Source organism: Tumebacillus flagellatus (genome assembly GCF_000714935.1).
GTDB classification, from domain to species: Bacteria; Bacillota; Bacilli; order Tumebacillales; family Tumebacillaceae; genus Tumebacillus; species Tumebacillus flagellatus.
Genome location: NZ_JMIR01000021.1, coordinates 1 through 56,054, shown reverse-complemented (window position 1 = coordinate 56,054; position 56,054 = coordinate 1). Strand labels below are relative to the sequence as shown.

General features: G+C 57.7%; 59 protein-coding genes (1 of these 59 running past the window's edge). 13 read left to right on the top strand and 46 right to left on the bottom strand.

The genetic code is table 11. From position 1 onward, the window contains the following. The 11 genes from EL26_RS14260 to EL26_RS14210 all read right to left on the bottom strand — a co-directional run. Positions 1-316, bottom strand: partial view of a SpoIIIAH-like family protein gene (locus EL26_RS14260; protein WP_038090122.1) — the 5' portion only. 230 nt of this gene lie to the left of the window's left edge; the window shows 316 of its 546 coding nt (coding positions 1-316); its start codon is at positions 314-316; the stop codon falls past the left edge of the window. Between the two features lie 28 nt (positions 317-344). Next, on the bottom strand, positions 345-929 hold the full coding sequence (gene spoIIIAG, locus EL26_RS14255) for a stage III sporulation protein AG (RefSeq protein ID WP_052036391.1): 585 nt from the start codon (positions 927-929) through the stop codon (positions 345-347). A gap of 17 nt (positions 930-946) precedes the next feature. Beyond that, positions 947-1,609: a stage III sporulation protein AF gene (gene spoIIIAF / locus EL26_RS23860; protein ID WP_081857218.1), complete on the bottom strand. Its 663-nt coding sequence runs from the start codon at positions 1,607-1,609 to the stop codon at positions 947-949. 6 nt (positions 1,610-1,615) lie between these two features. Beyond that, positions 1,616-2,938, bottom strand: a complete 1,323-nt coding sequence (spoIIIAE, locus tag EL26_RS14245) for a stage III sporulation protein AE (RefSeq protein ID WP_081857217.1) — start codon at positions 2,936-2,938, stop codon at positions 1,616-1,618. Between the two features lie 12 nt (positions 2,939-2,950). Next, the gene (spoIIIAD, locus tag EL26_RS14240; protein WP_038090120.1) at positions 2,951-3,340 is read right to left on the bottom strand and encodes a stage III sporulation protein AD; all 390 of its coding nucleotides are present in this window, start codon (positions 3,338-3,340) and stop codon (positions 2,951-2,953) included. A 32-nt stretch (positions 3,341-3,372) separates the two neighbouring features. Continuing rightward, a complete protein-coding gene (spoIIIAC, locus tag EL26_RS14235; protein ID WP_420802066.1) occupies positions 3,373-3,579 on the bottom strand; it encodes a stage III sporulation protein AC in 207 nt (68 codons plus the stop codon). A 14-nt stretch (positions 3,580-3,593) separates the two neighbouring features. Continuing rightward, positions 3,594-4,112 carry a stage III sporulation protein SpoIIIAB gene (spoIIIAB, locus tag EL26_RS14230; protein WP_038090114.1) on the bottom strand — a complete coding sequence of 173 codons (519 nt, stop codon included), beginning with the start codon at positions 4,110-4,112 and terminating at the stop codon, positions 3,594-3,596. Next, entirely contained in the window at positions 4,105-5,133 is a 1,029-nt protein-coding gene (spoIIIAA, locus tag EL26_RS14225) for a stage III sporulation protein AA (protein WP_052036389.1), read from the bottom strand. The genes spoIIIAB and spoIIIAA overlap by 8 nt, the downstream gene beginning before the upstream one ends. Positions 5,134-5,317: 184 nt before the next feature. After that, the gene (locus EL26_RS14220) at positions 5,318-11,665 is read right to left on the bottom strand and encodes a non-ribosomal peptide synthetase (protein WP_052036388.1); all 6,348 of its coding nucleotides are present in this window, start codon (positions 11,663-11,665) and stop codon (positions 5,318-5,320) included. A gap of 152 nt (positions 11,666-11,817) precedes the next feature. Then, on the bottom strand, positions 11,818-13,200 hold the full coding sequence (locus tag EL26_RS14215) for a glycine--tRNA ligase (RefSeq protein WP_038090111.1): 1,383 nt from the start codon (positions 13,198-13,200) through the stop codon (positions 11,818-11,820). Positions 13,201-13,550: 350 nt separating this feature from the next. Continuing rightward, positions 13,551-15,497 carry a DUF2334 domain-containing protein gene (locus EL26_RS14210; protein ID WP_038090109.1) on the bottom strand — a complete coding sequence of 649 codons (1,947 nt, stop codon included), beginning with the start codon at positions 15,495-15,497 and terminating at the stop codon, positions 13,551-13,553. A 78-nt stretch (positions 15,498-15,575) separates the two neighbouring features. Here EL26_RS14210 and EL26_RS14205 point away from each other — a divergent pair, with 78 nt between their 5' ends. Further along, the gene (locus tag EL26_RS14205) at positions 15,576-17,489 is read left to right on the top strand and encodes an ABC-F family ATP-binding cassette domain-containing protein (RefSeq protein WP_038090106.1); all 1,914 of its coding nucleotides are present in this window, start codon (positions 15,576-15,578) and stop codon (positions 17,487-17,489) included. A 121-nt stretch (positions 17,490-17,610) separates the two neighbouring features. Here the strand turns inward: EL26_RS14205 and EL26_RS26470 are convergent, their stop codons facing one another. The 12 genes from EL26_RS26470 to EL26_RS23855 all read right to left on the bottom strand — a co-directional run bounded on the left by EL26_RS26470 (position 17,611) and on the right by EL26_RS23855 (position 28,271). Continuing rightward, a complete protein-coding gene (locus EL26_RS26470; RefSeq protein ID WP_274518885.1) occupies positions 17,611-17,739 on the bottom strand; it encodes a hypothetical protein in 129 nt (42 codons plus the stop codon). Positions 17,740-17,862: 123 nt separating this feature from the next. Continuing rightward, entirely contained in the window at positions 17,863-20,193 is a 2,331-nt protein-coding gene (locus tag EL26_RS14200; protein WP_038090104.1) for a diguanylate cyclase, read from the bottom strand. 168 nt (positions 20,194-20,361) lie between these two features. Further along, the gene (locus EL26_RS14195; RefSeq protein ID WP_038090100.1) at positions 20,362-20,814 is read right to left on the bottom strand and encodes a DUF188 domain-containing protein; all 453 of its coding nucleotides are present in this window, start codon (positions 20,812-20,814) and stop codon (positions 20,362-20,364) included. Further along, a complete protein-coding gene (locus tag EL26_RS14190; RefSeq protein ID WP_038090097.1) occupies positions 20,811-21,554 on the bottom strand; it encodes an HAD family hydrolase in 744 nt (247 codons plus the stop codon). The genes EL26_RS14195 and EL26_RS14190 overlap by 4 nt, the downstream gene beginning before the upstream one ends. Positions 21,555-21,647: 93 nt before the next feature. Beyond that, positions 21,648-21,911, bottom strand: coding sequence for a hypothetical protein (locus EL26_RS14185; RefSeq protein WP_038090094.1), 264 nt, complete (start codon positions 21,909-21,911; stop codon positions 21,648-21,650). Between the two features lie 42 nt (positions 21,912-21,953). Then, entirely contained in the window at positions 21,954-23,135 is a 1,182-nt protein-coding gene (locus tag EL26_RS14180; protein ID WP_052036387.1) for a Ger(x)C family spore germination protein, read from the bottom strand. Continuing rightward, positions 23,116-24,312, bottom strand: coding sequence for a GerAB/ArcD/ProY family transporter (locus EL26_RS14175; RefSeq protein WP_052036386.1), 1,197 nt, complete (start codon positions 24,310-24,312; stop codon positions 23,116-23,118). The genes EL26_RS14180 and EL26_RS14175 overlap by 20 nt, the downstream gene beginning before the upstream one ends. Then, positions 24,263-25,912 (bottom strand): spore germination protein, encoded by a 1,650-nt coding sequence (locus EL26_RS14170; protein ID WP_052036385.1) that lies wholly within the window; start codon positions 25,910-25,912, stop codon positions 24,263-24,265. Before EL26_RS14170 ends, EL26_RS14175 begins: the two co-directional genes overlap by 50 nt. A gap of 112 nt (positions 25,913-26,024) precedes the next feature. Continuing rightward, a complete protein-coding gene (locus EL26_RS14165; protein ID WP_238546121.1) occupies positions 26,025-26,753 on the bottom strand; it encodes an iron-containing redox enzyme family protein in 729 nt (242 codons plus the stop codon). Between the two features lie 82 nt (positions 26,754-26,835). Beyond that, positions 26,836-27,573, bottom strand: a complete 738-nt coding sequence (locus tag EL26_RS14160) for a class I SAM-dependent methyltransferase (protein ID WP_038090091.1) — start codon at positions 27,571-27,573, stop codon at positions 26,836-26,838. 78 nt (positions 27,574-27,651) lie between these two features. Continuing rightward, a complete protein-coding gene (locus EL26_RS14155) occupies positions 27,652-27,888 on the bottom strand; it encodes a hypothetical protein (RefSeq protein WP_038090089.1) in 237 nt (78 codons plus the stop codon). Then, on the bottom strand, positions 27,885-28,271 hold the full coding sequence (locus tag EL26_RS23855) for a helix-turn-helix domain-containing protein (protein WP_052036384.1): 387 nt from the start codon (positions 28,269-28,271) through the stop codon (positions 27,885-27,887). Before EL26_RS23855 ends, EL26_RS14155 begins: the two co-directional genes overlap by 4 nt. Positions 28,272-28,449: 178 nt before the next feature. Here EL26_RS23855 and EL26_RS14145 point away from each other — a divergent pair, with 178 nt between their 5' ends. Then, entirely contained in the window at positions 28,450-28,755 is a 306-nt protein-coding gene (locus EL26_RS14145) for a hypothetical protein (protein WP_038090086.1), read from the top strand. Between the two features lie 70 nt (positions 28,756-28,825). On the opposite strand, the gene EL26_RS14140 is transcribed toward EL26_RS14145, so the two are convergent. Together EL26_RS14140 and EL26_RS14135 are read right to left on the bottom strand one after the other, a co-directional pair. After that, the gene (locus tag EL26_RS14140; RefSeq protein ID WP_038090083.1) at positions 28,826-29,212 is read right to left on the bottom strand and encodes a (deoxy)nucleoside triphosphate pyrophosphohydrolase; all 387 of its coding nucleotides are present in this window, start codon (positions 29,210-29,212) and stop codon (positions 28,826-28,828) included. Then, positions 29,209-29,598, bottom strand: a complete 390-nt coding sequence (locus EL26_RS14135) for a hypothetical protein (protein ID WP_038090080.1) — start codon at positions 29,596-29,598, stop codon at positions 29,209-29,211. The genes EL26_RS14140 and EL26_RS14135 overlap by 4 nt, the downstream gene beginning before the upstream one ends. A gap of 179 nt (positions 29,599-29,777) precedes the next feature. On the opposite strand from EL26_RS14135, the gene EL26_RS14130 reads away from it, so the two are divergent. Continuing rightward, the gene (locus EL26_RS14130; RefSeq protein WP_081857213.1) at positions 29,778-29,978 is read left to right on the top strand and encodes a SelT/SelW/SelH family protein; all 201 of its coding nucleotides are present in this window, start codon (positions 29,778-29,780) and stop codon (positions 29,976-29,978) included. Between the two features lie 62 nt (positions 29,979-30,040). On the opposite strand, the gene EL26_RS14125 is transcribed toward EL26_RS14130, so the two are convergent. The 3 genes from EL26_RS14125 to EL26_RS23850 all read right to left on the bottom strand — a co-directional run bounded on the left by EL26_RS14125 (position 30,041) and on the right by EL26_RS23850 (position 34,041). Continuing rightward, the gene (locus EL26_RS14125) at positions 30,041-31,636 is read right to left on the bottom strand and encodes a PASTA domain-containing protein (RefSeq protein ID WP_038090078.1); all 1,596 of its coding nucleotides are present in this window, start codon (positions 31,634-31,636) and stop codon (positions 30,041-30,043) included. A gap of 312 nt (positions 31,637-31,948) precedes the next feature. Continuing rightward, positions 31,949-33,310, bottom strand: a complete 1,362-nt coding sequence (gene purB, locus EL26_RS14120; RefSeq protein WP_038090075.1) for an adenylosuccinate lyase — start codon at positions 33,308-33,310, stop codon at positions 31,949-31,951. Positions 33,311-33,333: 23 nt separating this feature from the next. Next, positions 33,334-34,041 (bottom strand): HAD family hydrolase, encoded by a 708-nt coding sequence (locus tag EL26_RS23850; protein ID WP_052036383.1) that lies wholly within the window; start codon positions 34,039-34,041, stop codon positions 33,334-33,336. Positions 34,042-34,190: 149 nt separating this feature from the next. On the opposite strand from EL26_RS23850, the gene EL26_RS14110 reads away from it, so the two are divergent. After that, positions 34,191-34,619, top strand: a complete 429-nt coding sequence (locus tag EL26_RS14110) for an alpha/beta fold hydrolase (RefSeq protein ID WP_038090073.1) — start codon at positions 34,191-34,193, stop codon at positions 34,617-34,619. 15 nt (positions 34,620-34,634) lie between these two features. Here EL26_RS14110 and EL26_RS14105 read toward each other — a convergent pair whose 3' ends face one another. Next, positions 34,635-35,483: a nucleotidyltransferase domain-containing protein gene (locus EL26_RS14105; RefSeq protein WP_038090071.1), complete on the bottom strand. Its 849-nt coding sequence runs from the start codon at positions 35,481-35,483 to the stop codon at positions 34,635-34,637. Between the two features lie 124 nt (positions 35,484-35,607). Here EL26_RS14105 and EL26_RS14100 point away from each other — a divergent pair, with 124 nt between their 5' ends. After that, positions 35,608-36,057 carry an N-acetyltransferase gene (locus EL26_RS14100; protein WP_038090067.1) on the top strand — a complete coding sequence of 150 codons (450 nt, stop codon included), beginning with the start codon at positions 35,608-35,610 and terminating at the stop codon, positions 36,055-36,057. Positions 36,058-36,163: 106 nt separating this feature from the next. Continuing rightward, the gene (locus EL26_RS14095) at positions 36,164-36,370 is read left to right on the top strand and encodes a DUF896 domain-containing protein (RefSeq protein ID WP_038090064.1); all 207 of its coding nucleotides are present in this window, start codon (positions 36,164-36,166) and stop codon (positions 36,368-36,370) included. Positions 36,371-36,445: 75 nt separating this feature from the next. Here the strand turns inward: EL26_RS14095 and EL26_RS14090 are convergent, their stop codons facing one another. From EL26_RS14090 to EL26_RS14070, 6 genes are all read right to left on the bottom strand, one after another. Next, complete coding sequence (locus EL26_RS14090; protein ID WP_038090061.1) at positions 36,446-37,057, bottom strand: hypothetical protein; 612 nt, start codon at positions 37,055-37,057, stop codon at positions 36,446-36,448. Between the two features lie 112 nt (positions 37,058-37,169). Then, positions 37,170-37,313 (bottom strand): hypothetical protein, encoded by a 144-nt coding sequence (locus EL26_RS25540; protein ID WP_161780736.1) that lies wholly within the window; start codon positions 37,311-37,313, stop codon positions 37,170-37,172. 79 nt (positions 37,314-37,392) lie between these two features. Further along, a complete protein-coding gene (gene thiI, locus EL26_RS14085; protein WP_038090058.1) occupies positions 37,393-38,577 on the bottom strand; it encodes a tRNA uracil 4-sulfurtransferase ThiI in 1,185 nt (394 codons plus the stop codon). 6 nt (positions 38,578-38,583) lie between these two features. Beyond that, complete coding sequence (locus EL26_RS14080) at positions 38,584-39,750, bottom strand: cysteine desulfurase family protein (RefSeq protein WP_038090055.1); 1,167 nt, start codon at positions 39,748-39,750, stop codon at positions 38,584-38,586. Positions 39,751-39,851: 101 nt separating this feature from the next. Continuing rightward, positions 39,852-41,075, bottom strand: coding sequence for an MFS transporter (locus EL26_RS14075; RefSeq protein ID WP_081857210.1), 1,224 nt, complete (start codon positions 41,073-41,075; stop codon positions 39,852-39,854). 204 nt (positions 41,076-41,279) lie between these two features. Next, a complete protein-coding gene (locus EL26_RS14070) occupies positions 41,280-42,302 on the bottom strand; it encodes a glyceraldehyde-3-phosphate dehydrogenase (protein WP_038090052.1) in 1,023 nt (340 codons plus the stop codon). Between the two features lie 185 nt (positions 42,303-42,487). Between EL26_RS14070 and EL26_RS14065 the strand changes: the two genes are divergently transcribed. Then, on the top strand, positions 42,488-43,345 hold the full coding sequence (locus EL26_RS14065; protein WP_338010860.1) for a DegV family protein: 858 nt from the start codon (positions 42,488-42,490) through the stop codon (positions 43,343-43,345). 244 nt (positions 43,346-43,589) lie between these two features. On the opposite strand, the gene EL26_RS23845 is transcribed toward EL26_RS14065, so the two are convergent. The 9 genes from EL26_RS23845 to EL26_RS14025 all read right to left on the bottom strand — a co-directional run bounded on the left by EL26_RS23845 (position 43,590) and on the right by EL26_RS14025 (position 49,825). After that, positions 43,590-44,375, bottom strand: coding sequence for an endonuclease NucS domain-containing protein (locus EL26_RS23845; protein ID WP_161780735.1), 786 nt, complete (start codon positions 44,373-44,375; stop codon positions 43,590-43,592). Positions 44,376-44,453: 78 nt separating this feature from the next. Then, on the bottom strand, positions 44,454-45,323 hold the full coding sequence (locus EL26_RS14055) for a hypothetical protein (RefSeq protein WP_038090050.1): 870 nt from the start codon (positions 45,321-45,323) through the stop codon (positions 44,454-44,456). Between the two features lie 186 nt (positions 45,324-45,509). Further along, on the bottom strand, positions 45,510-46,679 hold the full coding sequence (locus EL26_RS14050) for a class I SAM-dependent methyltransferase (protein WP_038090049.1): 1,170 nt from the start codon (positions 46,677-46,679) through the stop codon (positions 45,510-45,512). A 178-nt stretch (positions 46,680-46,857) separates the two neighbouring features. After that, the gene (clpP, locus tag EL26_RS14045) at positions 46,858-47,451 is read right to left on the bottom strand and encodes an ATP-dependent Clp endopeptidase proteolytic subunit ClpP (RefSeq protein ID WP_038090045.1); all 594 of its coding nucleotides are present in this window, start codon (positions 47,449-47,451) and stop codon (positions 46,858-46,860) included. A 130-nt stretch (positions 47,452-47,581) separates the two neighbouring features. After that, positions 47,582-47,851 (bottom strand): rhodanese-like domain-containing protein, encoded by a 270-nt coding sequence (locus EL26_RS14040; protein ID WP_052036380.1) that lies wholly within the window; start codon positions 47,849-47,851, stop codon positions 47,582-47,584. 128 nt (positions 47,852-47,979) lie between these two features. Beyond that, the gene (locus EL26_RS25825; RefSeq protein WP_162835164.1) at positions 47,980-48,150 is read right to left on the bottom strand and encodes a hypothetical protein; all 171 of its coding nucleotides are present in this window, start codon (positions 48,148-48,150) and stop codon (positions 47,980-47,982) included. Positions 48,151-48,286: 136 nt separating this feature from the next. Continuing rightward, entirely contained in the window at positions 48,287-48,751 is a 465-nt protein-coding gene (locus EL26_RS14035; protein ID WP_038090044.1) for a cysteine hydrolase family protein, read from the bottom strand. A 104-nt stretch (positions 48,752-48,855) separates the two neighbouring features. Further along, positions 48,856-49,119: a hypothetical protein gene (locus EL26_RS14030; RefSeq protein WP_038090042.1), complete on the bottom strand. Its 264-nt coding sequence runs from the start codon at positions 49,117-49,119 to the stop codon at positions 48,856-48,858. Between the two features lie 61 nt (positions 49,120-49,180). Then, the gene (locus EL26_RS14025; protein WP_052036379.1) at positions 49,181-49,825 is read right to left on the bottom strand and encodes an LON peptidase substrate-binding domain-containing protein; all 645 of its coding nucleotides are present in this window, start codon (positions 49,823-49,825) and stop codon (positions 49,181-49,183) included. A 97-nt stretch (positions 49,826-49,922) separates the two neighbouring features. Here EL26_RS14025 and EL26_RS14020 point away from each other — a divergent pair, with 97 nt between their 5' ends. Then, positions 49,923-50,189 (top strand): DUF3055 domain-containing protein, encoded by a 267-nt coding sequence (locus tag EL26_RS14020; RefSeq protein ID WP_038090040.1) that lies wholly within the window; start codon positions 49,923-49,925, stop codon positions 50,187-50,189. 60 nt (positions 50,190-50,249) lie between these two features. On the opposite strand, the gene EL26_RS14015 is transcribed toward EL26_RS14020, so the two are convergent. After that, positions 50,250-50,702, bottom strand: a complete 453-nt coding sequence (locus EL26_RS14015) for a DUF1292 domain-containing protein (RefSeq protein WP_038090037.1) — start codon at positions 50,700-50,702, stop codon at positions 50,250-50,252. Between the two features lie 317 nt (positions 50,703-51,019). Here EL26_RS14015 and EL26_RS14010 point away from each other — a divergent pair, with 317 nt between their 5' ends. From EL26_RS14010 to EL26_RS13990, 5 genes are all read left to right on the top strand, one after another. Then, entirely contained in the window at positions 51,020-51,337 is a 318-nt protein-coding gene (locus tag EL26_RS14010) for a hypothetical protein (RefSeq protein WP_038090034.1), read from the top strand. A 74-nt stretch (positions 51,338-51,411) separates the two neighbouring features. Continuing rightward, positions 51,412-51,609 (top strand): hypothetical protein, encoded by a 198-nt coding sequence (locus EL26_RS14005; RefSeq protein ID WP_038090031.1) that lies wholly within the window; start codon positions 51,412-51,414, stop codon positions 51,607-51,609. A gap of 84 nt (positions 51,610-51,693) precedes the next feature. Then, positions 51,694-52,053 carry a YlbF/YmcA family competence regulator gene (locus tag EL26_RS14000; protein WP_038090028.1) on the top strand — a complete coding sequence of 120 codons (360 nt, stop codon included), beginning with the start codon at positions 51,694-51,696 and terminating at the stop codon, positions 52,051-52,053. Positions 52,054-52,183: 130 nt separating this feature from the next. After that, complete coding sequence (locus EL26_RS13995) at positions 52,184-52,477, top strand: DUF1292 domain-containing protein (protein ID WP_038090025.1); 294 nt, start codon at positions 52,184-52,186, stop codon at positions 52,475-52,477. Positions 52,478-52,543: 66 nt separating this feature from the next. Further along, complete coding sequence (locus tag EL26_RS13990; RefSeq protein ID WP_038090022.1) at positions 52,544-53,812, top strand: BaiN/RdsA family NAD(P)/FAD-dependent oxidoreductase; 1,269 nt, start codon at positions 52,544-52,546, stop codon at positions 53,810-53,812. 129 nt (positions 53,813-53,941) lie between these two features. Here EL26_RS13990 and EL26_RS13985 read toward each other — a convergent pair whose 3' ends face one another. Continuing rightward, the gene (locus EL26_RS13985) at positions 53,942-55,873 is read right to left on the bottom strand and encodes an ABC transporter substrate-binding protein (protein ID WP_038090020.1); all 1,932 of its coding nucleotides are present in this window, start codon (positions 55,871-55,873) and stop codon (positions 53,942-53,944) included. Positions 55,874-56,054 lie beyond the last annotated feature (181 nt).

The following is a 56,054-nucleotide window of genomic DNA, read 5'->3' as shown; positions in this document are numbered from 1 at the left end:
TCGCTTTCTCCACTTGGTCGGCCGGCGTTTTGTCGTTGGCGATGACCGTTTGCAGGCGCTCCGCTTCGGCGGACGCTTTCTGCGATTCTTCGAGATGCGCGGAGATGAAGAAATCGGACGGTTCCATCACCGCTTTGTCGCCGCCCTTCGCCGCTTTGTCGGCGGACGCTTTGTCAGCGGTTTTCGAGTTCGTGGCCGCGGTTTGGGTCGTGTCGCCGGACACTTCCTTGACGTTGTTGTTGACGGTGTAGAACCCGATCAACATCAGAGAGAGCACCATCATCGTGGACAACCAGATCGTTTGACGCTTTGCCATTTTTCAACACGCTCCTTAAAGTTTGAGATTAGGAATTTTTTGGCAAGATGGAGATTTTGTGAGGAGGCACGTCAAGCGAACGCTCGACAGCTTCCGTGATCAACGCTTGGATTTTGACTTGCTCGGCTCCGTTTGCGACGACGACGACGCCGCGCACTCTGGGTTTGATCGTTTTGACCAACACCGGTTTGTCGGCGCCGTTGACTTTGGTCATGACGATCTTGCCGGTTTTGTCGATGGTGGTGACGGTGCGGTTGCCGCCGTTTTTGTCTTGTTCGGATTGGGTTTGGTTGTTTTCGGTCTCGTCAACCGCATACACCATCTCTTCGCTGGAATCGATGGTGACCATCACTTTGGCGTCCGAGACGCCGCGGATGTTATCGAGGATGTCCGTCAAACGGTCCTCGTACATTTTTTCGTACGTGGCCATCTGCTGTTGTTCGGTGTTGACGACGGTGCTTTCCGCAGGCTTCTGGGCGCTGGCCGGCTGCCCGCTCTCTTTCGACCCCCAAGAGAAGGGGTTGAAGAGCAGCACCACCCCGACGGCGCCGATGGCGAGAAGCATGGCTCTGTTTTTCATCAGTCCTTGCAGTTTGTCGTTCCAGTTGCTCAAGAAGATTCACCCCCTTGTCAGGAATCCCGCCAGACGACGAGGACTTTTGAAGCGGGAAGTTTGTACTCGGCGGCGATTTGCGTGCGGATGGCGCTGCCGGTTTCCGCGCGGCGGCGGTCTGCCTGAGAGAGGGCGGGCTCTGCGTCCGCATCTCCTTCGCTTTTGCCGATGATCACCGGCCGGACGTCCTCAATCGAGGAGACGGTGTCGGGATCGGTGCGGGTTTTCAGCGTCACGGTGAGGCCGTCGAGCTTTTCGGGCTGGCCTTGCGCGTTTTGGGTGTACTTGACTTCCACCCGGTCGACGGTCAAGCCCGGTTTGTCCTGCTCGACGATCTCTTTGACGTTTTCGGTGATGCCGGATTTCCAAGCTTCGGCGGTCAAGAGCTGGTTTTGCTGGGAGATCTGCGCGCTCTCCTGTTGGATTTCCTCCAGGCTTGGCAAGTTTGCGGAGTGACTGTTGCCGCCGGACAAGAGCGAATCGAGCGTGAAGTCCATCTCGTAGATCGACTTGCCGGAGAGCTTCAACACCGGCGTGAGCATGATCAAGATGATCAAGAGTCCCATCACCAGCTTGGCGTAGCGCTGAAAGACGTTGTTCGGCAAGATCATGTCCAAGACCACGGCGAGAAAGATCACGAGGATCAACCCGCGCAGCCAGTCGCTGAGAAACGCCATCATCGTCCGTCACCTCACCATCACCGACAGATTGCCGGCTGCGATGATCACCGTCACCGCGAGGAAGAACATGAAGCCGACGGTCGCGAGCGCTGCGAAGACGAGGATCAAGCTCTTGCCGATCGTGCTGAGACAGCCGATGATCGGCGAGTCGCCCAGCGGTTGCATCACCGCCGACGACACGTTGTAGACGATCGCCAGCGAGAGAATTTTCAGAGCCGGGAACGCCGCCAAGAGCAGCAGGATGCCGGCCCCGGTGATACCGAGGGCGTTTTTTACAATCAGAGAGGCTCCGACCACCGTGTCGGCCGCGTCTGAGAACAGCTTGCCGACGACGGGGATGAAGTTGCTGGAGACGTACTTGGCGGTCTTGATCGAAACGCCGTCCGCCACCGCCCCCGCCGCTCCCTGCACGGAGACGACTCCGAGGAAGATGGTGAAAAAAACACCCATCACCCACACGGCCGTCGATTTCAAAAGCCCGGCGAGCTGCGTCACTTGGTAGCGCGAAGAGATCTTCGAAACCAGAGAGAGAATCGCCGAGAAGAAGATCAACGGGAAGATCACAAACTCGATCAAGTCGCCGATTACGTTGATCAAGAAGACGATCAGCGGATGGATCATCGCGGCGGACGCCACGCCGCCTGTGGAAGCGAGCAGCGCCAGATACATCGGGATCGTCGCCGTCATGAAGTCGACCATCACGGCGATCGCGTCCTTGGCGTAAGAGGTCGCCGCCGCGAACGATTGCACCGCGAGGATCATCAGGACGAGAAAGCAGATCGTGTGGGCGATCTTCGAGACGTTTTTGCCTTCAAACGCGCTTTGCATGTTCTCCAAGATCGCGGCGAACACCGTCAAGACGATGATCGTGCCGAGCAACCGGGAGTTCAGGAACAGCTCGTGAAACAGATATTTGAGCAGCCCCGTCAGCAAGCCTTGAAACAGCGTGCCGAGTTTCCCGTGCAGGACGAGTTCGGTCACGTGACCCTTGACGTCCGGCGGCAGGTAGTCGCCGTACTCCTGCACGACCTCGTCCAAAAACTGATCGAAATTGTGCAAGTCGAGTTGCTGCAGTTGCTGTTGAACCAGCGGGTCTGTGAGGCTTGCGCTCGCGTTTTGCTGCGGCGGCGCGGCGGGCGTCTGTTCCGATGATTGCGTTTGCGTGTGGACGGCCCCCGCCCCGCTCTGCACGCCGGTCGTCGGCGTTGCGCCTTCCGCATAGGCGGAGGTGAGGCAACCGACGCTGCCGACGCTCACGGCGGTCACGAGTGCAAGCCAGAAGAAGAGCCAGGTCCATCGTTTGGTTGTCCGTTTTGACGTTTGACTCATCGCCTCACCTCCTTAGGTCGGGAGCAGATTGAGCACCGTCTCCACCACGCGTTGCACGATGGGGAGAGCGAGCACGAGGATCAGGATTTTGCCGGCGAGTTCGATTTTGGAAGCGATGCTGCCTTCTCCCGCGTCCTTGGCGATCTGCGCGGCGAATTCCGCGATGTAGGCGATCCCGATGATCTTCAAGATCGTCTGCAAAAAAATCATCTCGACCCCGGCTTGCACCGACAGTTTTTCGAGCAGGTTGATCACCAACTGGATTTTGTCGAGCAGGAAGATGAAGAGGAAGACCCCGACGAGCAGTGTCAGCAAGAAGGCGATTTGCGGGGACTTGCCCTTGACGACGACGATCAGCATGGTGGCGGTCAACCCGAGGCCGACAATTTGGATGATGTCCATGGGCGTCGAGCTCCTTTGTTCGGGACGAGACGCTAGTTCGACAGGAACACGTCGCGGACTTTGTTGAACAGGTCGCCGATGTAGGAGACGACCGTGAACATGATCACGATAAACCCGGTCAGAGTCGCCCAAGACGCGAACTCTTCCTTGCCCGATTGTTTGAGGACTGTGTGGATCACCGCGGTGAGGATGCCCACGCCCGCGATGAAGAAAATTTCATTGATCTCTGTGCCCATCATCGTTCCTCCCCCACTTAGTACAACAAGATGACGACGGCCAGCCCCACCAGTGCGCCGAGGTACCGCCACATTTTTTCATTGCGGGCTTGGTCTTCCCGCGCGCTCGCCTCTTCTGCCGTCAAGTGCGCGACGCCGAGGTGGATGTGCTTGATCTGGTCGGAGCGGTCCGACACGCCAAGCGTTCGTCCAAACTGGCGAAGCACGTCGCGGTCGCCGTCCTTGAGCACCAAGGAGCTTCGCATCTCGTCGAGGGCCTCTTGCCAAGCGCCGTCGCCCGTCAGCCCGCGCCCGTCGCGGAGCTTGTCGGATATCTTGTGAAAAAACTCTCCGACCGGAGCGGGCAGTCGTGCGGCGATGCGCTGGCAGGCGTCCGGCAGCGGCGTCGCCGCGTAAAAAATCTCCGTTTCCAGCACCTTCAACGCGCTGACGAACTGCCGCAGTTGCTTCGGGCGTTCGGCGTAGCGGTTCGCCATCCGAAACCCCGCCATCGTGGAGGCGGCGAGGATCAGCAAACCGCCGACCAGTTTAAACATGGCTCTCACTCCCCGTCTGCACGCGTTCGCCCCGCCTGTCGTACACGCCCTCGATTGTGCAGGGGCCGCGGCGGCGGGAGAGCACGATGTAGCGGTGAAACGCGCCCTGTTCGAACAGTTGGCGCAGCACCGGGCGGTTGCGGACTTCGTGCATCCCGAACCCGTGCGCCGTCGTCACGACATGGACGCCCGCGTGGATCGCTTCGAGCAGCGCCGCTCCGTCCTCCGGCCGTCCGATCTCGTCGGTGACGAGCACGTGCGGCGACATCGAGCGGATCATCATCTGCATTCCCTCGGCTTTCGGGCAGCCGTCCAACACATCGGTGCGCGGCCCGAGATCGTGTTGCGGAACGCCGCGCCAGGAAGCGGCGACTTCGGAGCGCTCGTCGACGATGCCGACTTTTTGCGGAGGGAGCTTCGGGTGCAGCGTGCCGCAGGAGAGATGCCGGGCGAGATCGCGCAAGAGCGTGGTCTTGCCGCACTGCGGCGGCGAGATCAAGAGCGTGTTGTACAAACGGTACGCGGTGGAGTCGATCAGCAGGTGGCGGATCTTCTCGGCGGCGTGGCGGACGTCCCGGGCGATGCGCAGGTTGAACGTGGTGATTTCCTTGAGCCCGCGCAGTTGCCCCGCTCCGTCCAAGAGCGCCCGGCCCGCCAGTCCCACACGGTGACCGCCGGGGATGGTGAGGTAGCCGCGCCGCAGTTCTTCTTCCAGCGCGTAGAGAGAGGAGTGCGTCATCAAGTTGAGCGTCTGCGCGATGTCGTCGTCGTCGATCAGGTGCCCGTCCTCCGCGCGGGACGAGAGACTCCCGGCGAGCGTGACGAATCCCTCCCGCCCGCCGTAGTAGATTTGCAGCGGACGCCCGAGCCGGATGCGCACTTCTTCGATTTGGCGGCGTATGTCATCAGGCAAAGAGAGGACCGCCTGACGCAGGCGCTGAGGAAGCACCGGCGCAATCTGATCCCGCAACACGGGGTCGAGGTCGAGCGTGGCGGGATGCAGCCGGTTGTGTACGATCATGATGTCTCCTCCTCCCTGTCCAGCTTCTTCGATATTTCATGTGTATGGGACACGGGGTGGAGTTATACCAACTCTTTCGCGGGAAAACTAGAAAAAAGTTTGCTAGTGTGCGAGAGTGTTTTTTCTCTTCTTTCTATAAAAAACCCCTTTGCGCAGAGGGTTTCTCCACGCAAAGGGGCTTTTATTAAACGAAAGTGCGTTCGAGTTCGGAGAGCCGCGTCTCCGGCGATTGGACCAACATGTCCACCAGATGGAGGAAGTCCTGCACCATCCGCTCCACCGTCTCTGCTTCAAACAGGTCGGAGCTGTATTCCAAACGACCGCCGATGCGTCCGTCGCGCTCGCCGAGCACAAGCATCAGTTCGAATTCGGACGTGCCGTTGTCGAGCAGGCCGGTTTGCACGTGCAGACCCTCCAGGTCGACCGGGTCTTCCTGACGGTCGTAGTACACGAACATCACTTGGTACAGCGGATTGCGGCTCGTGTCGCGCTCGACGCCCAGCTCTTGAATCAGCAGTTCGACGGGCATGTCTCGGTGCGCGAACGCGTCGAGGGACGTCTCCCGCACCTGCTGCAACAACTCGCGGAAGGCGAGGTCGCCGTGCGGTTTGCCGCGCAAGATCAGCACCGAAAGCAAGTACCCGATCAGACCTTGGGTTTCCTCCCGATCCCGGTTGGCGATCGGCGTGCCGACCAGAATGTCCTCTTGCCCCGACAAGCCGTGCAAGTAGACGTAGAACGCGCCAAGCAGAGTCATGAACATCGTCGTGCCCTCGCGGTGCGCGAACCCTTTCCAGTTGGCGGCGGTTTCGTCCGACAGCTGGAACGACAGCTTGCCGCCTCGGTTGGAACGATGCAGCGGGTGCGGATGATCGGTCGGCAAGTTCAGCGCAGCGGGCGCGCCGTCGAGTTGCTGTTGCCAATAGTTCAGTTGCGTTTGCAGCGTGTCCCCTTGCAACTGCTGACGTTGCCAGCTTACGTAATCGGCAAACTGAATCGGGAGCGGCTGCAGATTGAGAGACTCTCCTTTCTTATAAGAACGATAGAAATCGCCCAACTCCCGCAGCAGCACGCCTTTCGACCAGCCGTCGGTCACGATGTGGTGCAGGACGAGCACCAGCAGATGCTCTTCCTCCGCCAAGCGAATCAAGCAGGGGCGGAACAAGGGAGCTTTGGCCAATTCGAACGGCTCTCGAATCAGCGCCATCGCCACCCGGTCGCCCTCTTCCTTGCGCTCCTCCGCCCTCAAGCCTAGCAAGTCGACCACCGGCAACGGCACCTCGATGTGCGGCTCCACGATCATGACGGGGCCGCCGGCCGTTTGGGTGAATCTCGTCCGCAACGCTTCGTGTCTGTTGACCAGCGCTTGAAGGCTGTGTTCCAGTGCCTTGACATCCAGTTCCCCGCTCAGAACGAGCGAGATCGAGACGTTGTAGACGGACGTGCCCGGGTCCCCTTGGATCACCCGCCACAACTCTTCTTGGTCATACGAAAGCGCAACGGGGGCGTCCGGAAAGAGGCGTGCCGGGATGGACGAGTTCGTTTTTTTCCGACCTTGGACAGCGTCTGCCAGTTGCGCGACGGTCGGCAGGCGGAAGAGGTCGCTCATCGGAATCTCCACTTGAAAGGCTTGGCGCAGACGGGACAGGACGGTCAACCCCAGCAACGAACTGCCGCCCAGCTCAAAGAACGAGTCGTGCACGCTGATCTCCCCGCGGCGGAACAGCTCGGCAAAGATGCGCGCGATTTCCTGTTCCGCAGGGTTGCGCGGAGCCGTGAACGGATGGTCGCGTTCCCACTCCGACGCGGGCAAAGCGCGGAGATCGACTTTGCCGTTGGGAGTCAGCGGCAGTTCCGCCAAGACGACGAACTGAGACGGCACCATGTAGCCGGGCAGTTTTTTCTGTAAAAACAGACGCAATTCGCGGCTGTCGAGGTTCTCCCCCTCATGCGGCACCGCGTAGCCGACCAGTCGGCGGTCTCCCGGCGATTCTTCGCGGAGTATCACCACGGCCTCGCGCACGGACGGGTGTTTGCGCAGTTCGCTCTCCACTTCGCCCGGCTCGATGCGGAAGCCGCGAATTTTCACTTGGTTGTCGAGGCGGCCCAAGAATTCCAATTGCCCGTCGGGAAGCCGTCGTGCCAAATCGCCCGTGCGGTACAGGCGGGCACCCGGCTCTGCGGAGAAGGGATGCGCGATAAATTTCTCCGCGGTCAATTCCGGGCGTCTCCAATAGCCGCGGGCGAGGCCGTCTCCGCCGATGAACAATTCGCCCGGCACGCCGACGGGCACGGGTTGCAAGCGGGAGTCGAGCACGTACGCTTCCGTGTTGGAGATCGGGCGGCCGATGGGGATCGGTCGGTCGAAGGGCGTTTTTTTCGAAATCACGGCGCAGGTGGCGACCGTCGTGCCCTCCGTCGGTCCGTAAGCGTTGTACACGCGGAATTCCTCGGGAGCCTCCGCGAACAACGCTTGGGCATGAGACGCCGACAGCGCTTCCCCGCCGGTGACCACGCGACCCGCTTTCAAGAGCACGTGCGGATGGGTGTCGACCATCTGGTGGAAGAGCGAAGTGGTCAAGAACAGCGTGGTGACGCCGCAGTCGGTGATGACCTCGTCCAATTTTTCAAGTGACGGTTTCTCTGCGGGGTACATCGCGAGCTTCGCCCCGTTCAGCAGACTGCCCCAGATTTCAAACGTCGCGGCGTCAAAGGAAATCGACGCGAACTGCAACAACACATCCTCTGCACAGATCGGCACAAAGCCTGTCCCTTTCACCAGGCGGACGATGCCGCGATGCGGGAGGACCACCCCTTTGGGCGTGCCGGTGGAGCCGGATGTATAGATGATGTTCGCCGCGTCTTCCGCCGAGCCGGGCAGGTGCAGATCGGCGCGGCTCTGTTGATCCATGACCTCGCGCTCGGCGTCGAGGAACACACGGCGGATGTCGGCACCCGGCAACAACGGGTTGAGTTTCTCCTGCGTGATCAGCACGCGCACGCCGGAGTCTTCGAGCATGAAAGTCAACCGCTCCTGCGGATACGACGCATCGAGCGGCAGGTAGGCGGCGCCCGCTTTTACGATCCCGAGCATTCCGACCACCATCTCCGCCGAACGCTCGACACAGAGGCCGACGAACTCCTGCGGGCGAACGCCGATGCTTTGCAGGTGACGGGCGACTTGGTTGGCTCGCTCGTTGAGTTCGCGGTAACTCAAAGTCTGATCGCCCGCCAGCACCGCGATGCGCTCGGGAGCCTGTTGCGCCAACGCTTCGATCAACTCCTGCACGCGCGCGTGGCGGGGGTAGTCCGTCCGCGTGTCGTTCCAGCCCGCGACGAGCTGTTCGCGCATCTCGTCTGTGAGCAGCGGGAGCGACGACAGCGGTTGATCGGGAGTTTGCATCGCGGCGAGCAGCAGAGTTTTGTAGTGCCCGAACATCCGCTGGACGGTGGCTTCGTCGAACAGATCGGTGCTGTACTCCCAGATTTGCGTGAATCCGATCGCCTCGCCGTCCGCTCCTCGACGCGGCACGGGGTGCGGCAGACCGATGACGCTTAAGTCGAACTTTGCCGAGCCGTTGCTGAGCGCTTCCTTCAACTCCATCTGAACACCGGGAAGGCTGAGGTCGGGCAGCGGCGTGTCGTGGAAGGAGAACAGGACTTGCACCAACGGGTTGCGGCTTAGATCCCGCACCGGGTTCACCGCTTCCACCACGCGGTCAAACGGCGTGTCTTCATGGGAGAACGACTCGATCGTCATCTCCCGCACGCGGATCATCAACTCGCGGAACGTCATGTCGCCGTTCAATTGCGTGCGCAGGACGATGTTGTTGACGATCATGCCGATCACGCCTTCCACATCCCGACGGCGGCGGTTTGCCACGCCGGAGCCGATCAACAAGTCCTCCTGTCCCGTGTAGCGATACATCAAGGTGTTGAACACGGACAGCATCGCGACGAACAGCGTCACTCCTTCGCGGCGGGCGAACTCGTGCAATTCCTCCGTGAACGCCGCCGGAAACTCGATGCGCAGCGCCGACCCGCGATGGCTCGGCACAGCGGGGCGCGGGCGGTCGGTCGGCAGGTTGAGCATCTCCGGACAGCCTGCCAACTGCTGTTTCCAAAATTGAAGTTGCGCCGCCGCTTCCGGCCCCTGTGCCCATTGACGTTGCCAGTGCGCGTAGTCGGCGTACTGGATCGGCATTTCTGTCAGCGGCATCGGACGTCCCGCCGCAAACGCCCGGTACAGCTCCACCACCTCGCGCAAGAACACGTTGGACGACCAGCCGTCATGCACCATGTGCTGCTCGACGTGCAGCATCGCATAGCGGTCTTCCCGCAGTTGGTACAAGGCCCAGCGCACCAAGGGCAGTTTTGTCATGTCGAATTTTCGTGCCATCTCTTGTTTTACGAGGCGTTGCAACTCTGTTTCCCGCTGTTCCTCGGGGAGATGCAACAGAGACTGCACTTCCAGCTTCACTTCATAGAACGGATGGATCGTTTGCACGACTCCGCTTTCGTCTTCGGAGAACGTGGTGCGGAAGATTTCATGGCGGTTGACCATCACCTGCAAGCAACGTTCCAAGATCTCCACGGCAAGTTCACCGGTGAAGCGGTACAGGACTTGCGACGCATACGAGAGGTGCGCCGGGTTGATTTTGTGCATGAACCAGACGCGCTCTTGAGAAAACGAAGCCGGCAACCGTTGGTCTCGCGAAACGCGGGGAATCGACACGGTCCGCACGATGCGGCCTTCGCGACGCTCTGTTTCAAGGATCGCGGCAAGACCTGCGACCGTAGGTGCCGCGTACAGATGGCGCAACGGCACTTCGATGCCCAGCACATCGCGAATCCGCGACAGAATCTGCGTCGCCAGCAACGAATGACCGCCAAGCTCCAAAAACCCGTCCTCCACCCCGATGGAATCCATCCCGAGCACCTCCGACCAGATGCCCGCCAGCGTCTCTTCCAACTTCGTCCTCGGCGCGACAAACGGGCTTTCCCATGCAGGTCGCACTCCGCCCGGCGCAGGCAACGCGTTGCGGTCGACCTTGCCGTTGGGAGTCAAAGGAAACACCTCCATGACGACAAACGCAGAGGGCACCATGTAGGCGGGAACGCGTGCCTCCAGATGACGGCGCAGTTCCTGAGCGGAGGGAGGCAGAGACCCTTTTTCCGCGACGACGTAGGCGACCAACCGCTTCTGACCCTGAAAGTCTTCCCGCGCCAGCACCACGGTGTGTTGGACGCGCTCGTGGTTTTGCAACACCGCTTCAATCTCCCCGAGTTCGATGCGGAACCCGCGAAGTTTGACTTGGTGATCGAGGCGGCCCAGAAACTCCAGATCGCCGCTCGGCAACTGCCGCACGAGATCGCCTGTGCGGTACATGCGCTCTTCAAAGCGCGCAGTCGAGAAAGGATTCGGCAAAAACTTTTCCGCCGTCAAATCCGGCCGCCCCAGATAGCCGCGTGCCAAGCATCGGCCGGAGATGTACAGCTCTCCCTCCTCGCCGACGGGAACGGGGAATTGGTCGGCGTCGAGAACGTACAGGCGGACATTCGGAAGCGCGCGTCCGATACTCACCTGCTCGCAGCCGTCCTCGTACACCGCGCACGCTACGCAGACGGTTGCTTCGGAAGGGCCGTAGCCGTTGACGAAACGGCGCCCTCGCGACCAGTGCACAGCGAGCTCCTGCGGGCATGCCTCTCCAGCGGAGACGACGGTGCGCAGGTCGGGAAACGATTCGTTTTTGAGCATCGCCAACACGGACGGCGGCAACGTGACGTTGGTGATGCGCTGGTTTTGCAACAGCCGCACCAGCGTCGGGCCGGGCATCAGTTCTTCCTGTGCCGCCATCACCAGCACCGCGCCGACCGACAAAGCCATGAAAATCTCGGAGAACGACGCGTCGAAGGAAAACGACGCAAACTGCAGCACGCGGCTGTCCCCTCGAACGTCATATCGTTCACAAACGGCTGCCAGCATGTTGACGGCGCCGCCGTGTTCCAACAGCACGCCTTTGGGTCGTCCGGTGGAGCCCGATGTGTACATCACGTAGCACAGCGAGTGGGGAGTGAGCGGGGTGGTTGCGTTCGTTTTTTCTAGAGAGAGGTCGACTGCCGACTCCTCTTCACAGAGCGCATCCAGCAACACCACCTCGGCTTTGGACTCCGGGAGTTGCTCGACCAGATGGGACTGGGTCACCAAAACAGGCAGAGAGGAATCCTCCATCATATAGCGCAAACGCTCCGCCGGATACTTGGGATCGAGCGGTACGTACGCGCCGCCCGCCTTCATTATTCCTAATATTCCGACAATCATCGACACAGATCGTTCCGCGCAGATCCCGACCAGCACCTCAGGGCCCACGCCTGCTCTTTGCAAACGTGACGAGAGGATCGAGGCACGGCGGTCCAACTCTCCATACGTCACCTCTTCACGCCCGAACACCACTGCCGTCGCGTTCGGATTCAACCGCGCCTGCTCTTCAAACGCATGGTGCACGCAACGCTCCTCGACTGCTTCTGCCATCATCGGTCACCTCGTATTTTACTTCTACAATTTATACTAATTATCATTTACGAAATTAGTATAAAGAATAGCGAAACTCCCCGTCAAGGGACCCACTCTAACAAAAAAAAGAGAGGGGCGCGAACCCCTCTCTTGCTCTTGCTTTTTTATGATTAGAACTCCAACTTCGACTCGATAAACGCCTTCAGCTCTGAAATCGGCATGCGGGTTTGTTCCATCGTGTCGCGGTCGCGAACGGTGACAGCGCCGTCCGTTTCCGATTCAAAGTCGAAGGTGATGCAGAACGGAGTGCCGATCTCGTCGTGACGGCGGTAGCGCTTGCCGATCGAGCCGGACTCGTCGTAGTCGACGTTGAAATGCTTCGCGAGGTCCGCGAACACTTTCGTCGCCGGTTCGGACAGCTTCTTGGACAGCGGGAAGATCGCCGCTTTAAACGGCGCGAGCGCCGGGTGCAGGTGCAACACGGTGCGGGAGTCGCCGCCCTCAAGCTGCTGCTCTTCGTAAGAGTCGATCAAAAACGCCAACGTCACGCGGTCTGCGCCAAGCGACGGCTCGATGCAGTACGGAATGTACTTCTCGTTGGTCTCCGTGTCGGTGTAGTGGAAATCTTCGCCGGAGTGTTCCATGTGCTGCTTGAGGTCGAAGTCGGTACGGGACGCGATGCCCCAGAGTTCGCCCCAGCCGAACGGGAACTTGTACTCGAAGTCGGTCGTCGCGTTCGAGTAGTGCGAAAGTTCGTCCGCGTCATGGTCGCGCATGCGGATGCTGTCTTCCTTGATGCCGAGACCCAACAGCCAGCTTCTCGCTTCTTGCTTCCAGAAGTCGTGCCACTTCAACTCTTCGCCCGGCTTGCAGAAGAACTCCAATTCCATCTGCTCGAACTCGCGGGTACGGAACGTAAAGTTGCCCGGCGTGATCTCGTTGCGGAACGATTTGCCGATTTGGCCGATGCCAAACGGGAGCTTCTTGCGCATCGTGCGCTGCACGTTCTTGAAGTTGACGAAGATGCCTTGCGCCGTCTCCGGACGCAGGAAGATCTCGTTGGCGGACGATTCGGTGACGCCTTGGAACGTTTTGAACATCAAGTTGAACTGGCGGATGTCGGTGAAGTCATGCGCGCCGCAATCCGGGCAGGCGATGTTGTGTTCCTTGATCAAGTCGGCCATCTGTTGGAACGTCATGCCGTCGACGATGATTTCGATCCCCTTGGCACCGAGCGCTTCTTCGATCAGTTTGTCGGCGCGATGACGAGCTTTGCAAGCTTTGCAGTCGATCATCGGGTCGTTGAAGTTGCCGACGTGGCCGGACGCCACCCAGGTCTTCGGGTTCATGAGGATCGCCGCGTCGAGGCCGACGTTGTACGGGGATTCCTGAATGAACTTCTTCCACCACGCGCGCTTGACGTTGTTTTTCAACTCGACGCCCAGCGGGCCGTAGTCCCACGTGTTCGCGAGGCCGCCGTAGATTTCCGAGCCCGGGAAGATAAAGCCTCGGTGTTTCGCCAGTGCTACCAGTTCGTCCATTTTCACGCTCATCTGAAACAGCTCCTTCGTTGTGGAGGGCTCAGCCAAGGTCCGTGGATGCAAAAAAGCCCCCGTCCCTAAGCTGGCTGTAAAAGCCTAGGGACGGGAGCTCTCCTCCCGCGGTTCCACCCTAGTTGACGCAACGGAAAAAACGCCGCGCCCACCTCTTCACGATTTGCAGCTCCGAAACCGCCGTTTCCCTGCCCGCATCCGCCGGGCTCTCACCTTCCCCGGCTCGCTGGTGGATGGAGGGGCAGGTACTATCTGTTCCTTCATCGCCGCAACATATTTACGTTGGAACTATCTTACCCAAAGTTGGGGAATCAAGTCAAGAGACACCCGCCTGTTTTTCGCGCCATGAGTTATTTTTTGTTGTGCGCTTGCAAAGACACGGCAAAATCCACAACCCCGCTCCGCAAAAAAGCCTGCCGCACGCCGATTGCCGCCTTCCCGTCCGTTGTAAACACCCCCGCAAACGGCTGTCCGTACGATCCCGCCGCCCAGGGACCGAACGGGGTCTCATGCGGCACGAAACGGCTTCCCCTGTTTTGCGCCGCCAACCAGATCCCCTTCACCGGATCGACCAACAGCACATCGTCGCGCCCGTCTCCGTCAAAGTCTGCCACCAGCAAGCGCCATTGCGTGCCGATGCCAAACCCGCGCCGCCAGTACGGGCCGACGGGCCCTGCCGTCGGGATCAGCCGCTTCCCGTTGCTGAGCGCCACTTTCCAATCGCCCGTGCGCCGGTTCCACGCCACGAGGTCCGTGCGTCCGTCCCCGTTGAAATCCCCCGCCGCCACCGTCCAATCGGTGCCGGAAACCCAGCCTTTGATCCAGAGATGCGGAATCATCGTATCGACCCTGCGTTCCCGCCCTTCCTTGCGACCGCCCGCCGCTTCATCAGCAAGCGCGGAATTCGGCACCAGCACTTCTGCAAAGTGCGCCCCGGTGCTCTGCGCCACCCGCAAATCGCCGGATGCGAGACGGTAGGCGGCCGCGTCCGTTTTTCCATCGCCGTTGAAATCGCCGACGAGCGGCAACCAGTCCGGCCCTGCCGCGAAATTCTCCAACCAGAGAAACTGCCGATCTCCCGCCGCCGGAACGAACTTCGCGCCGTCGCTAAGCGCTGCCTGCCACTGCCCGATCTCCGTGTCCAACACGATCAAATCCGCTCGCCCGTCCCCGTTGACGTCGCCCAGAAACGGACGCCAGGATTCCCCTTGCGCCCAACCGGTCAGTGCTTGCAACGGCTCGCCAATCGGCACATTTCGGTTCGGATACCCGTCCAAATTCACCCGCAGCACCGACCAAGTTCCGCTCTCCGGTTCCCAAAGCACCAACTCCGAACGCCGGTCGCCGTCCACATCGCCGGTGAGCACAACTGCATGATTTCCCGGGAAAACACCCGTACGCCTCGCCGACGGCGCAAACGGTACGAGGTCTTTCACATGCACAAACGTCCGCTCTTGTCTCTTAAAACAGCGAAGCAATCGATGCAAGTACGAATTCGGATCATACTTCACCCGCGGCCTGCCGTCCTTCGCCGTTTGCAGCTCCATGAACGGAAATTCCAAAAACGCATGATAAAAAAACCCGGCGATCTCATCCGCCCCGTACTCCGCAATCTCCTTGCACATCCGCTCCACATCTTGATCGGGATGCGACCCGTCCACATAAAAAAGCGGCGTCGGCACGTACACCACGCCACGATACAACGGGCTGTCGAGGTCTTCAAACAGCACCTTGCGATTCGCTTCTTCATGACGCGGATCATTTTCAAAAAACAACCCCGCCCATCCCTCCAACACGTTGCGCGCATTCCCTTCAGCCGCATAGTGGGGCGTTTCAAACCAATCGAGCTGCACCCCCGCCTGTTTCGCCGCTTGAAATCCTTCACGCATGCGGCTGGACGAATACGAGGATTCGAACGCATCGCGCTCCAGATACGCCGCATCGGATTCTTGCGGCGGACAATCGCTTTCGCAGGCACTGTAATAGAATTCATACCCCGCCGCGCTGGGTTCTGTTTGGTATTGGTGGCGGTATCCGTGCATGCCGATCGAGCCGCCGCGTGCCCGCAGATAGGAAATCACCTGCAAAAACTTCCGTACAAACGGGTCGTTCCGATCGGCAATTGACTTGTCATACCCCTTGCCCTTGTCGACGAAGCGCGGAATCATCGCCACGTGAAACGGCACTCCCTCGCGCGCCAGCAGATCGGCAACCGCGCACAACTTCAACAATCGCTCCTCCGTGCCGAACTCCCCGCCGGGACCTACGTCTTCCAAGCGAATCAACACTTTTTTCACCGGCCGTCCCTCCTCTTCGATCACGTAGAAAAGTATGCTACACTGGAGAGTAGCATACCGAAAAGAAGGTCGAACGAAATGAACTTACTTTCCATCCTCAACCTCACGAAAACACACGGCGAAAAAACGCTGTTTCAAGACCTCAACTTTGGCATCGACAGCGGAGAGCGCATCGGCTTGATCGGCGTCAACGGCACCGGCAAATCCACGCTGTTGCGCACGATTGCCGGCACCGAGCAACCGGATTCAGGCCTTGTCGTGCGCGGGAACAACGTGCGCGTGGAGTTTTTGCCGCAAAACCCGCAGTTTGACGAGCACCTGACCGTCTTGCAGTCGGTTTTCCAAGGCGACTCGCCCGTGCTGCGCTTGCTGTACGAGTACGAACAGACTCTGGGCCAACTCGGAGCACACCCGGAAGATCAGCAACTGCAGGCACGCCTCCTGCGCTTGACGCAAGAGATCGACCAGAACAACGCTTGGGAGATGGAAGCCAACGCCAAGAACATCCTCAACCGTCTGGGCATCGCGAACTACGACGCCGTCGTCAGCACGCTCTCCGGCGGTCAACGCAAGCGTGTGGCGATGGCGCGCGCGCTGATTCGCCCGGCCGACCTGCTTATCCTCGACGAGCCGACCAACCACATCGACAACGAGACGGTCGACTGGCTGGAAGGATACTTGGCAAAAAGCAAAGCGGCGCTCTTGATGATCACGCATGACCGCTACTTCCTCGACCGCGTCACCAACCGCATCCTCGAACTGGACAAAGGCCGTCTCTACTCGTACAACGGCAACTACGAGACGTTCTTGATCGGCAAAGCGCAGCGCGAAGAATCGCAGGCGGCGTCCGAAGACAAGCGCCAAAACCTGCTGCGTCGCGAGTTGGAATGGTTGCACCGCGGAGCCAAAGCCCGCACCACCAAGCAAAAAGCGCGCGTGGAGTTCGCCACCGCCCTGCGCGATCAGAAAGTCGAAAAAGCCGGTCCGCAGTTGGAGATCGCCATCGGTTCGCAACGCCTCGGCAAAAAAGTCCTCGAACTGACCGATGTTACAAAGTCGTTTGGCAACCGCGTCCTGCTCAACCGCTACTCGCTGTTGGTCGGCCCGGGCGAGCGCATCGGCATCGTCGGCCCGAACGGCAGCGGCAAATCGACGCTCTTGAACTTGATCGCCGGACGCCTCCAACCGGACAGCGGCACGGTGGAGATCGGCCAGACGGTCAAGATGGCGTACTACACGCAAGAGAGCGTCGACATGAACGAAGAGATGCGCGTCATCGAGTACATCCGCGACGTCGCCTCGTATATCAAGACGACCGACGGCGAAACGATTTCCGCCGGGCAGATGCTGGAGCGCTTCCTGTTTCCGCCGCACCAGCAGTGGACGCCGATCAGCAAACTTTCCGGCGGAGAGAAGCGCCGCCTGTATCTGCTGCGCATCTTGATGAGCGAGCCGAACGTGCTCTTGCTCGACGAGCCGACCAACGATCTCGACGTGCAAACGCTCTCGATTCTCGAAGACTATCTCGACCATTTCGACGGCACCGTCATCACCGTCTCCCACGACCGCTACTTCCTCGACCGCGTCGTGGACCGCCTGATCGCGTTTGAAGGCGAGCACGGCATCTATGAAACGCTCGACATGTACTCCGTATACCAGGCCACCCGGGAAAAAAGGCTCGCGTCGGCAACACCCGCAACTTCTCCCGAAGACAAACCGAAAGCGCAAGCCCCGCGCTCCGAGAAGCCCCGCGCCCGGCGCATGACCTACAACGAACAGCGCGAGTTCGAGACGATCGACGAACGCATCGCGGGGCTGGAAGAAAAACTCGCCGCCGTGCAAACCGAACTCGCCAAGGGCGGCAGCGACTACACGCACCTGCAGAAACTTACCGACGAAGAAGCCCGCCTGACCGCCGAACTGGAAGCGGCCGTCGAACGCTGGGCCGAACTCAACGAATTGGCGGAAGAGATCGCCCGCGCGAAGAAATAGCCACCCTCGCTCCAATCCCCCTTGCTCCACAGCACGCAAAAAAAGGAGAGAAACTTTTCCGTTGAAAAGTTCTCTCCTTTTTAGGTGCTGCATAAGCGGCTACTTGGCATGTTCAATTCAATCAGTCACCCCAGATGAAGACCAGGGGAGTTGCAGGAAGATCTTCTGCGGTCTTGTGGACAGAACCCATACCTGCGAAAGCGGTGAACAGTGCAACTGCAACCAATACGCCAGCCAGTACTTTTTTCATCTCTCATTTCCCCTTTTATCCCTATTTTGGTATCCCTAATTCCCTAGCCCCAATCATCCTCGCCGCTGTACCCCTACAGCGAGCGAAGAATTCGTTTCAGCAAGTCATCGATCCATTTCCGAATCATTGGAGCGAGGCCTCCCTCACAACCGTTCCTTCCGGATTCTCCCCAGAATCCATCAAACGGTCAGGAAAATGTTGCCGTACGACTTCAAGAAACTGATCCACCAATTCAGAGTCGAATTGCGTCCCTTTACAGCGACGAAGTTCTTCTACAGCCCAGTGCATCGGCATTCTATCTCGGTAGCAACTGTCTCGCGTCATCGAATCGAACGCATCGGCGATGGTGACAATACGCACCGCCTGATCGAGTTTGGACGCCTCAACTCCATGCGGATACCCTTGTCCGTCCACCCGTTCGTGATGGGACAAGAGAATCGGTAAAATGGAATCGTAGACGGAACCGAAGTGTCGTAAGATATCATGCCCGACGACCGGGTGCGTCCGCATGTTGTTGTGCTCAGTTTGGTTTAAGTGAGCGCCTTTCTTCAACACTCCATCCGGGATGCTGAGCTTCCCGATATCGTGCAACAAAGCGCCGAAACGCACTCGTTCGATCTCTTCCGGCGGCATCCCGAGATGCTGCGCCAACCAGACTGAATATGTTGCGACCTGCAAACTGTGGTTGTAGGTCACGACGTCGCGCGCTTTCAGTGCATGCAGCAAACCCTTGGTGATCGAGCGCCTTGATTCGATCTCTTCTGCTCTTGGCACGATCGGTTCCTTGTTGCCGTGATACACGGGATGGCCTTCCTCTTGAATCTGCGAGAATAACGTGATGCACCCCTTGCCGCTGGCTTTGGAGAAGTAGGCGGCTTTGTCCGCTTGTTTGACGGTCTCTTGAATGTTCCCTTCAAAACAAGTGGCGACGCCGAAACTCAGCGAGATGGAAAGTGGATGACCTTCCAACGTCACCGGCAGACGAATCTGCTCCAAAAGCCTTGCTGCGACGATCAGGCCGACTTCCTCGGTTGCGTTGGGCAAGAGGAGAGCGAACTCGTCTCCGCCGTAGCGCACCGGGATGTCCTCTTCCCGCGCTTCCGTGCGAATCAAGCTTGCGACATAATGCAGTGCCAAATCGCCGATGTGATGACCGTACGAGTTGTTGATGTCCTTGAAGTTGTCAAAATCCATGATGATGACGGTGTTCGGGACGTGCTGCGCTTTTGTCATGTCGGACAGCGTGCGGGCAAAGTAGTGACGGTTGTAGAGTTTCGTCAAATTGTCGGTGTTGGCGACGCGTTCCATCCGTTGGTACAAGTACGCGTTCGAAAGGGCGGCCGCACCGTGCGAGACGTACACGTCCAGCGAAGAATCAATCTCCTCCAGCAAATCTCGCGGGCACAACAGCGCCATCACGCCTTGCACATCGCCCTGTGCGATCATCGGGCACAACAGCTTGACGTGCGTGTCTTCCCGAGCCGGCAGCACGAGGCGCTTGCCCTCTTGGAATACGATCGAGATCGCAGATTCCAACTCGGGGACGGCGACAGACTGCATCCCTTCTTCCGCCGGTTGATACTGGTCGTACGTGTCGCGGTCGAGATTCTTCCAAACGATGTAGAGCGCTTGATACGGAACCTCTTCCGAGACGCGTGCGAACACCGTCTCCACCGTGGATTCGAAGTTCAGCGACGTGCCCATCAACAACGCGTGCTTTTGCAGGGCTGCCACTTCGCCGACTTTGCGGTTGAGCATGTCGTTAGCCGTCTGCAACGAGTCCAGATGTTGCTGGACTTTGTTGGTCTGGTCGATGTACAGCTTGAAGCTGTAGCGCGCCATGATCAGCGGCACAACGAAGATCATCAACCCCAAGATGCCAAGCAGCGCGTAGGCTTTGTACAACCCGATGCCGATCCAAGACAACAGCAAATAGTTCATCATCGGCCAGCGGTAGTTTTCATTCCAGATGCGAAACGGCGATTGACCGGCCGTCAGCGCGATGGCAAACGTGATCAAAGTCGAGTTGATCGTGTAGAACAGCAGCGGGACCAAGAGAAACTCAAACAGCCAGAAATAGCTCAAGCCCGCCGTCAACTGCAAAAGCTGCCCGGACACAAACGCAGGAATCGCCAAACCTGCCACGTTGAAAATCATCTTATGCGGCTTCAGCCGTTTTGGATAAAACGAACCGACCAACCCGCACACCGCCGCCGTCAGCGCACCGACGTCCGGACCGAGCAACAACACCGACGCGTACAAGATCGAAAACGAAACTGAAACCCACGATTGATTCGCCAGCGCCACCGGCATCAGCTGCACAACGCCCGCCAAAACGAGAAACACTGACGCGTCCCACCAAACCCCGCTCGGAAATTGAGTCAAGGTGTAAGCTCCCAGTAAAAGTCCGATGATGTTGATCGTGTAGACATAGAGTCGAAGCGACGTCTTCAATAGATATCACCTCCTTTATATATAGTTAGGTTCCATTGGAGTCTAATTTTTAATGTTGTACCTTTATGATAGAACAAAGTATATATTCACGCAATAATTAAAGGGATTCTATTTAAGTAGGCTGTTTCAAGAGCATAACAAAAAAAGCATGCGATAAAGTCGCATACTTTACTCATATCCGCCAATTTTGTCCAAAACTCCCGCTAAACAGGATTGAAATTTCTCTTGATCTTCATTTGATCTCTTTTTCGGTCCGCGCGTGCGGCCTCCGCCGCGCCGGTGTTTGGCTGCCGATTCGCGCATTTCGAGCAACAGCGGCATCGACCCGCTGTCGTACTCGGTGCCGTTCGGGTGCAGCGCATACCCGCGGCGCCCGAGCACCATCGCCGCCAGCCCGATGTCTTGCGTGATCACGACATCGCCCGCTTTCAAGCGATTGAGAATCGCCAAGTCCACCGCTTGGGCATGCCCGTCGACCACCAGGCGGTTTTGCGCCTGCTGTTCGTGGTGGACGTTGGTGACCAGCCACACGTCGAGGCCGCGCCGTTCACCCTCTTCCAGCGTGAACTGCACGGCCCCGCGCGGGCAACCGTCCCCGTCGATCCAGATTTGGAGCGTCATCGCTTCGCTTCCGTCACGTGCTCGCGAATCACCTCGGGCACGCCCTTGATCGTGTCCAGCGTGTAGAAACGCCCGACCACCGGCACGTTGAGATCCGCTTGGTCGAACGACCAGCCGCCTTTGTCGGGAAGATGGATGGCGTGAATCCCCTCTTCAAGCGCCGGGCGAATGTCGTTGCGCGCCGAGTTGCCGACCATCCACGTGTGCGGATGCTCCAACCCGCGCTCTTGCATGATCTTCGCCAGCACCGAGCGGTTTTTGTGCTCCGAGATAAACCGGCGCTTCTCCGGGAAGAACTCGTGCAACCCCGCGTTCAAAACTTTCGCCGTCTGAATCTCGTGGTCGCCGCCCGTGTACAGATACAGCTCATGCCCCTCGGAGCGCAGTTTCTCCAGCGTCTCGTGCGCGTGCGGGTAGAGTTCAATCGGCTTGGTGTACACGCCGTAGCCGATCGCCGTCAATTCGTCCTCTTCGTGCTTCACAGGCGTCTTGCCGTACTTCTCGCACATGAGGCGGTACGTCGCCGCCAGCGATTCCGGGAAGCGGTGTTTGCCGAGCCCGTGCTGCTCGATGCCGGAGAGGTCGATGTGTTGCTGCGTGTCGTCAATCAATTTCCGCTCAATGGGAGTCCCTTTGAAAAACGAAAGCATCGCGTTCAAAAACTCCGTGCGCGCTTCGTTGAAAAATCGATTGCAATGAATGAGTGTGTCGTCCAAATCGAACAACAGATGTTGTTTCATCTCCTGTTCCCCTCCTCTCGCGGGTATTCTATCATTCTATAGCATCTGTCCATGAAAAAAAAGCCGACGAACGGGGTTCGCCGGGTAGCCGTTTTAGAAATTGCCGTTCGGGTAGAGAGCCAAATATGCCATCCACAGCGCAACGGCGACGGCGATTCCGACCAATGCCCAGAGGAGAACCCCTTTTCCGTCGCGGCTGAAGACAGCCCGCAAGAAGCCCATCGTCCACGGGGCCGGCGTGTTCGGGTAGGCCGCGTGGTACTCTTCTTCGATGTCGGTGTACTGCTTGTGCATGTTCTCTTCGAATTTATCGTCAAACTGTCTGCGTTCGCTGCGCTTTTGGTCTTCGTGGTTCATTCGCCATCTCCCCCTTCTTCTGCTGCTCTCTAGCGTCTGCAATTAGTGCATTTTCATTCCGACCCGGCGAATCAACACGGAATACTTCACGTCGATTTTGGTTTTCGGAAACACCTCCGACCAGTTGGGGATCTGCTCGAATCGGTCGTAGCAGCGCGCCCGCACTTTGTCTCCCAACGAGAACACGTCCACTTTGTACTGCTTCTGCACTTTTTCCACCAGATGCTTCGCCCGCTTGTTCATCTCGTCGGTCAGCGCCTTCTCGACGCTGCGGAACGTGACCTCATCTGTAAAATTGAGGGCACCCATCGACTCGATCACGTCCACTTCCAACTCCACTTGCGCCGTCATGCGAAACGTGTCGCCATCCGGGGTGACCCGGGTTTTGGTGTGGACTTTTTTCGGATGGACGGTGATGTAGTCGGTGTGGTTTTTCTTCTTGGGGATGATGGGGGAGACGATCGTGATGTTGCCGCCTGTCTGCTCTTCACGGAGGTTCATCAACACCCAAGATTCCTGTTCGTTGAGCGTTCCGACCATTTTGTCGTCGTGAAACATCGCCAACCCTTCCCACTTGACGTCTTGCTTGTCCGGCTCGATCAAATTGGCGATCGGCTCCACCCCGGTGGACGAGCGGTCGATAAACCAATGACCGAGCGTGATGTCGGGGATGCGGCCTTGCTTGGAGCCGTTTTCGATCAAGTCCATGACGTATACGATGGGGATCTGCTCCAGTTTCGGATCGGAGTTCAACAGGTCGACGGCAGGACCCGGCGTGACCAACAGCCAAAGCAGGCGGCGCATCTGCGGGGTGCGGCGGATGGCGTCGATGATGCCGGCCATGTCTTCTTCGGCGATGTCTTGGGAAACGGCAATTACCCGTGTGTGCCCGTAGAACAGTTCTTGGTTCAGTTGTTGCTGCAACTGCCGCAGCGCGTCGGCCATCGATTCTCCGGTCGCCGACATCACTTTGACGGCGTTTTTGCCGCCCTCTCCCGCGGAGCCGCCGCCGGAGCCGGCGATTTTGATCGGGATGGGAATCTGCACGGCGACTTTGACCATCTTGGCGTCTGTGTCTTGGCTCTGCTCCCGGTCGACGGCGAGGGCGACGACAGACGTGCGCTCTTCCAACTCGCGGTTGTCCCAACACCCGGTCAGCAACAGGGAAAACAACACGAGAATCAAACTCACCGCCATCCATGCTCTAGCTCGCCGCCCGCGCATCCGGCGTGCCTCCTTCGCCCTTTTTGCGCTTTCCGCCGCGAATCAAAGCGATCACCCAGAACAGAAACGGCATGACAAACGCGGTTCCCAACCCGAAATAGCTTGTGTAGGCGAGGTAGTGAAACAAATCCTCGATGTTGCGCGGGTACATCGCGATCAGGTACGTGATGACGGCAAGCCCGGGCGGGCTCCACCACTTCCGTTTTTTGAAGCGGCAAAACTGTCGAAACGACCAATTGGCGCAAAAAAACCAATTTCCCGCCGACGTGAACACCGCAGCGACCCACACCGCCAAAAACACCGCTTCCAACCGTTCCAAGACGAGACCCGGCACCTGCGTGCTCTTGACCAACTCCAAGGTCGGCCACGCTTGACGGGACAGCTCTTCATAGCCGAACGACATGATTCCCGCGATGACGATCAACAAATAGATGAGGCCCGCAATCAACAAACCGTACAGCTGCCACCGCATCATCCGCGGTTCTTTGCTCAGGTGGGAGTTGTACATGAGCATCGCTTCAAAGCCGAGTAAACTGGTCATCGCCGGCAAACTCGCCTGCAAGACCCCTCCGATCCGGTGCATGGAGAACAGCGGCAAGATAAAGTCGAGATGCGCCGACTGAAACGAAGAGAGCGCGATGAACAAAACCGGCACGACGATCAACCCCAGCAACACTTCGTTGACGCGCACGACCACTTCCACGTTGTAATACGCCAGCATGATGCACAAAAGCAGCATCGTGGCGACGATCACTTCCAGCGGCGTGTTGACCAAAACGGCCGTCACCACCACTTCGCCAAACGTCCGCAACACGATCCCGGTCGACCAGCACCAGTAGAAGAGATAGAGAAGCACAAAGGGAGCGGACAGCAAGCGCCCCACCCATTTCAAACGGGTGCTTCCGAACAGGCTTTGCAAGATCTCCACGATCGTCTGCCCCGGATAGCGGTGGTTCAAGTCGTAGATCACCATCAGACCGAGCAGTGAAATCAAAAGCGCGATCAACACCGAGATCCAGCCGAATTGGTGTGCCTGTTCCGTCGTCGCGCGCGGAAGGGTGAGCACGCCGACTCCGATGATCGTGCTGGCGTTAAACGCCATCGCTTGGTAGCGGGTGATGAGAAATTTACTGGTCTCCGGACTTCCGGTCGTCAGGTGTCGTTTCGCTTGGCTCATAAGGTTCAATGTCCTCCGCGGATGTGGGGTTGGTGCGTTCGAGTTCGTCGTTCTCTGCGAACAGGTTCGGTTTTTTCCTCATGTTGTACAACGGGATGCGGATCATGCTGTCGCCCATTTGCAACAAGTTTGACGGGGTCAAGGGGGCGAGGTACGGCACGCCGAACGATTTCAACGAGCAGAGATGCACGACGATGAAGATGAAGAACAACATGATGCCGTACAGTCCAAACGCCGCCGCCAACAGCATCACGGGAAAGCGCAGCATCCGCAGCGCGATGGCGGCGTTGTAGCTCGGAGCGGCAAACGACCCGATCGTCGTCAACGCGACGACGATGACCATGATCGGGGAGACGATGCCTGCACGCACCGCCGCTTCCCCGACGATCAACGCTCCGACGATGCCGATGGTCGGGCCGATCGGACCCGGCAGCCGGACGCTCGCCTCGCGCAAAATCTCGATGGAAATCTCCATCGCAAGCGCCTCCACCACGGACGGAAACGGCACGGTCGCCCGACCGGCGGCCATCGCGATCACCAGCTTCGACGGGATCATCTCCGGATGAAACGACGTAAACGCGATGTAGAACGACGGCAGCAACAGCGCCATCGTCATCGAGAGCGCCCGAATCAATCTCAGCAACGTGGCGATCAAGAAGCGCTCGTAATAATCCTCCGGGCTTTGGTACAACTGCGCAAACACCACGGGGGCGATGAGCGCAAACGGAGACCCGTCCACGAGCAGCACGAGCTTGCCTTCCAAGAGGTTGGCGACCGCTTTGTCGGAGCGCTCCGTATTTTGCATCATCGGAAACGGCGACCAATGGCTGTCTTCGATGAATTGCTCGATGTACCCGCTCTCAAGGATGCTGTCCGTGCGAATGCTTTTCAGCCGGTTCTCCATCTCCTGCACGACTTTGCGGTCGGCGAGGCCGTCGATGTAGATCATCGAGACATCGGTGGCGGTGCGCGTGCCGATCTTCATATTGACGATTCGAAGATCCGGATCTTTGATCCGGCGGCGGATCAGCGCGGTGTTGACGCGCAACGTCTCCGTAAAGCCTTCGCGCGGGCCGCGCACGACCGATTCGGAGACGGGCGGCTGCACCGATCGTTTTTCCCAGCCTTGCGTGTTCAGCAACAGCCCGCGCGACGCCCCTTCAAACAGCAGCGCCGTCGAACCGGACAGCACGCCGCGCACCAGTTCGCGGCGCGACAGCACCACCTGCGCGTCGGCGCGCGGGAGCAGATGCCGCAGGGCGATTTCAGGCGCCTGATCCGGTTCAAACGGTTCCAGCGGCGGGAGTTCCACCGTTCCCAGCATCAGCGGCGCGAGAATCTGCTCGTCGATCGTTTCCGATTTGACCAAGCCGTCGAGAAACACGAGATGCGCGCGCCATTCCCGCCGATGCCCCCACGAAAAGTCGCGAATGACGAGATCGTTGCTGTCGCCGAGCAGTCTGCGAATCTCCTCCAACTGCCCCTTCGTATGGTGCAACAGCTCATCGTCGGGGACTTTCCGGATTTGCTCTTCGAACCTGTTCTCCAAGACTTGGCTTTGTTTCGCGTCCTTGGTCTTGCGCCTCTGATACCGCCCCATGCGTCAAACCTCCTTCCGTTCCCCGCATCTGCCAGCACATGCAAAAAAGGCCATCCTTAGAATGTTAGGATGACCTCTCTGCGAACGGGTTATGTGCAAGTTTTGGATGCGTTTATCGACGTTTCATCTCGTCATGCAATTCATCGTAAAAACGAGCTTCCGACATCGCGATCTGCACGCCGGCGCGGTAGATCGCCTGCAGATGCTCCGGTTCCGTAAACTCGACGAGCACGTCGCGGCACAGTTGGTAATGGCGCGGTTCGTGCTCGTCGGCGTGCGCCATCCAGAAGCCGACATTGACTTTGCGCTCGCGGCTGTAGTTCGGGTGACGCAACCCTTGGCCGATCAACCCCATGACGAGCCCGGCGAACAATTCCGAACCCAGGCCCACGGCCGCCATCGCTTCCAGCGTCGTCGCTTCTTTCAGGAACGAAAGAAACGCGTCCACCGCCCGCTTCGCCGCTTCTCCCACCGGATAGTTCGGCACGTGTTCGTCGCTGATCTCCACATCGGGAGCCACAGACTCCAAAAACGTGCGGTACAGGCGGGAATGATAGCCCTTGGGATTGCCGCGTCCGGCTTCATCCCAGAGGTTGTCCACCAGCGGCACCCACCAGCGGTCGAGCGGTTCCACCGCCGCGATCGCCGCCCCCAACACACGGGGGAAATTGCGGCTGTAGTAGCTGTATTGCAGGGCAAACTCGCGAATCTGCGCCGGAGTGAATTCCCCGTTGCCAAGCGCCGTCAAAAAACGACCCTGCACGATATGAGTCTCTACTTCTTGCATCACGGCGCGTTCCACATCTTGGTATGTATGAAATTCTGCTGTCATCGCTTGCATCTCTGGTCTCTCCCAACTTCTCATTCTGTCTTGTCTGCAGGTGATGGCGGGGAGGGGGTTTTACGCCCCGTCCCCCGCCGTGTTACTTCGCGCGCACCGCCCGGTACACGCGATAGCCAAGCCGCCGCGAAAATTTCTCCGTCAGCGCTTGGTGGGCGCTCCAAATGTCATACAGCCTTGGATCGACCGATTGCGGCGCATCGAACTCCGGCAACTCCTGCGGCGGCGTGTGATCATCGGGCAACGCCGACGCCACCGTTCCGCCGCGCACGACGGAAACGGAGGCGAACCCCGCTCCTTGCAGCCGCCCCGCCCATTCGGTTTCGGTCGGCACTTGGCGCGTGTTGTAGACGCTCGCCAACTCCTCCAGCTCTTTGGCGGACAGCGGCCGCTCCGCCGTCATCTCCAAATCGAGCAACACGCCGCCCGGTTTCAGCACGCGGGAGTACTCGCCGAGCGCGGTGTTGATGCGCGTGAAGATCGTCACCGACTCCACCAGCACCAGATCGAACGACCTCTCCGGAAACGGCAGCCGGTGCACGTCGCCCTGCAACAGCTGCACGCCGAGCCCCTCCCGCTGAAAACGCCGGCGCGCTTTCTCCAGCATCAGCGGATGTTGGTCCAGCGCGGTCACGCGAGCCCCGTAGGTTTTGACGAGGTAGGCGGCCGTCTGGCCGGTGCCGCAGCCTGCGTCGAGCACCTGCGACGCGCGCGTCAATCCTTCTTTCGCCACCACATCCCGGGTCAGCGCCAAACCGCCCGGATGAGCGCCTCCAATTCCAAACGTCGCTAAAAAATCATGATACGTCGGCTCATTCACTCGCACTCCGCTCCCCTGCTTGCGATCGCTGTCAAATCGGTCTTCGTATCATATGTATGACCGCGAGCGGGAAAAAAGCTACGAACGCCGCCAGTTGCGCACCAACACGTACGCGGTGACGATCGCAAGACCCGAAACGAGCATGATGCCGCCCGCCAGCTTCAGCCATTGGCTGTGCAAATCGGCGTAGCGCTCTTGATACTGGCCTTGCACCATGAGAATGTCCTGCTCCACTTGATGGTAGAGGCTGTACAACCAGCCCAAGATCCCCAGCTCCGCCACCAGCGCAAGCAACAGGTTGATCCGTTTGCTCACTGCTCTTCGCCCTCCGTCTGTTTCTTCAGCGTTCGCAGGTAATGAACCAACGCCTCCATCACTTGCGCGTCGCTCCACTTCTCGACCGCTTCCCGCTCGGCGCCGTACGGTTCCAAGATCGTCTCGCGCACATAGCCTTTCAGATCGGGCGGAAGCGTCCCCATCAACCGGTCCTGCCGCTCTTCTTTGCCAAAAAAATACGAGACCGGCTTGCCGAGCACGTCCGCCATACCGCCGATCACTTGCATGGAAGGGTTTCTCTTCACCCCGCGCTCCAACTCCCGCAAATAGGTCGGAGTCACGCCGACGGCTTCGGCCAACTGCACCGCCGTCAGCCCCTTCTCCGTCCGCGCCTCCCGAATCAACGTCCCCAAATCCACCATGATCCACCTCGGAACACATGTTCGTATTCAAGCAATCACAAGAGATCGCGAGAGCTTTCGCGACCTGGTCGCCGATTTTCAGCCCTCACAGCCTTGGACGAAACTATAGATTCGCGCTTATACTAAAAGCACAACATCCATTCTAACATAGAACTCCCACTGACAGGAGGGCTTCCCCATGATGACTGAGCATGCAATTTTGATTCGTTGGCCAAACGAGGACACCGGCGGGTACTTCAAGGTGCCCGGCTGCCTCGTCGATGCCAACACCGCGTTGGCGATTTTCGATGCTCACCTCGAAGTTCATCTGGTCACCCCGACCGATCATCCTCACGAATTCGACCTGCGTTTTGCTTCCAACCCGTTGTTCTACGTCGGCGACGACCTCCCGGAAATCTTCCACGACCTACGCCGCCTCTCGCTCCTCGAATTTGCCGGCAAGTACACCCACAGCGATTACCACGCGACCGAAGCGCCTTGTTGATTTTTTTCATAACGGAAAGCCCTCCGGACGCTTCGGCGCGCCAGAGGGCTTTTCAGGTAGTGGGCTTCTGTTACAAGCGCAGCAACTTCTCCACGATCGGCACATCGGCCGGAGCCAAGTCGTACGACAGCAGCTCGTCCGGCTGCACCCAGCGCACATCTTGCACATCCAGCTTCTGCAACTCCCCGCTTCGGCAGCGGCAGGAGTAGCCCATCAGCACGACGTGACGGTCTTCATAGGTGTGCGACACGACTTCCAGCACGTCGCCGACTTCGATTTCGATACCGAGTTCTTCGCGGATTTCCCGTGCCAGTCCCGCGCGCGGGTCTTCCCCCCACTCCAGCTTGCCGCCGGGGAATTCCCACTTCAGCCCCATGTGCGTTTCAGGTTTGCGCTGGGCGAGCAAGATCCGCCCGTCGCGCTCGATCACGGCCGCCGTCACGACCAGCTGTTTCATCGCCCGGCGCTCCCGCTTGCCGAAAGCCGTTGCAACGTCAGCGCGAACACCCCGCTGGTCAGCGTCACTTCTTCCGGCGAGAGGTCGACTTCGATGTCTTGCGGGTTGATCGGCAACGTCACCGACTGCGGTTCTCCGCCCGCTTCTTCCTCCGTCTCGCGAAACAGGAATTCCAGCGCCACATCTTCTCCCGCTTCCGATTGCACGAGATCGCACAGGTCAAACGTCGACGCGAACTGCGCCAAGAGGTGGTCGTGGACGACTTCTCCCCGCTCTTCCTGCATCTCCAAGCGCACCCACACAGGGGTCTCCGCAAACAAACTCTCCAAAATTCCAATCAAATCATCCAAGCCGCTGACCGGCTCATACAGTTCAAGTTCATCCATCTCTGTCTTCCTCCTTCTCGTCAACGTGGGTTATTGTACCATATGTCTCCGTACTCTGTGCCGGAATGGTCACGAGCCGCACAGTATGATACCATTAGAGTACCCATTTTCCACTGAAGGAGAGATTCGCCATGGAAACTCCGAAGATCACGGTCGAATACTGCAACACCTGAAACTACTTGCCCCGCGCCGTCAGTTTGACGGACGAAGTTCTGAAGTACTTTGGCCCCAAGATCGGTTCGTTCACGCTCTTGCCCTCCACGGGCGGCGTCTACGAAATCACGTTTGACGGTGAATTAATCTACTCCAAGAAAGCGCTCGGCCGCTTCCCGGAAGACGGAGAAGTGTTGGAGTTGCTCCGGCAGAAGATTTTTGCATAACGTATGCGAAGAACCCGGCCACCTGCGCGGCCGGGTTCTTTTTGTCTGGTGTCTGAAAAAACTTACTGGGAGACGGTGAAGGTGACGCGTCCGCCCGCTTCCAGTTGCGTGCCGCCGGCCGGGGATTGTTGCGAAACGGTCCCGGACGGCGTACCGTTGCCTTCGATGGTAAACGAGTAGCGATAGCCGGCTTGGAGCAGCGCTTGCTCGGCAGCCGCTTGCGTCAAGTTGGTGAGGTCAGGCACCGTCCCGGTAGGAGTCGGCGTGCTCTGCTGGTTCGAATTCGGCGACGTTTGCACGGTGCCCGCGCCCGGTCCGCCCGGTGTCGGGCTTTGGTCGGAGTTGACCGTCAAGACCACCATATCGGCGGTGTTGACTTCCGTGTTCGGGTCTGCCGATTGGCGGTAGACTTTGCCCTTGGTCACCGGGTCGTCCGCCGAGCGGTACACCCATTGAATGCGATCGGTCGGATAGCCGTTCTCGCCGAGGATTTGGATCGCTTGTTCTTCGGTTTTGTTCAAGAGGTTCGGCATCTTGATCGTGCGGCCTTGCTCCGCTTGGCCCGCGCCGGTCGTGGCGGTCGAAGAGTCGCTGCCAAGCGTCCACCAGATGCCGACGGTGACGATCAGCACGGCGACGATCGCCGCCACGTAGATCATCGGACGGCGCTTCGGCTTCATCGTCTCTTCCGCCATCTTCTTGGCGGCCTCCGCTTTTTTGACTTGGGCGACCTTCTTCTGCAAAGTGCCTTGCGCCATATCTTTGACCGATTTCACGGAGTCTTTTACGGAGTCTTTCACTCGGCCCAACGCTTGCGAATTGCCCGCTCCGCCCGTCGGTTCTGCTGCCGCCGCCGCTTCCGGCTGGGCTTTTCCTTTGGCGGTTTGGCGGCTTTCCACGCGCGAGAGCACCGGCGTGCTCATCGATTGAGCGATGCCTTTGATCTCCTTATACAACTCTTGCACCGAGGTGTACGGTCCGCGCACCGATTTGGCGAGGATGCGCTCGACGATCAAGAGCAGGTGCTCCGGGAGCCAGAGGTTCTCCGTGCCTTTCGTGCGGGAGAGCGAATTGCGCACGTCGCTGACCACTTGCTGGGTCGGCAGGAAGTCGGAATACGGTTCGCCGGTCAACATTTCATAGAGCAACACGCCGCTGGCGTGAATCAATTCGACTTGTGAGCGCCCTTGCTCAAGACCACCGAGCAGCGGGCCGTACCCGATCATTTTGAGAAATCCGTCCTTGGTGATCAGAACGGAGGTTGGCGCGATGGTCAGCGCTTGGATGCCGGCGCGCTCGGCGGCGGCGACCGCTCCAAGCAATTGGTTCAGCAGGTCCACGGCGCGTTCCGGGGTCAGCGGGCCGCGCTCGCGCATCCAGCGGGCGAGGATTGTGCCATCCAGGTCTTCGGTAATCAAGTAGAGGTTCGGTTCCTCCACCACCACATCGTATATCGACAACAAGTGCGGTTCATGCAAACCGGCTGCTTTGGCGATCTCTGCTTCCCAGGTGGGACGAGTCTCCGGCGTCACGTTTTCCGCGAGGCGCATCACCGCCACTTTCCGATCCAGCGATTCGTCCTGCGCGTGAAACAGATCACTTCGGCCGCCGACGGCATCGATGAAACGGTATCGGCCGGCCAAGATTCGCTCGTTCATGTCCATCCCCCTATCATTTTGGACAACCTATACGGGTCATCATATACCTATTACGTAGGGCGTGGCAATTTTATGCGGGTCGATCTCCTGCCCTTTCAACCAATTGGACGCGGCTGGAAGGCCGTTTGTTCCTCTTTTTTTGGTTCTTTTCTTCCAAACTTCGGATTTGATAAGATCAATGCACAATTATCAGATCGGAGCCGACTGCACCTCCGAACAGAAGCCGGAGAACCGGCACGAAAGTCTCCGTGCACGAATAAAAAACCCCCTTCCCATCGTTTTGCCGTCGGGAAGGGGGTTTTTTTGCGATTTTTACTTCTGAATGTGCTTCACCAGCTGCGACGCAATCCCGGTGTACGACGCCGGGGTCATCGCGAGCAGGCGTTGCTTGTCGTCCGCTTCCAGCTCCAAGCTTTCCACAAACGCACGCATCGTCTCTTGCGTCATCGCCGCGCCGCGGGTCAGTTCTTTGAGCTTCTCGTACGGGTTGTCGTGACCCGCTTTGCGCATCACCGTCTGAACCGGCTCCGCAAGCACTTCCCACGCGTGGTTCAGGTCGTCTTCCAGCGCTTGCAAGTTGATGCTCAACTGTCCGAGACCGCGCAACGCCGATTGCAGCGCAAGGTACGAGTGCGCGACACCGACGCCCATGTTGCGAATCGCCGACGAGTCGGTGAGGTCGCGTTGCAGTCGGGAGATCGGCAGTTTGTTCGCGAGATGATCGAGCACGGCGTTGGAGAGGCCGACGTTCGCTTCCGAGTTCTCGAAGTTGATCGGGTTGACTTTGTGCGGCATCGTCGACGAGCCGACTTCGCCCGCCACGACGCGCTGCTTGAAGTAGCCAAGCGAGATGTACTGCCAGATGTCGCGGTCAAAGTCGAGCAAGATGTTGTTGAAGCGCATCATGACATGGAAGCACTCCGCCATGTAGTCGTGCGATTCAATCTGCGTGGTCAGCGGGTTGTACGCAAGGCCCAGACTTTCCACAAACGAAGACGCGATCTCTTCCCAGTTCAAGTTCGGATACGCCGACGTGTGCGCGTTGAAGTTGCCGACCGCCCCGTTGAACTTGCCGAGGAATTCCAACTGACGGAACTGGCGCAGTTGACGCTGCCAGCGGTAGACGAACACGGCGATCTCCTTGCCCACCGTGGTCGGGGACGCGGTTTGACCGTGCGTGCGCGCCAGCATCGAGACGTCCTTGGTGTTTTCCGCAAGGTCCGCCACAGCGCCGACGAATTTCTCCGCCAGCGGCAAGTAGACGTCGTGGATCGCCGTCTTCAACATCAGCGCGTGCGAGAGGTTGTTGATGTCTTCGGACGTGCAGCCGAAGTGCACGAACTCCAACACGTCGACGAGGGTGGAATTCTGGAGTTGTTCCTTAATGAAGTACTCGACCGCTTTCACGTCGTGCTTCGTGGTGCGCTCGATCTCCTTGATGCGCGCCGATGATTCTTCATTGAAGGAAGCGGAAATACCGCGCAGCGTGTTCACTTCCGCGTCGGTAAACGGACGGACTTCCGCGAGTCCGTCGACTTGCGACATCTTGATCAGCCATTCAATTTCCACATGAACGCGGAATTTCAACAGCGCCCATTCGGAAAAACATTCATTCAACCCGTTCATCTGTTCGGCATAACGGCCGTCGAGCGGAGAGATCGCTTTGATCGTCATGGTGGTAAGTACCTTCTTTCCAGCTAGAGATTCAAGTAGAGATTCAAGCTCGGAGCGAGTTCATGCAACTCGAAAATCTCCTGAGCCGTTTGTGCATCCGGGATCGGGGTGCGGCGACGGTTCAACCAGACGGCGGGGATGCCGGCCGCCTGCGCGCCCAAGATGTCGGCCGACCACGAGTCGCCCACCATCAAGGCTTCGTGCGGTCGTGCCCCGCACAGCTGCAGCGCATGGCGGAAAATCGCCGGATCGGGTTTCTGCACGCCGACGTCCTCCGACGTGACCAAGTGGTCCACCAGCGCCGTAAGTCCGCACGCTTCCAGTTTGTCCACCTGCACGTGTGTCATGTGGTTGGTCAGCACGACAATCTGCACGCCTCTCGTGCGCAAACTCGTCAGCAACTCCACCGCACCGGGAACCGAGCGCCGCGACACCGCATACACCTGTGAATACAGATCGGCGATTTCCTGCGACTCCTGCGGCCGCAAGTCCCGGCCGCAGGAGTGGAACAGCAGGCGAAAGCGTTCCAGCCTCGCCTCTTCAAGCGTCATCCGGCCCTGCAGCACCGCATGGTGCATCTCGTTGAGCAAGAGGTAGAACTGCCCCTCCAATTGCTCGACCGATTTCTGCTGCAGATCCGGATACCGCTCGCGCACCGCCGACAGTCCCGCTTCACAAGAATGCCGGTGATCGAACAACGTCTCATCCAAATCCAGCAAGACCGCTTTCACAGCCGCACCTCCGCTCCTTGTAAGCTCCCCCTTAGTATAGCACAAATACGAACGATGAAAAGTATCTTCTCCTCAATGTTCGTGTTTTATTTCTCCCAGTCTCTGCATAGAGATTAGTAAACTGCTAGCCTCAGAGGGAGGAACGTGACATGCCGCGACGCGTGATTCATTTTCAAAAAGGAAGAAGCCACGAAGAGCTGTGGAATGCATTGCGAGACCAATTCCAGCAGGAGTACCGCTTGGTTTCCATCGACCGCAAAGGAATCGACTCGAAACCGCAAGAAGATGCGGAGACGGTCGTGCACATCTTGGAAGAGTTGCAATGGCCGGATGCGGTCTTGATCGCGCACGGCGAGGACTGCCGGTTTGCCCGCGACTTGGCGATGCTCGCGCCCCAGCGCGTGTCGGCGCTTTTTTTGGTCGATGCGCCGGATGACGTGACGGTGCAAAGCACCCGCCACCCGTTTTTGCATGTCACCACCGCCGACTCCGGGCGTCAGGACCCGTTTGTGCTGGAGAATTCCGCGTTGCTTCCGGAAGTGTTTCACGCGTTCTGCACACTGCGGTTGCGCGGGTGATTTTTTCATGAGGGTTCAGCAGGTCTCCATGTGATCGTACGAAAGCCGCACCGCTTCAAGATACCGCGCCGGATACACCGCCCCCGCCCGCTGACAAAGCCGTTTCGCGGCGGCGGCAAACAGCGTCAGCAATTGCAGCCACGCCTCTGCCATCGAACGCCGATCCCGGTCGAACACCGCGCCGTTGAGCAACGCCAAGTCCTCCGGCGCAATCACTTTGACGAAACGGCGCGGGTAGGCGTCTCCCGTCATCGCCGGGTCCGCCTCGATCGCGAGCAGATAGAACAAGCGGTCATGGAGCGCTTGCAACCAGCCCGACGCCTGCCAGAAATCATCGCGCAAGATGTACACCGAAGCCAGCGCAAAGTTCCACGCCAAGTTGTCTACTTTCTCTTGCACATGCGCCCGAAACTCCAAAACGCCCGGCTCATCCACAGGAGGCAACGGGTCCAACAGCGATTGCGGGTCATAGTAGACGTGCCATTCGCCATACAGTAATTCACGGCGCTGATCCGGATCGGCACCGCGCGCCGAAGCGGTCGTATGCACATGGAAGTCCAATTTCCACTGCACCGGCCAACCCTCAAACCAGAAAAACCACACCCGCTCCGTGGGGCTGTGCCGACGAAACGCAAAGTCCGTGTGATGCAACACCGGCTGCATCGCCGCAATCCGCTCCGGCACTTCGGAAAAAAACAACTCAAACTCCGCCTCTTCCACCGCCACATAAAAATCCACATCCGACCAGGAGTCTCCGCCGCCGCGCCCCAGCGACCCGCCGAGCCACACGGCCTGCACCCGCGGGTCTTGCAAAAACTCATCCCGCAGGCGCTCGACCCATTCGTTACGAACTTGAACTTCCATCCTGCTCTGCTCCTCTCCAAACAGTAACCTCTGTAGTGGTTACTGTAAAATTACCATGACAACCTGTCATCTAGCAAGCTTTTCCTGTATACTAAAAGAAACAGGGAACGGGAGGGAAAGCCGCATGCCGCAGGTACAATCTTTGCAGATCAACTATCAGACTTTGGAAGAATTCAAGAAGTTCCGCGAAAACGGTCTTGAAGAATTGTCGATGTTGGAAGACCTCCGTGCGAACATGATCGAGGACAACGCCGTCTCTCCGTTTTACGGCATTTACGAAGACGGCAAACTCGTCGCGCGCATCTCGCTGTACAAGATCGGGGCGAAGTACAACCACTACACCGAAACCCCGACCGATTTCCACGAGTTGATGAAACTCGAAGTGCTGCCGGGGTACAAAGGCAAGGGCTACGGCACCGCGCTCGTTGAGTTTGCCAAGACTCTGGGCCTGCCGATCAAGACCAACGTGCGCTTGGGCGCGCAAGACTTTTTCTTGAAGCGCGGCTTTCAGCCGGTCAAGTACGACCCAATCCGCGACCGCGGCGAGAACCCGTACATCTGGTTGCCGGAATAACATGCAGAATCACGAAGACGACTGGGTGGACGACGCCTTTTGACACCTGGTCGTTTTTTGTATAGACTGGTGAATACTCAAAGCCCCGTAGAGAGGAGACTCGCTTATGCTGAGTTCAGATAAAATCGATCGCATCAACGTCCTTTCCCGCAAGAAAAAAGCCGGAACCCTCACCCCGGAAGAAGCAGCGGAACAGCAAGCCCTCCGCGCGGAATACCTCCAAGCGTTTCGCAAAGAGTTCCGCTCCCAACTCGATTCGATCAAGTTTGTCGAGGACGAGGAAGACAACAACAGCACCAACGTCAAGCACTGATCCCTGCCGAACAGCCAAAAGCCGCCCGACCGTTTTCCCAACGGCCGAGCGGCTTTTTCCATCCTTGCTTGATCCTTACTCCATGCGTTCGAGGTTGCCGTTCTCCTCCATCTTGAACAGGTGAGTCGGGCGTTCCTCGGGAGGAGCTGCCGACGGCACTACCTGTCGTCGGGCGCGCTCCATGATCTTCACCAGCGCAAGGTAGTCGCCTCGAATGACGGAAAGCTCGCTTTGCAAGCGCAAGTTCTCTTCTTGCAGCGCGCGGACCTCCTGTTGCAACGTCTCCGCCAAACGCGCCTGTTTGCGCAACGAACAGTCTTCATCGCGGCGGGCTTTCAGGAATTTCAGCGCCCGGCACCACGTGAAGTCCACGGCGTCGGGCTCTTCTGAAACCGCTCTGGCGGTTGGCGCAGTCGGCGTCGACTGCTCTCCGATGCTTCCCGCCTCCACCGTCACCTCGCGGTTGGCGCGGCGTTCGGCTTTGGCGATCTCCAGTTGCGCCGCGTACTCTTTGCGCAAGACGGCATTCCAACGGAAGCCGCACGCAGCGCGGGTGCGTCCGAGTTTTTGACTCCCCTCTTCAAACGCCGCCAATTGCGTACTCGAAGTCCGGATATGCCGCAAGATGATCTCAACCAGCACGCTGTCGTCTTCCGGTGTCCACGCATCCTGCCGCACCGTTTTCATGCGGGGTCCCCTCCTCTGCGTATTCTTCCGTCTGAATTTTCCGTGTATCAGTATGTATAGCCGCATAAAGGGTCAAAAAGACCACCTGCTCGTCGCAAGGTGGTCCACAGCATTACCCTAATTGGCGGACGAGGCGGCGAAGGATCTGCCAGAGATGCTTCCGGCGCACGTACATCCCGCGCATCTGTTTCGCTCCGCCGTACAGCGCCGTGGCCACCGCCAACAGGCGCGCAAGGCGGGAGATCTTCGTCAGCATGGCGTTCACACTCCTCCATGAAGTTCAATCCATGGAAGTAGTGTGTCCTCGCCGTCTCGTCCTTATGTGGGTGCAAAGGTTAAGATTCTCGAGTAAACAACACGGTTTCCGTCTTCTCCAGCGCTTCGGTGATCAGCGCTTCGATGTCGAGTTTCTCTTCGGCGCGCATCGCTTCGTGCAGTTTCGGACGGGTCTTCGGGTTTTTCGGCAGGAAGATCGTGCAGCAGTCTTCATACGGCAGAATCGACGTCTCGTACGTGCCGATGCGGCGGGCGATGCTCATGATGTCGACTTTGTCCATCGCCACCAGCGGGCGCAGGATCGGAATGTTCGTCACGTTGTTGATCGTGTACATGCTCTCCAGCGTCTGCGACGCCACTTGGCCGAGCGATTCGCCGGTGACAAGCGCCAAGCACTTGCGCTCATGCGCCAAGCGGTCGGCGATGCGCATCATGATGCGGCGCATGATCGTGATCGAGTACTCCTCCGGGCAGTGCATGCGAATCTGACGCTGAATCTCCGTGAAGTACACGTTGTGCAAGCGCACGCGTCCGCTGTGGCCCGCGAGAATCTTCGCGAGGTCGTTGACTTTCTCCTGCGCGCGCTCGCTGGTGAACGGGAAGCTGTGGAAGTGGATCGCTTCCACGTTCGCGCCGCGGCGCATCGCGAGGTAGCCCGCCACCGGGGAGTCGATGCCGCCGGAGAGCAGCAGCAGGACTTTGCCCGCCGTGCCGACCGGGAGGCCGCCCGGTCCGGGGATGACGTCACAGGTCAGATAGGCTTTCGATTCGCGCACTTCGACCATCAATTTCAATTCCGGATTGTGGACGTCAACTTTCAGTTTGCCTTCGGTGCGGCTGAGCACATAGCGGCCGACCTCTTGGGAAATCTGCGGCGACTCCATCGGGAAGCGCTTGTTGGCGCGGCGCGCTTCCACTTTAAACGTGACCGGGGTGTTGCGCTTCTCCAGCGCGTCCTGCACGACGAGCAGAGCGGTTTCTTTGATTTTCTCGATGTCGAGCTCCGTTTCCGCCACGGGAGACAGCGAGTTGATGCCAAATACGTTTTTGAGGCGGGAAACGGTTTCGTCGAGGTCGGCGCCGTTCAAGCGCACTTCGACGCGGCCGCCTTCGCGGGCGACTTTGACGCCGAGGTCTTTGACGACGGCGCGCATGTTTTCCATGAGAGCTTTTTCGAATTGGACGCGGTTCTTGCCCTTGATCGCGATCTCACCGCCGAGGCGGGTAATCAGCGTACTGTACATGTGTCATTACCTCCGAGACAACAATCTGAGATCGGCCACGGTCTTTTGGACCACTGCAACCGTCGTTTGAATCTCTTCTTCTGTCGTGGCCGACGACAGGGAAAAACGGATCGCTCCTTCAAGTTCCGGTTCCGGCAATCCGGTCACTTGCAACACGCGGCTGTAAATTTTATCCTTGGACGAACAGGCAGAGCCCGTCGAAACGAAGACCCCTTCGGTCTCCAGCGCGTGCACCAACACTTCTCCGCGCACGCCGGGGAACGACGCGTTGACGATGTGCGGAGCTGCGAGCCCCGGCTGGGTCGGCGTGTTGATGCGAATGTCTTCGAGGTTCGCGGTGAGACCCTCGATCAGTTGGTCGCGCAATTGCGCCATCCGGGCAGACGCCTCCCGCATCTCGCGCTGGCTCTGCTCCGCCGCCGCGCCGAATCCGACGATGCCGGCGACGTTTTCCGTGCCGGAGCGGATGTTGCGCTCTTGGCCGCCGCCATAGAACAGCGGAGAGAGTTGCACGCCGTCGCGGATGTAGAGCGCGCCGACGCCCTTGGGGCCGTGGATTTTGTGCGAAGAGACCGTGAGCAGGTCGATGTTCGATTCCTTGATTTTCAGCGGAATTTTGCCGAACGCTTGCACGGCGTCGACGTGGAAGAGGGTTTTGCGCTTGTCCTTCAAGAACGCGCCGATTTTTTGAATCGGTTGAATCGCGCCGGTTTCGTTGTTGACGTACATGATGCTGACGAGAATCGTGTCGTCGCGCCACGCGTTCTTCACGTCCTCGACGCGCACGATACCGTTCTCGTCGACCGGCAGAAACGTCACGTCATACCCGCGCTGCTGCAATTCTTCCGCCGCCTCAAACACGCAGGCGTGCTCGATTTGCGTCGTGATGATGTGCTTGCCGCGCGATTGGTATTTGTACGCCGCACCGAACAGGGCGAGGTTGTTGGCTTCGGTGCCGCCCGAGGTGAACAGCAGTTCGGTTTTTTTCACGCCGCCGAGCGCTTTGGCGATGCGGTCGCGGGCTTTGTCGATCTCCCGCTCCGCCTGCAGACCTTTTCTATGTAAGGATGAAGGGTTGCCATAGTGGGTTTGCAACATCTCGACCATCGCCTCCACCGCTTCCGGGTAGGGCTTCGTGGTCGCGCTGTTGTCTAAGTAGATGTCGGGTTTCATATGATCTCCCTCCCCGTATACCCAATTATTCTCTCCCAATGTACCGTTCCCCATTATAGCGAAAAAGCGCCGGATGCGCACCCGCACCCGGCACTTTTGCGTCAAGATTTGTGGATGGGAATCAACGTGCCGATCAAGGCCGCCGCCCCGCACCCGAAGAACACCGCCGCATAGCCGAGTCCGGCGATTCCGGCAAACGTCGTCAGGAACAGCACGTCGAACAGCGAATCGGCGATCGAGAGCAGCGACAGCGTCGTCGCCCGCGAGCCGGACGGAATCAGTTCGTTGTGCAAGTGCGACGAGATCGGCATGCGGATCGTCTTCAACAAGCGCAACAGATAGAACGTCGCAAACGCCAACACCGGCGCGTGCGCCCACTGTGCGGACGCAAACAGCATCACCGCCATCAGGATGCCGCTTCCGTAAAGCACGCCGACACGCGGGATGCGCGCGGTGATCTTGCCGATGTTTTGCATGAGCAGCAAACCGCCCAGCGCGACCGACGCGTACACGACGCCAAGCCACGAAACCGGCAGGCCGTTGTCGGTCAAGTACGGTTGCTCCAGCTTCCCGAACACCACATACGTCGGCACGAACACGATCGTCGTGTTCAAAAACAACCGCACGAGGCGCGGAGATGCTTTCAAGTTCTGCAGACCGTTTTTGACGTGGACGTACGGGTTCTCACGGAACTTCTCCACTGCGCTCGGATTCTTGATCCGCCAGAAAAACAGCAGTTGCAGCAATGTCATCAGCACGCCCGCGCCGACGACGAGCGCGAATTGCCAATCGGCGAGGTCGCGGACGATAAACGCCCCGATCAGGCTTCCGATGAGGGAGACGTACATCGTCGACGCGGAGATTTTCCCCATCGCGATGTCCATCTTCTCCTCTTCGCCGCTCTCCTTCAGCGAGTCATAGATCAACGCTTCGTCAGCGCCGGAGAAAAACGTCGCCGCCAACCCGTTGAGCACATTGTACGCGTAAAACCACCCGATGCCGCCGTCTGTCAACAGCAGGAGCAAGAGGCAGGCTTTGCTGCCTACATGGACGACACATCCGACGAGGAACGACGCTTTCGGGCCGAAGCGGTCGGCGAACGTGCCGGTCGGAACTTCCGCGAGCGCCACCGTCACACACCAGCACAGCGTGGCGATGTAGATGCCCGCAGCCGTCAAGCCGTGGCCGAGGTAAAACAGCGACATGACCGGTTCCAAAAAATTCACCGATCCAAACAGAGTCGCCCAAAAAAACAATCGCACGTTGTGGTGCGCCAAAGTTCCTTTTTGCAAACCGCTTTGTTTCAAACTGATTTCCTTGCTCATCTTGCCAAAAACCCCCTGTTTCCTGGTAGAGTCTTGCACGACTCCGAAACGGAAAGGCAGAGGTTTGCCCGTCCCTTTCGGTTTAGAGGGCTGCCACCGGATTCTTCATTTTTTTGTCCTCCTGAAGGTTAGAAGTTCTTCCCATTATAAAACGAAAAAAAGCTGACGTCACGGAGCAACGTCAGCTTTTTTGGAAATCTTGGATTAGGCGGTCACTTTTTCCTTCAAGCGCTTTCCCACGAGCAGCGCGAGGTCGACGCAGCGCATCGAATAGCCCCATTCGTTGTCGTACCAAGCGAAGATCTTGACGGTGTTGTCCGCCACGACCATCGTGGAGAGGCCGTCGACGATCGAAGAGTGCGGGTCGCCGACATAGTCGATGGAGACGAGCGGCTCGTCGCTGTAGCCGAGGATGCCCTTCATCGTGGTTTGCGACGCTTCTTTGAGCGCGGCGTTGATTTCGTCGGCCGTGATGTTTTTCTCAAGCGTTGCGACGAGGTCGACGATGGAGACGTTCGGGGTCGGGACGCGCAGAGCGACGCCGTTGAACTTGCCCTTCAACTCCGGAATGACCAGGGCCACCGCTTTCGCCGCGCCCGTGGTGGACGGCAGGATCGAAAGCGCGCACGCGCGCGCACGGCGCAGGTCTTTGTGCGGGTTGTCGAGATTGTTTTGGTCGTTGGTGTAGGAATGCACCGTGGTGACCATGCCGGACTGGATGCCGAATTTCTCGTGCAGCACTTTCGCCACCGGCGCGAGGCAGTTGGTGGTGCAAGAAGCGTTGGAGATCACGTCGTGCTTTTCTTCGTCGTAGAGGTGGTCGTTGACGCCCATGACGATCGTGATGTCCTCATCCTTGCCCGGTGCGGTGATGATGACTTTCTTCGCGCCGGCGGTGATGTGCTGGCCGGCCGTTTCCTTGGAGCGGAACTTCCCGGTGGCTTCGATGACGATATCGACGCCCAGTTCCTTCCACGGCAGGTTCAGCGGGTTGCGGTCGCCGACGATCTTGGTCGCGCGGCCGTTGACGATGATGGAGTCGTCGGTGGTTTGGACGTCCGCTTGGAAACGCCCTTGAACAGAATCATATTTCAACAGATGTGCCAATACGTCCACATCGTGAGTTGCGTTGATTGCCACGACTTCGATTTCCGGGTTCACTGCTGCGGCACGAAACACCATGCGCCCGATACGCCCAAAACCGTTGATCGCAATTCGAATAGCCATGTAAGTAGTTCCTCCTAGCCCAGTCAAGTTGTCACAGCCCTATTGTACACAATACGCCGTCAATAATCCATACTAATTTTCGTTCTTCACTGAAAAAGTATGTCACAATTGATCAGGGTGTGACAATCCTCCCGAATTGAGGCATTTGTGGTATAATAGGTGTATTCTTTGTATTGAAAGGCGGTATGCCGCTGATGCTTCGAATTGTGACGGACAGTACTTGCGATTTGCCGAATTCCCTTTTGGAAGAACACAACGTGACAGTCATCCCGTTGAATGTCATCATCGACGGCCAGACATATGCAGACGGAATCGAGTTGAGTCATGCGGAGTTTTATGCGAAGATGGCGGCCTCCAAGCAGTTGCCGACCACTTCTCAACCGAGTCCGGCGAAGTTTCGCGACGTGTTTCAGAAAATTCTCGACGCCGGAGACGATGTGTTCTACGTCGGTCTCTCGTCAACGCTCTCGGGCACGCTGCAAGCGGCAAAGATTGCGCGCGACCTCGTGGAGTCGCCGGAGCGCGTGACGATTCACGACACGCTGTCGGCGACGTATGCCGAAGGGATGTTGGTGATGCAGGCGGTCAAGCTTGCGGAGGAAGGGAGGACGGCAGGCGAGATTCAAGCGGAGTTGACGGAATTGCGCAAGCGCCAAGAGTTGGTTTTTTCCGTGGACACGCTGGAGAATCTGCGCAAGGGCGGGCGGATCAACAACCTCTCGTTTCTGTTCGGGTCGCTTCTGAACATCAAGCCGATCTTGCACCTCGACTATGAAGGCGTCGTGCAGGCGTTCGACAAAGTACGCGGCAAGAAAAACGCCATTCTCGCCGTGAAGCGCTTTCTCACCGAGCGTCCGATCGACATGGAATTCCCCGTGGCGATCGGGCACACGTCCGATCAAGGGACGGTGCAGGTGTGGAGAGAACTGCTGACGGAGTTGGGCGTGAAAGTCTCGAACATCTTCGACTTTGAACTCTCCGGCGTCATCGGCACGCACGTCGGCAAGGGCGCGAACGGGATCATCTACTTCTCGAAAGCCTGATGGAGAATTAAAAAGGGCCGCGACACGTATGGGAGTGTCGCGGCCTTTCCTTTTTTCTATTTAGCCCACTCGTCCGTGCTGCCAGAACCAGATGCCCAGGCCCAAGAAGAGGACGCAGAGGATGAAGAGGACGACGGAAAGTCTTCTGAGAAACATGCGGCGGGGTCACTCCTTTGTTTGCGGTGCCTGAGGAGTATTATACTGCAAGGAGAATGCCGTGTCTCCTTCTCTCTTCTCAGACATATTAAGCATGGATTGAAGCAGCAACTTCGCTGAAAGTGATTTGTAAGGTATACTCCAGCAAAGTTACCTCTGGAAGTAAAGAAGTTGCATAACGCAGATTGGCAGAAAAAGTGTCCGCAATCAAAACTCCTTTAACACTTCGATCAGGAGACAGGGTCGCTTTTAGCCACCCCATGTTTCGTAGGAGATTTGCAAGTGCGTGGTCGTCATCCACGCTCTCATTGAGCATAATAACAACGAAATTGTCTTCTTCGTCCAAGGTCAAGATGTCGATCTTCCCCACCTCGGTTTCATACTCGACCCCTCCAACTCCCTCATGATCTACGAATATCCGAAGTTTTTGGTTTCCAATCGTTTGGTTAGTCAAATTTCTAACTATGAAGTCACGGAGTCGACCTTCTGCGGGAATCATGTTTGATTCTTCAGTTGATTGCTGGCACGGATTTGTGGAGGACTCCGATTGGCGAACAGACAATTTGCCAGTTGCCTTGGAGTAAATTTCCCAGTTTCCATGACGTGCTGGGTTATACAGCTCCACTTGGCCTCTCCCTGTACTATACAGAAAATCATACTGGGAATTCGCCAATCGCGGCTTGTGATTCTCTGGCCAGTTGACACGGGATTCCTTGTTGACACAGCAGGTTAGAATCTGACAGCTTATTGTGTTTTCATTCACGTTTCCATATTTAGAGACAATGTAATGTCGGATTTGAGCATTAGTTGCTTTCCCCCCGCACTTTTCAACGGCTTCCTTCACCATCTGCCAGACATACGGTTTTCTTTCCATGAACATCTCCCCCATTTTCCAAGTGCTGTGTGGTGGGACGGTGCTTACCCTTCCTTTTGGATGAACACCTGCATTTTCTTACACAATCGCGTTAAGTTCTTGAACCAGATCAGTGAGATCGGAAAGCCAGTTGTAAGTTTCGACTTGCTTCAAAAAATCCGCCGGGTCTCGTTGCTCTTCGTAAGCGTGGTACAATTCGTCGCCCAGCACGTTGGGATGGAGTTCGGACGCCATGAAATAGACTTGCTTCTTCGGGTGCTCCAAAGCGGTCATTCTCTCGGTGAAAAGCGTGACAAAATCCGCAACTTTCTCATGGTTGTTCAAGAACTCCCAGTTCGAGTCGATCTTGCCGACCAGATCTTCGACATGTTTCTTATCGATGCTGTTAAGCAATGAACAGACCACGATGAAGACTCGATCATTAGGTACCCCATACTGCGTTTGAGATTGATCAACGATTTCTTGAATGGACTGGTATGCATAGTCCCCTCGTAAAAAACCCATATCAGTAAAGAACTTAAGTGTTGCCAACGGTCGATCATGCTTCTTGAACACGATCAGTCCGTCCTTGGCGCGTTCGACAAGAACAGCCTCGTCTTCCAAGTATTCTTGGAAAAAGTCTTCGAGGACGTTGCCCAGATTGATCGAAACTCGGCGGGCAGCTTTTTTCTTTTTCTTGTTAAGGACGCGCAGGCGCTCCTCATCCAGATACACCTTGGAGACTTGCAAGAACAGTTCTGCTGTGAGAGAATAATGAGTATCCGGCATAGTCTCCTCTTTCAACTGCTCAAAAACTTGGTTCAAAGCGGTCGTGTCCAGCACAGACACAGCCTCTTTTCCTGCCAGATGTTCTACCAGCGACTTCAGAAGCTCGTTCTTCTGTTGCTCGACTTTCACCAAAGTTTCGAGGGACTTGCTGATGCTAGCGAGATAGTTCTGTTGTTCCATTTTTATTACCTCCTTGGTAATGATTTATTTCCGGAAAGAGACCGCCATCTCTTTCTGATATAAATTTACCATAGGGGTTTTTTGCTTTGCAACCCTTTTTCTCTCTTTGAGGTAATTTTCTCTCTGATTTCTCTTTAGCAATAAAAAGGACTCTGCCGAACGATGCCGCAGAGTCCTTTTTGTATTTTATTGCGAGACACGACTCTGCACCAGCACTTTGAAGTGCTCGCCCATCCCGCCGGGGAGAATCAGCGACTTGATGGCGCGGTTGCGTTTCATGTCGGGATCGCGGAACGGGTCGGCGCTCCAGGCGTTGGTGAGGCGCGTGAGGATACCGGATTGGAGCAGGTACTTGGCTTGGGTGCCGAAAAAGTCTGTCTGCCAGCCCGCCGCTTCGCCCAGATTGCGCAACGCCGAGAAGTTTACGTCGGCGGTCAGGTCTTGCTCGCCGATGTGTTGGTACGGGTCGTCCGTCACCGTATGGCGGTAAAACCCGCGCAACGTGCCCGTGCGGCGCGACGAATGATGAAGCATGTCCGCTTCGTAGCCGTAGTCGATCGTCAAGATATGACCGGACGACAACAGCGACAACGCCCGCTTGTACCACTCCATCCCCGCCAAGCCCGCCTCGATGGTTTGCCCGACGATCATCTTCGGGGCGTACTTGTCCACATAAGCAGCCAACTCAGGCGTGCTCAGCGGCTCAAGAGATTCCACAAAACGAAGGGAAAAATTCTCCTCGAATCCAGCTCCTCCAACCTTCCGATCAGCTGGTTCGACTCCCGATGCTTCAACTCTCGCTTCAACTTCCGGTTTCAGCTCTCCCGCGGTGTCCTGCTCTACCGCCAGCTCCACAAAGACCTCCCGCAGCCCCTCCTTCGTCCGCGTCACGCGGTGCACAGGAAACGCATCGACCAACTCGTTGGTCAGAATCACGCCCACATACGGGCCGCCTGCGTGCAGCTCTTCCTCGCTCATCCAGCGCACGTTCCCCGCGTGCTCTCCGATCGTCTCCCGCTGCATCTCCCGAAGCGTTGGAGATATCTCCACGATCAAGTACTCCACCTCGGCAAAAAACGCCGGATGCTCGCTCGCAAACCGCGCCAGCATGTCCCGCGCCAAGCGCCCTTCGCCGGCGCCGAACTCGATCACCGTGCGCCCGCCGTCCATGCGCACCACTTCGTCCGCCAGCACTTCCGCAAACACCGGGTTCACGCTCGGGGCCGTGTAAAAGTCCCCCTCTTTGCCGATCTTCTTGCGCCGCGACGTGTAATACCCCCACTCCGGGTGATACAACGCCCACTCCATAAACTGCACAAACGGAACCCGCCCCTGCGCTTCAAACCACTCTCTCACGAAAAAACCACCCTCCACGCACGCAAAAGAGGCGTCAGGAGTTTCCCCCTGCCGCCTCCCTTGTGGCAAATTCCATCCCGCTCAAAAAAGTGATCGGGCATTGGCTCAACTGCCAGTTGCCATACACATCCGCTGTGCCGTGGTTGGCTTTCTTATCCCTCCGCGGCCATGAACGAACTTACTTCACTTCCGAAACGTTTTGAATGACTTTGTCAATCAACCCGTAGTTCTTCGCTTCTTCCGCTTCCATGAAGTTGTCGCGATCCGTATCGCGCTCGATAACTTCCAGCGGTTGGCCGGTGCGCTCGGAGATGATCTTATTGAGATTGTCGCGCATCTTGAGGATGCGGCGCGCTTGGATCTCAATGTCGGACGCTTGGCCGCGTGCGCCGCCCAGCGGTTGGTGGATCATCACTTCGGCGTTCGGCAGCGCGTAGCGCTTGCCCGGCGCACCCGACGTCAGCAGGAACGCGCCCATCGACGCCGCCATGCCGATGCAAATCGTCGACACGTCCGGCTTGATCCATTGCATGGTGTCGTAAATCGCCATCCCGGCGGTAATCGAGCCGCCCGGCGAGTTGATGTAGAGATGAATGTCCTTCTCCGGGTCTTCTGCCGCCAGGAACAGGAGTTGCGCTACAATCGAGTTCGCGACATTGTCGTCGATCTCGCTGCCGAGGAAGATGATGCGATCCTTCAGCAGACGCGAGTAGATATCATACGAACGCTCTCCGCGAGATGTTTGTTCTACGACCATCGGTACCAGATTCATAAATGACAACCTCCCTTATTCCCATCAGTTTCTTACAGTTCGTACTCTCAGTATACGCACACTTCGCCCAAAGGTCAAAGACAGTCAAAGTCAAAAATCCGCAACTGTGACCTCTCCCACACTTTTTGCACTATTCACCTTTGACAATCTCGCCCTGATACGCGGTCATGCCGCCGGGGAGCACTTCTATCTTATGATAGCCTTCGTGCTCCAATAACGCTTTGACCTGCTGCGCCCGATTGCCGGTCCGGCACACCACGACGACGAGGTCGTCATAATCCGCGTCCGACAGCGCATACGACAGCTCCTGCAGCGGACAATGCACCGCCCCCGGAATGTGCCCTTCCAAAAACTCCGCCTCGTCGCGGATGTCAATCACAAACTTCGCATCTTCCAGCACAAAACTTCACCTCGCCACTCCGCGAAAAACTGTTATGTATTTCCTCTACTTTACCCCATACAAAAGCCCCTTGTCGAGGCAACAAGCGGCTTTTGGTTCCAACTCTATCAGATTGTCCAGAAAACGCGCTACTTAAAACGAACCCCGAATTTTCCTCGGTTGGTTCGGTACAACTCCACCTCTTGCGGCGGCGTCTTGCCGTAGATGCGCTTGTCGCCTTCCACCCACATCACCGCACAATACGCTTCAAACTTGCTGTCGTACAACCCGGCCCAATAGACCCATGACGGTGTGGACACGCTCTTCACCCTCCCCTTCTCTCACAAGAGTCTTGAGGGTATTGTCTCCGAGCCTTCCCGCCGCTACTCCTGACAAAAAAAACCTGCACAGCCTCGGGGCCGCACAGGTTCTTCGTCGTGCAAAAACATAGAAAACTTACATCCAAACGCGGTCGCCGCCCACTTGCAGGACGTTGTCGTCGCCGAGGACGAAACGCATGATCGTGGTCGACTCCCAGTTGCGGGTGGAGTAGGAAGCAAGCAGACCTTCGAGAACTTGGACTTTGTAGCCCGCGTCGAGCAGCGAGTACATCGTCGCCATGACCGCCATGTCGGAGTCGATGCCGCCGAGGTGCACGGTTTCGATGTTGTTCTCTTGGAGCAGTTGCTTCACTTCGTCGGTCAGAGCGGAGTAGCCGCGCTTCTCGATGACGGTCGCTTTCTTATGTTGGAGAAGCAGGGTGTTTTCGTTCTCGTTCTCTTCGTGCTTCCAGTGGGTGAGGATCACGAGGTCGTAGGAATCGCCAGCCTTGTCCAGATACTTCTGGCAGAGCGGATATATGTAATCCATGTTGCCGAGGAAGTCAGACTGTATATCGGTGATGATCAGGGCTTTTTTCATGTCGGATCGCACCTTTCCAACGGATAAATTCAGAATAAGTTCACTGTTTATCCTAACAGAGTCGGAACGTGTTGTAAATTGCAACACGTATTGGAACTATGACGTTATTTTGTCTGTTCCAGAATTTTCAGCAGTTCGCCGCGCACCATGCCCGCCATCGTCAGACGGCCCAAGGCTTGTCCGTGGTGCCCGGTGATCTCGACGACGCCCTCTACTTCGTCGAGCGCTTCTCCGAACCCGCGCTCCGTCAATTCCGCACGCATGCCCTCGATCTGTTGGTGGTTTTTGTTCATGCCCGCTTTGGCTTGGGCGATGTATTCATCCAGGGTTTCAATCAGTTTCTCCAGTTGCTTTGCCGTGTCTGCCATATGAAAATTCCCTCCTGCCGGTAGCGTTACCTGTTGTGTACCGCCCTATTATAGCACAACGCTACTTCTCGCGTCCGTCGCGCATCGCGTCGCGCAGCTTCTCCACTTCCTCTTCCAACAGCTCTTGGATCAATTCGAGACGGCTTCTCGGGTCTCGTTTCTGCAAGAGGGCTTGTTTGAGTTCCGGCTGTACGTGCAACACGGACGGAATCAACCACGACAGCGCCGTCGGGTCGTCCGGCAACTCCAACTCGCCGAGCTCCCGGTTCATCACGCACTCCAAGAGCTGCCAATACCGTTCAAACTTCGCGCCGACCCGCTCGGACAACTCCCGCACGTCCGCGCCGTCCGTCGGCAAATCCTCGTACGTTTCCACCACGGCGGTCAGCACATCTTCGTCATACGCGCTCTTCAAGATGCGAAAGCGCTGATGTCCCTGTGTCGTGATGAACATGCGACCGTCCGCAAACTCCACGACGTTGGTGATTTGAGCGACCGTGCCGATGTCATAGTTGCGCATGCGGCTGCGGCCGTCCAGATCCAACTCCACCCCGCCGGACGCTTGGACGATGCCAAACGGGACGCCGTGCTCGATGCACATTCGAATCATCACGCGGTACCGGGGTTCAAAGATGTGCAACGGAAGCACGCAGTACGGATAGAGCACCGTCTGCAGCGGAAACAATTGCAGCGAAAACGTGGACACCCGGCTCCCCCCTTTCTATGCCTTGGGTTTCCTCCCATTGTATCATGGTGTATGATGTGTATCATGGTGTAAGATGAATTTGGAGGATGATACATATATGTTGATCAACATGTACGATGAACACGAAACTACCTCAACCCGTTTCGTCGGGTTTGTCGGCGACCATCGCTGGGACTTGGCGATCACCAAAACGGAGCACTTCTACGGCAAATCGCTGGTCGTCAACATCCAAAGCGGCCGCGCGGGCATCATCGGTCACGACGACCTCGAAGATGAAAAACTCCACCTGCTCGCCAACATGTTCGCCCTCGACGACGAAGACACCACCGTCGAACTGCGCAACTTCCTGCTGACCAACCTGTAGACCCAAACGGATTGCAACCAAAAAAGCATGTCGCCGCGCGTGGGGCCGACATGCTTTTTTCTATGCCTGCAAGTATTTGGCGTAGTTCTCCATCACGTGCTCGACGACCGTCTGGTATTCGGACGGGTCGGTAACGTTCTCCAGTTCGTACGCCCCCGTGCCGGTCGCGTTGGCGCGGAAGAACACCAACTCGCCGTTCTCCGGGTTCTCGCGGTCGTAGTACAGCGCGTACGTCTGCCGAATCACCGTGAAAAAAGCGCCGAGCGCGTACTTGCCTTCGCGCCCCTCTTCTTGGACTTGCACGAAGAAAATCGAACCGGTCAACTCCATCAACTGCTCCGTGAACAGCTCGCCGGGGTATTCCAATATGTAGGTGCCGTCGTCTTCTTGATCGGCGATCAGGTAGAGTTCCTTCTTCTCATCGCGTTCAAAGTCGACCAGCAAGAGGTGCACGTGCTCGTTAAAAAACGCGTACTCCTTGCCCTTGGCAAAACGAAACTTGTGGTTGGACAACGATTTGCAGCCCCTCTCGATACAGAAACAGCAGGACGAATCGCCCTGCTGCGTTCTGCCAGTATAGGATTATTCCCAGGTTTGGTGGTGCTTGGCAACGGCCTTCTCGGTGTTTTCCTTCGTGATGGAAGCACACATGAAGAGGAGGCCGAACACTGCAGCAACAGTAGCGAGCATACCGATCATGAAAAATCTACGCCCCCTTCCAACTTACTTGTACCCAATTAGAATAAAATTTAGCAGGGCATCGCGTCAAGTGAATATCTTATGAACAATGGAGCGACGCTAAGGGAGAGTTTAACAGAGGAGGAGTGCCCATGCAACCGCAACAACACCTGCAACGCTACCAACAAAAAGCCGGCGAAGTCGAGCAAGCCACCCGCAGCTTGATCAACTCCGCCCTCTTCTACCTCGGCGACCCGTCGCTCCCCGATTCGCTTGGCAACGCGCGCCGCTGCTTGGAAACCGCCAAGTACGTGCTCGAAGGGCTCTACGTCCCGACTTCCCCTGCGGAAAGCCCGCAAGCGCTCAACCACGCCGGCAACCAACAATGGCCGGCGGGCGTCGTGGAATCGTGGGGGTTTGTGAACAACACCGACACCGAGCCCGGCGACTATCCGTATTACCCCATTTAAGAATTTCGAACGACTGGTCGAATTCCGAATTCCGCGCTATAATAAGAGGCACAGAGACGGAAGGGGGAAGTTCGATGTCGAAACAGAACCGTTATTTCTTCTACACAATCGTCTTCGCACTTGTCGTCGCAAGCGTGATTACGAAGTCGTACCTCCTGTTTGGCTGCTCGATTGTAGCGGCGATCTTGATCGGGTTCATCACCGAATTCTACGACAACAAGCGCGACGAGAAGTTCAAGCAATACAACGCGAAGCACCAATACAAGCATTAATTCCGAATCCACACCTTGACGGTGTGGATTTTGTGTTATACTGAGTCTTGAGAATTTGGAATTTTGCTAGGAGGGTCTGCAGGAATGACCACACTCGATCGCAATGAAATCTGGGCCCAGGCGTTTGAATTGGGGCAATTGATCCTCGAATCGCCGGAAGTCCTCACTTATAAAGAAGCGGAACGCAAGATGCAAGAGAACGCGGACATCAATTCCAAGACCACGAAGTTCCGCGAGATGCAATGGCAATACGACCGCCTCGCCGAGCACGGCACCGGCCCGCACCTAAACGGCCTGCGCCAAGACATCGAGGCTCTTGCGAAGGACCTCGACAGCTACCCGGAAGTGCAAGCGTACAAAGCCGCGATGAAGCGCGTGGACGAGCTGTTGAAGTCGGTCACCGATCTGATTGCGGCGACGATCACCGAGAAAGCGGCGGAGTAAATTCCTCCGCTTTTTTTGTTGCGTTTTTTGATGGAGTTTCCGTGAACTTCCTGCATTTGACGGGCTCAATCGTGCCATGCTATGATGGACGGAGATTTCAACCAGAACTAGGAAGCGAGGGATCATTCCCATGTCCGACAACAACAACGTACATATCCACGACGAGAACTGCGACCACGATCACGAAGAAGTTGTAACGCTGACCGATGCTGAAGGCAACGAGCGTGAATTCATCATCGTGGAAGAGATGAACGTCGAAAACGAACGCTATGCCATCCTCGTGCCGGCTGACGGCGAAGACGAAGACGGCGTGATCATGAAGATCGGCGAAGACGAAAACGGCGAATACCTCGTCGACATCGAAGACGACGCTGAATGGCAAAAAGTCGTCGCGGCGTACGAGAAACTCACCGAAGAAGCGTAAGCAAACGGAAAAAACCACGGGTTCCTACGCGAACCCGTGGTTTTTTTAGAATCTGGAGGTACTCACATGCGATATGACGTCATCGTGATCGGCGGCGGCACGTCGGGGCTGATGGCGGCGATCTCCGCCGGGATGCACGGCGCCCGCGTGCTGCTCGTCGAGAAAGGCGATAAACTGGGGCGCAAACTGCTGATCTCCGGCGGCGGCAGGTGCAACGTGACCAACGCCAAGGAAATCGACGAACTGATCAAGCACATCCCCGGCAACGGCCGCTTCATGTACGGCCCGTTCTCGATCTTCAACAACCGCGACATCATCGACTTCTTCGAGGGTCTCGGCATCCGCTTGAAAGAAGAAGACCGCGGCCGGATGTTCCCCGTCACCGACAAAGCCAAGTCGGTGCTCGACGCTCTCCTGCGCAAGATCGCGCAGCACGACATCGAACTGCGCACGAATTGCCCCGTCGCTCACGTCCGCTACGAAAACGGTCGGGTGGCGGGCGTGAAACTGAAATCGGGACAAGTGATCGATGCCGAAGCGGTGATCATCGCCGTCGGCGGCAAGTCCGTCCCGAAGACCGGCTCCACAGGCGACGGCTACGCTTGGGCGCAAGAAGCCGGGCACACGATCACCGAGCTCTATCCGACCGAAGTGCCGATCACTTCGCGGGAGCCGTTCATCCGCGACCGCTCGTTGCAAGGCCTGTCGCTGCGGGGCATCGAACTGTCCGTCTGGAACGCCAAGGGCAAGAAGATCATCGTGCACGAAGGCGACATGATCTTCACCCACTTCGGGCTCTCCGGACCCGCCGTGCTGCGCTGCTCGCAGTTCGTCGTCAAAGAACTGAAAAAAAGCGGCGGCCCGACCGTCCGCCTGCAGCTCGACCTCTTCCCGGAGAAGTCGCAGGGCGACGTGCAGCAAGAGATCTGGAAGCTCGCCGAGTCCGAGCCCAAGAAAGCGTTCAAGAACGTGATCAAGGGCTATCTCCCCGAGCGGATGATCCCCCTGCTGCTTCAACGCGCCGAGTTGCGCGAAGACGTGACGTTCGCCAACTTGCCGAAAAAAAACATCCAAATCCTCGCCGAACTCTTGAAGGCGTTCCCGATTCAAGCGACCGGCACGCTCTCCCTTGAGGAAGCGTTCATCACCGGCGGCGGTGTGCACCTCAAGGAAATCACGCCGTCGACGATGGAATCGAAGTTGATGCCGGGGCTGTACTTTGCGGGCGAAGTGTTGGACTTGCACGGCTACACCGGCGGGTTCAACATCACCGTCGCCTTCTCCACCGGCTACGTCGCGGGCAAGAGCGCGGCGGAGAGCTTGGTGCATGCGTAACAACCCAAAAAGACCCTGCACGCGCGCATTTCGCGGGATGCAGGGTTTTTCCGTGTTGCCAACAGGTAAAAAAATCCCGCGCACAGCGTATTTGCGGGATGCAGGGTCTTTTTCCCTGTTGCCGGCCGGTTAGTTTTTCCCTTCGATATAAGCGTCCTTCAGATCATACATCGGGTAGAGCGAGCGGATCGCCAGCCCTTTGATGTACGGACGGTACTGCAAAACGGAGTTTCGGAAATAGACCGGGCCGACCGCCATGTCGTCGAGGAGGAGCTTCTCGGCTTGCACCATCTCGTCGGTGCGCTTGCGGTCGTCCGCTTCCTTGTGAATCTGGTCAACGAGGGCGTCATACTTGGCGTTGCTGTAGCCCGCGTTGTTGAACGAACCGCCTGTCACCCACATGTCGAGAAACGTCATCGGGTCGTCGTAATCAGCTCCCCAGCCGGAGAGCGTGATGTCAAAGTCCTTGGTGGTCTGCTTCTGCAAGACGAGCTTAAACGGCAGATATTCCGCTTCCACGTCCACCCCGAGCTTGTCATGCCACGCTTGGATGAGCAAAGCGGCGGTTTTTTTCGCTTCCATGGTGTCGTTTATGAGGAGTTTGACGTTCGGGAGCGCGGTGAGCCCGAGTTCTTTCAGCCCTTCTTGGAACAGCGTTTTCGCTTGAGACGCGTTCGCCGCTTGGTGCAAAGCGTCCCCCGCTGTGTCCCGGAACTTGCCGGAGCTCGGAGCGCCTTTGGAAACTCCGGTCGGAACGAATCCGTTCGCCCCGGACGCCGACAATCCAAACACGGCCTCGGCGATTTCTTGGTTGTCCAGCGCATAGGTCAGTGCGCGGCGAATCTTCACGTTTTGAAGAGCGGAAACTTTTTGCTCGTTGAATTCCAAGTAATGCACCGTGGAGAGCGGCGGCGTTTGCACGACAGACCCCGGCATTTCAGGCGTGATTCCCTGCGGCAACGGGTTGTACCCATCCAACCAGCCGCTTTCGTAGGCACGGCCGGCACTCTCCGTGTCCGGCACCGCTTCGAAGTCGATCTGCTGCAAGCGGACATGGTCGCGGTCCCAGTATTGTTCGTTTTTGACGAGCAGCGCGCCTTGGTCGTACTGGACGCGCTCCGCTTTGAACGGCCCGTTGTACAGCGGCTCGGTCGTGGTTTTCGACGGCGCAAAAAACGGAAGCGCCACCTGACGCAAGAAGTACGCTTGCGGCTTGGCGAGCTGCACTTCGAGCGTGCGGTCGTCCTTGGCATGAACTTCCACGTCGTCTGCCTTTCCGCCCTGGCTCAGGTCGTACTTCTCGGCACCCTCAATCGCAAAAAACTCAAACGACCACATCGACGCCGTCTCCGGATTCAACTGCCGCTTCCAAGATTGCTCAAAGTCTTGTGCCGTCACGGGAGAGCCGTCCGACCACTTGGCGTTGTCGCGCAGATGAAACGTATAGCGCAAGCCGTCATACGACACGTCCCACGCTTTCGCTACTCCCGGCACCAAGTTGCCGTCGCGGTCGAGGCGAACCAGACCCTCGTGGACTTGTTGCGCGACGGTATAGTCGTTGTACGAAGACAACAACGCAGGATCGAGCGAAGAGATGCTGTCGGAGATGCCGAGGTGCAACACGCGGTCTTTCATGTCCTTGGAGTAAATCCGAACCGTCTCCGTCGTTTCGTCCCACTGCACTTCGGCGCCCAACGCTTCGGAGATCAAGCGTACCGGCACCATCACCCGGTCGTTCGTTTGCTCCGCCGCTTGGTTCAAGATCACCGGTTGCCCGTTGACCGTCGCAGTCGTGGAGCCGACTTGCAACACGATCTTGGTCTCTCCTTGCACGCCGGTGACGGTCTTCGTGGTTTCATCCCACTCGACCGTGGCGCCCAACGCTTCAAAAATCGCCCGCATCGGGACGAGCGTGCGTCCGTTTTTCTGGTAGGGTTCGGGATCGTACACTTGCGGCGTTCCGTTCAGTGTCACATGCGGAGCTGCAAACGCTGCCGTCGGAAGCGTCAACAACGAGATCGCGCCAACCGCGGTCATCGTCTGTTTCAGCCAAATTCTCATCTTGGCACACCCTTTCGTTTCCATTCTTACCACTAACTAATTCTTGGAAAAATACCCAATCCCTCCTAAAAGAAACACAAAAAAGGCAAGTCTCGATTGAGACTTGCCTTTCTCTGTTTGGCGGAGGGGGAGGGATTCGAACCCTCGATACTGTTTCCAGTATACTCCCTTAGCAGGGGAG

Excerpts from the sequence above, each read along its gene's own strand:
- spoIIIAF (WP_081857218.1), bottom strand. The coding sequence starts at position 1,609 with ATGATGGCGTTTCTCAGCGACTGGCTGCGCGGGTTGATCCTCGTGATC.
- spoIIIAE (WP_081857217.1), bottom strand. The coding sequence starts at position 2,938 with ATGAGTCAAACGTCAAAACGGACAACCAAACGATGGACCTGGCTCTTC.
- spoIIIAD (WP_038090120.1), bottom strand. The coding sequence starts at position 3,340 with ATGGACATCATCCAAATTGTCGGCCTCGGGTTGACCGCCACCATGCTG.
- spoIIIAC (WP_420802066.1), bottom strand. The coding sequence starts at position 3,579 with ATGATGGGCACAGAGATCAATGAAATTTTCTTCATCGCGGGCGTGGGC.
- spoIIIAB (WP_038090114.1), bottom strand. The coding sequence starts at position 4,112 with ATGTTTAAACTGGTCGGCGGTTTGCTGATCCTCGCCGCCTCCACGATG.
- spoIIIAA (WP_052036389.1), bottom strand. The coding sequence starts at position 5,133 with ATGATCGTACACAACCGGCTGCATCCCGCCACGCTCGACCTCGACCCC.
- EL26_RS14220 (WP_052036388.1), bottom strand. The coding sequence starts at position 11,665 with ATGGCAGAAGCAGTCGAGGAGCGTTGCGTGCACCATGCGTTTGAAGAG.
- EL26_RS14215 (WP_038090111.1), bottom strand. The coding sequence starts at position 13,200 with ATGAGCGTGAAAATGGACGAACTGGTAGCACTGGCGAAACACCGAGGC.
- EL26_RS14205 (WP_038090106.1), top strand. The coding sequence starts at position 15,576 with ATGAACTTACTTTCCATCCTCAACCTCACGAAAACACACGGCGAAAAA.
- EL26_RS26470 (WP_274518885.1), bottom strand. The coding sequence starts at position 17,739 with ATGAAAAAAGTACTGGCTGGCGTATTGGTTGCAGTTGCACTGTTCACC.
- EL26_RS14195 (WP_038090100.1), bottom strand. The coding sequence starts at position 20,814 with ATGACGCTCCAAATCTGGATCGACGGGGACGGTTGCCCGCGCGGGGCC.
- EL26_RS14190 (WP_038090097.1), bottom strand. The coding sequence starts at position 21,554 with ATGAAACAACATCTGTTGTTCGATTTGGACGACACACTCATTCATTGC.
- EL26_RS14185 (WP_038090094.1), bottom strand. The coding sequence starts at position 21,911 with ATGAACCACGAAGACCAAAAGCGCAGCGAACGCAGACAGTTTGACGAT.
- EL26_RS14180 (WP_052036387.1), bottom strand. The coding sequence starts at position 23,135 with ATGCGCGGGCGGCGAGCTAGAGCATGGATGGCGGTGAGTTTGATTCTC.
- EL26_RS14175 (WP_052036386.1), bottom strand. The coding sequence starts at position 24,312 with ATGAGCCAAGCGAAACGACACCTGACGACCGGAAGTCCGGAGACCAGT.
- EL26_RS14170 (WP_052036385.1), bottom strand. The coding sequence starts at position 25,912 with ATGGGGCGGTATCAGAGGCGCAAGACCAAGGACGCGAAACAAAGCCAA.
- EL26_RS14165 (WP_238546121.1), bottom strand. The coding sequence starts at position 26,753 with ATGCAAGCGATGACAGCAGAATTTCATACATACCAAGATGTGGAACGC.
- EL26_RS23855 (WP_052036384.1), bottom strand. The coding sequence starts at position 28,271 with ATGGTGGATTTGGGGACGTTGATTCGGGAGGCGCGGACGGAGAAGGGG.
- EL26_RS14145 (WP_038090086.1), top strand. The coding sequence starts at position 28,450 with ATGATGACTGAGCATGCAATTTTGATTCGTTGGCCAAACGAGGACACC.
- EL26_RS14140 (WP_038090083.1), bottom strand. The coding sequence starts at position 29,212 with ATGAAACAGCTGGTCGTGACGGCGGCCGTGATCGAGCGCGACGGGCGG.
- EL26_RS14135 (WP_038090080.1), bottom strand. The coding sequence starts at position 29,598 with ATGGATGAACTTGAACTGTATGAGCCGGTCAGCGGCTTGGATGATTTG.
- EL26_RS14125 (WP_038090078.1), bottom strand. The coding sequence starts at position 31,636 with ATGAACGAGCGAATCTTGGCCGGCCGATACCGTTTCATCGATGCCGTC.
- purB (WP_038090075.1), bottom strand. The coding sequence starts at position 33,310 with ATGACGATCAAAGCGATCTCTCCGCTCGACGGCCGTTATGCCGAACAG.
- EL26_RS14110 (WP_038090073.1), top strand. The coding sequence starts at position 34,191 with ATGCCGCGACGCGTGATTCATTTTCAAAAAGGAAGAAGCCACGAAGAG.
- EL26_RS14105 (WP_038090071.1), bottom strand. The coding sequence starts at position 35,483 with ATGGAAGTTCAAGTTCGTAACGAATGGGTCGAGCGCCTGCGGGATGAG.
- EL26_RS14100 (WP_038090067.1), top strand. The coding sequence starts at position 35,608 with ATGCCGCAGGTACAATCTTTGCAGATCAACTATCAGACTTTGGAAGAA.
- EL26_RS14095 (WP_038090064.1), top strand. The coding sequence starts at position 36,164 with ATGCTGAGTTCAGATAAAATCGATCGCATCAACGTCCTTTCCCGCAAG.
- EL26_RS14090 (WP_038090061.1), bottom strand. The coding sequence starts at position 37,057 with ATGAAAACGGTGCGGCAGGATGCGTGGACACCGGAAGACGACAGCGTG.
- EL26_RS25540 (WP_161780736.1), bottom strand. The coding sequence starts at position 37,313 with ATGCTGACGAAGATCTCCCGCCTTGCGCGCCTGTTGGCGGTGGCCACG.
- thiI (WP_038090058.1), bottom strand. The coding sequence starts at position 38,577 with ATGTACAGTACGCTGATTACCCGCCTCGGCGGTGAGATCGCGATCAAG.
- EL26_RS14080 (WP_038090055.1), bottom strand. The coding sequence starts at position 39,750 with ATGAAACCCGACATCTACTTAGACAACAGCGCGACCACGAAGCCCTAC.
- EL26_RS14075 (WP_081857210.1), bottom strand. The coding sequence starts at position 41,075 with ATGAGCAAGGAAATCAGTTTGAAACAAAGCGGTTTGCAAAAAGGAACT.
- EL26_RS14070 (WP_038090052.1), bottom strand. The coding sequence starts at position 42,302 with ATGGCTATTCGAATTGCGATCAACGGTTTTGGGCGTATCGGGCGCATG.
- EL26_RS14065 (WP_338010860.1), top strand. The coding sequence starts at position 42,488 with ATGCCGCTGATGCTTCGAATTGTGACGGACAGTACTTGCGATTTGCCG.
- EL26_RS23845 (WP_161780735.1), bottom strand. The coding sequence starts at position 44,375 with ATGGAAAGAAAACCGTATGTCTGGCAGATGGTGAAGGAAGCCGTTGAA.
- EL26_RS14055 (WP_038090050.1), bottom strand. The coding sequence starts at position 45,323 with ATGGAACAACAGAACTATCTCGCTAGCATCAGCAAGTCCCTCGAAACT.
- clpP (WP_038090045.1), bottom strand. The coding sequence starts at position 47,451 with ATGAATCTGGTACCGATGGTCGTAGAACAAACATCTCGCGGAGAGCGT.
- EL26_RS14035 (WP_038090044.1), bottom strand. The coding sequence starts at position 48,751 with ATGAAAAAAGCCCTGATCATCACCGATATACAGTCTGACTTCCTCGGC.
- EL26_RS14030 (WP_038090042.1), bottom strand. The coding sequence starts at position 49,119 with ATGGCAGACACGGCAAAGCAACTGGAGAAACTGATTGAAACCCTGGAT.
- EL26_RS14020 (WP_038090040.1), top strand. The coding sequence starts at position 49,923 with ATGTTGATCAACATGTACGATGAACACGAAACTACCTCAACCCGTTTC.
- EL26_RS14010 (WP_038090034.1), top strand. The coding sequence starts at position 51,020 with ATGCAACCGCAACAACACCTGCAACGCTACCAACAAAAAGCCGGCGAA.
- EL26_RS14005 (WP_038090031.1), top strand. The coding sequence starts at position 51,412 with ATGTCGAAACAGAACCGTTATTTCTTCTACACAATCGTCTTCGCACTT.
- EL26_RS14000 (WP_038090028.1), top strand. The coding sequence starts at position 51,694 with ATGACCACACTCGATCGCAATGAAATCTGGGCCCAGGCGTTTGAATTG.
- EL26_RS13995 (WP_038090025.1), top strand. The coding sequence starts at position 52,184 with ATGTCCGACAACAACAACGTACATATCCACGACGAGAACTGCGACCAC.
- EL26_RS13990 (WP_038090022.1), top strand. The coding sequence starts at position 52,544 with ATGCGATATGACGTCATCGTGATCGGCGGCGGCACGTCGGGGCTGATG.
- EL26_RS13985 (WP_038090020.1), bottom strand. The coding sequence starts at position 55,873 with ATGAGAATTTGGCTGAAACAGACGATGACCGCGGTTGGCGCGATCTCG.